The following is a 57,181-nucleotide window of genomic DNA, read 5'->3' on the forward strand; positions in this document are numbered from 1 at the left end:
AGCCAACCGGGCCTGGGCAACGTCGACTTCACGCCAATGTCCCCCGAGGACGTCGGCAAGGCGTACGACGACCTGATCGGGCAGACCAAGACCCTCGGCAATGCCGTGGACCTCGGGATCAGGTTCAACTTCAACCAGACCGGCAACCTGCGCTGCTCGGAGTCCTGCACGGTCAACGAGAACGTCGTCACCACCACGACCGCCGCTCCCGGTGCCAGGCTGACCGGCACGGTCAACGCCTCCATGACGGCACAGGTGACCGTCAACGGGCAGTCCGGCGGGGGCTGTACGCAGGCCGCGACCCTGCCCATCAACGGCGGCGGCACGATGAGTTGCGTCGCCGCCGGGACCGCCCCCATCGTCCAGCGGATCAAGGCGGAGAAGCAGCGGGAGGCAGACGCCCAGGCGCGGGCCACCCGCCGGCCGGTCCGCATCCCGTACACGCTCAACTTCCAGGCACGGGTCCAGATCACGGCCATGGCCTTCGCCAAGGCCGAGATCGACCAGAAGGTCAAGGCGCAACAGGCCGAGCGGGGCAAGGCGGTCGAGAACGCGAAGGAGGACGCCGGCCCCAACCCCGACTGCTCCAAGGACAGCTTCGTGGCGGGCACCCCCGTCCTGATGGCGGACGCGCGCACGGAGCCCATCCAGCGCCTCCGGGTGGGAGACCGGATCGCCAACGCCGCCCCGCGCAGCGGCGCGGTGCAGCAGCACACCGTCTCCGCGGTCGTGGTCACCGACGACGACCGCGACTTCGTCGAACTCACCATCGCCGGCCCCCGCGGCACCGGCACGGTCCGCTCGACCGCGCACCACCTGTTCTACGACGTCACCACCGCGCGCTGGACCGAGGCATCCGCCCTCCAGCGCGGCGACCGCGTCCAGACGACGGGCACGGCCGTGGCGACGGTCCGGGAGGTCCGTGCGTACCGCGCCGCCGTGCGCACCTACAACCTCAGCGTCGACGGCGTCCACACCTACTACGTGCTGGCCGGCGACACCCCGGTCCTGGTGCACAACTGCGCGATGAAGCGCGACGCCAAGAGCCTGAAGGGGGTGAAGGTCCCCCGGCAGTACGAGGGCATGGACACCGCCCACGTACGGAAGAACCACTTCCCCGGCGGGTCCGGCGTGACGCCCCGGAAGGACCTGTGGCCTGCGCAGATGACGGACGCGCGGTTGGCGCAGATCGCCCAACAGGCGATGCGGAACAATCCGAAGGTGATCGGGTACGACCCGCAGACCCGAATGATCCAGGCAGTGGCCGTGGTGGAGGGCAAGATGGTGCAGTTCCAGATCCCCCGGGGCGGGGGCGAGATGAGGTCCATCTACCCGCTGGAACCTTGGAGCAGCTGACGTGGACGGCCTGACGGTCCCGGTGGCGGCGTTGGCGGTCTCCGCCGGCAGGCCCCGGCTGGTCTCCGGGGAGATCTGGTTCACGCTCGGGGGCGTCGACTTCCCCGAGGCCCACTGGACCGACTCCCCGGTGTCGGTCCTCGGTTCGATGGGCGAGGCGCTGCGCAGTGCCGCTTCGGGCGAGGCCGGAGAGGTCTACTTCTTCGAAGGGCCCTACTACGTGCGGCTGACGCCCCGCGTCGCGGGCGCGCGGGGCGCCGTCGAAGTCGAGGTCACCGCCGTCTGCGACCGTGCGCACCAGCTTTCCGGCGCGGGCGGGGGCGACGTCGAAGCGCGCTGCGTCGTGCCGCTGCACGCACTGCAACGGCACTACGCGGACGTCGTCGGCGAGCTCGTCGGGTGGGCCCGGCAGCACGGGCACGCGGAAGTGGCGGCCGTGCTGGCGCGGATGGCCGCGCCCACTCCCCCGCCGTCGCGCGGCGGCTGACGCCCGGGGCGAGCGGCAGCCCCGCCCCGCCCGGCGCCCGGAGCCGACGCGTGGCTCCGGTGCGCGGGTGGCCGCCTTGCACGGCCGGTCCGGGGCGGTCAGGACGCCGCACGGGTCCGTGCCCGCAGCCCTTCGGCGAACGTGCGCGCCGCCGCCAGGTCAGTGGCGTCGGGCCGTCCCTTGTTGATGCCGCCCACGGGCTTGAACGGGAGCCAGGTGTCGAGTGCACGGCATGAGAAGGTGTCGCGCACCTCGAAGCCCTTCTGCCCGAGGAGCCGCACGAGGGGCCGGGTGAAGGGTCGGAACCGCAGTTCGGGCAGGCCGCTGGTGGCGAAGACGAACGCCGCGCGCCGTTCCGTGCGGGGAAGCGACGCGACGAATCGGCGCAGCCGCGGATGGAACCGCATCGAGAAGATTCCCGAGCCGAAGCCGACGAGGTCGTAGCCGGCGAGGTCGGCGGGCTCGATCTCCTCGGGATCGACGACGCGGGCCCGCAGTGCCTGGCCCATGACGTCCGCGACCTTCCTGGTGTTGCCGTGGGAAGCCGAGACGCAGACGATGACAGCCTTCATGGTGATGCTCCTTCTCCATTGGAACGGTGCCGGTCGGGTGCCGTTCGGATCGGGTGGCGGTGCGCCCGCCCGTCAACCCGCACGGCTCATCGGACGGTGGTCGGGGTCGGTGCGGGCAGCGTCGGCGTCGCGCCGGAACGCCAACGGTAGGCGCGCGGGAACCGCATCGAGCTGAGGGTGAAGCGGCACACGCGTTCCTTCACCAGGGCCGCCGCCCGTCCGGACAACGTGAACCGTCGGGGGGTGTCGTCCCGGTGCGTGGCCTGGGCGAAGCCGTCGCGGCGGCCGAGGCTGACGCCCTGTCCCACCATGCCGATCGACAGCGCCACCGGTCGCTCCCCGCGGATCAGGGCCAGCACCGTGTCGGCCGCGTGGGCGCCCAGGGGCATCGCCGCTTGGCAACTCATCCGCAGGTGCCCGGCGACGTGCCGGGGCGGTGCGACCGCGTCGCCCGCGCCGACGATCCATGGGTGGCCCAGGCAGACCAAGGTCTCGTCGGTGCGCAGGCGTCCGTCGGGCGCGACCGGCAGGCCGCTGCGCCGCGCCAGGTCCGGCACGGCGAGCGCGCCGGCCCACACCGTGCACGCGCTCGGCAGCCAACCGGCGTCGGTCGCCACGCCGTCGGGGTGGACCGCGGTGGCCCGACGACCGGTGCGCAGCACGATGCCGGCGTCCACGAGCTTGCGTGCGATGCGGGTTCGGCTGGCGTCGGGCAGCCAGGCGGCGACCTCCGGCGCGACCAACTCGACGTCCAGGAAGGGGTAGTGGTACGCGATTTCGGCGGACGTCTCGATCCCGGTCAGCCCACCGCCGATCACCACGACGCGCGCTCCCCCGGGCAGCTGCCGCAGGCGCGTGCGCAGCGCCTGGGCGCCGTCGAGGTCGGCGACGTGCCAGGCGTTCTCGGCCCCGGGCAGGCCGTGGGCGGCCGTGCTGCCCACGGCGTACAGCAGGTGGTCGAAGGCGAGCGCGCCGCCGTCGTCGAGGCGTACCGACCGCTCGGCGATCGTCTCCACGGTGGCCACCCTGAGCCGCACGTCGCGGTGGAGCAGACCGCTCAACGGCCGTACCGCGTGCGTCGCACCCGCCGCGTGCGTCGCACCCGCCGCGTGCTCGTGCAACCGGACGCGTTCCACGAAGTCCGGCCGGGGATTGACCACCGTCACTCCCACGTCCGAACGCCCCGCCGCCGCCAGCCGGTTCGCGGCCATCACGCCCGCGTAGCCCGCGCCGACCACCACCACCCGTGCCACCGCACCCACCTCCGGTTCCGCTCGTCGTCACACGAGGGGGACCCGGTGGCTCCGGCGATCGTGACGGCTTCGGAGTGTGACGCCGATCACGGCGGCGTGGGGGCGGGGTGGGCTCGGGTACGTCGCTGCTGCCCGGGGGCGAGGGACCGCCTGTCCGGCGCAGCCGACCGGACCCGCGCGGTGCTCGGGCCGGTCGGCTGCGCGTGCGGTCAGGTCCGCCGGACCGCCGCGATGGCCACCGCACCGATCGCGCAGGCGACGGCGGCCCCGAGGTAGGCCAGGTGGTAGCCCGACAGACGACTGGCGCTGGTCGCCGCGACCAGGACGAGGACCGCGACGCCGACACTGGATCCGATCTGCTGCGCGACGACGTTCACCGCGCCGGCGACCGCGTGCTGGTGGGTCGGCACGCCGTTGAGGCCGGCCGTCGTCATCGCGGGGAAGTTGAGGCCCTGGCCGAAGCCGCTGAGCACCAGCCCGGGCATCACGTGCAGCACGTAGTTGCCGTGCGCCGGGGTCGTCATCCACAGCGCCGTCCCCGCACCGATGAGGAGGAGCCCGGTGACCATCAGGGTGCGGGGGCTGTACTTGGTCAGCAGGCGCCCGGTGGCGAAGGTGGCCGTGAGGAAGACCGTCAGCGACATCGGCACCAGGGCGAGACCCGAGGCGACCGGGGAGTATCCCAACATGCCCTGGAGGTACAGCGGCGCGAAGAAGACGATGCCGACCGATGCCGTGTACTGGAGGACCGCCGCGGCGGTCGCGAGCCGCACGGCCGGGATCCGGAAGAGGGCGAGGGGCAACAGCGGGTCGGCCGTGCGGTGTTCGCGCACGACGAAGAGCACGAGGAAGACCACCGCGGCGGCCACCATGCCCCAGGCCGCGGTCCCGCCCCAGCTCACGCCGACGATGAGCAGCGTCAGACCGAGGGTGCCGGAGACGGCGCCGGCCAGGTCCAACGGGGCCCTGCGGCCCGTTCCGTCGGGCAGCCCGGCCCGGGTGACCGCCAGCACGATCACGCCGAGCGCCACCGAGAACCACAGGACCGAGCGCCAGCCGAGGAACTCGGTCAGCACGCCGCCCAGCAGCATGCCGCCGCTGAAGCTGGCCGCGCCGACCGCGGCGTACACGCCCAACGCCCGGCTGCGCTCCGGGCCGGCCGGAAACACCTCCGTCAGCAGGGCCAGGGCGGCCGGGCCCGACAGGGCCGCGCCGATGCCCTGGACCGCCCGCGCGCCGAGCAGCACCGCACCGTCCGGTGCCACGGCTCCGGCCAGCGCGGCCACGGTGAACAGGGCGACGCCGACCTCGAAGACCCGCCGTCGGCCCCAGACGTCGGCCAGGCGGCCACCGACCAGCAGGAAGCCGGCGAACGTGACGGAGTAGGCGGTCATGACCCACTGGAGGGTGGTGTCGCCCAGGCCGAAGCGTTCACCGACGGACGGCAGGGCCGCGTTCAGGACGGCCATGCCGCTCAGGTCCAGTGCGAGCGCTCCGGCCAGCGCGCCGAGCGCCAGGCCCGGTCGGCGCCGGGTCGTCGTGGCGAGGGCGGTCATGCGGACCTGCCCGGGGACGCTGCGCCGGCGACGTCGACCACGACGGTGGGGGCCGCCCCGCCGCCGGGGTGACCGGTGGCCGCCCGAAGGGGGTTGCGCCTGCCGGTGGCGGGCAGGTGACTGTCGGCATGCGCCGGGCCGACCAGGCTCACGGGCGCCAGCGGTGCCGCGCCCCTCGCGGCCGGCCGGGCCCGCCCCCGTAACGATCTGTTGCGCATAGCGGTGTTGCTCCCTCTCCCCAGGCGGGTTGGATACGAACCTCGTAAGCCGATCACTGCACCCGTCGCAGGTCAACCAATTGTTTCCCAACTGGCTGGAAACCACACGCAGTTCATGTGTGCCTGGCAGGTGCGGAGGCCGGACTTCACCTCGCCGGTGCCGGGACGACACCTCGGACGGCCCACTTCCGGCCGCGCCCGACGCCCCTGACCTCCTCGGATCACCGCACGGGCCGGAAGGGTGACGCCCAGTCACCCTCCCCCGGCACGGGGACGCGGAACGGTGCCAGTCACGACTGACACCGAGCCCGCCCCCGCGACGCACGAGCGCCTGCCTGTCGCACGCTCCGGACCACCGCCCGCCCCGGTCGCCTCCGACCGCCGGCCGCGCGAGCCGAAACCGCTGGTGGCGGCGGCAGCCGCACCGCCACCCCCGGGCGGCGGACAGGCCGGGCCGCCCCGTAAGCCCAGGACTGACCGCCTTGAGCAAGTGCGCACGCCTTTGCGTGCGATGCCGCACTTGCTCTTGTGCCATCGCACGAGGAAAGAGTGAACCAGCCACTTGAGGGTCAATTCTTGCCACTGCAGGTTCCGGCCAGCAGATCACTCTTGTCTCGCCAAAGTCAGAGTGGCAGTCTGATGTTCGCCGATCGGGCGAGCACCTCGTAATCCGGTCCACCTGGGTAAAACGGACCTCGGCGCCCGTCGGCGGTAGTCATGCAGAGAAAAGTTCCGCGTGCACGTTTCCACAGTCAATGCAGTCGCCCGTCGACATGACCAGAAGACGGACGACTTACCCGGCGGATGGAATGCCGGGCAGCTTCCGAATCGGATCGTGATCCGATTCGGTCAGGATGACTTTACGGGGGCAGCCACAGTGCAACCATGGGTTTTTCGGCAGCTGCGTCTTCAGATACGGGGCGGTACCGCCCGTCGCGCACCACTCTGCTCCCTTTACCCGGACGGGACTTCCGCACGCTTCCCCAACTCGCCGTATTCCGGCTCGGCCGACGAGGCCATTGCGGCACTGAGCGCAGCCGCCGCGGCCCGGTAGGTCCGGCCGCACCGAAGCAACGGCACGGATTCGTCAACAGTGAAGGCGGCGGTCACCGGACCCACCGGTCCAGGACCGACCAGGTGGGGTCGTGAGGGTGCGAGCCCATCGGTGACCGGCTGCGGAGCCGCAGATCCGGCATCACCGGGACGCTTCGGGGACTCCCGGTCACCAACCCGCGACGGCCGAACGCGCATGGCTTTCGCGCGTCGGGATCCACCCAGAGCCGCCCAGTGGAAAAACCTTTACCCACCGCATGCCCACTTTTTCCGCTGCGTGTGCGGAACGCGAAGCGGTGACGCAACTCCCCCTGCCGAAAAACATTCCATGACCAGCTCTCCGGGCACCGGCTGACCTTTCCGAGACCCACCGAACCGGACCGTGTGGACCAGCACGGCCGAAAGTGCAGCGCACCGACCCGGCTCCATCGCGCTGCCCTGCCGCGGTTGACGGAGTTTTCGAGCCTGCCGTCCACCACCGGAACTCCCTACCAGCCCCTGCCATCCGCCCTGCCGAGGAGGCGAAATGCCCCATGAGCGCGGAGCGCGCACCGTGCGCGCCGTAACAGATTTTCTGCTTTCTCGTGTCGTTGAACTGCTGGACGTGTCAAAGGACGCGGTGGATCGTTGGGCGCCGCTGCACAAGTACGGCCTGGAATCGGTGAAAGCGGCGACTCTCGCCGCCTCGTTGTCCGAATTCCTTGGCTGGAAAGTTCCGGTCACGTGGATGTGGCAGTACCCGACGATCGACGAACTGTCCCGTGCGCTCGTCGAGGGTCCGCGCGCCGCGGAGACCGCCGCTCCCACCACCGAGCGCCGTGGGCCGTCGCACGAACCCATCGCGATCGTCGGCATCGGCTGCCGGTTCCCGGGCGGGCCGGACCCGTCCGCGTTCTGGCAGTTGCTGGCCGAGGGGCGCGACGCCGTCGGCCCGGTGCCGGCCGCGCGGCGCGAGCTGCTGCGCGACACGGTGCGGTGGGGCGGGTTCATCGACGACGTCGACCGGTTCGACCCGCTGTTCTTCGGCATCTCGCCCCGGGAAGCCGTCCAGATGGACCCGCAGCAGCGCCTGGTGCTGGAGTTGGCCTGGGAGGCGCTGGAGGACGCGGGCGTCCCGCCCCTCAGCCTCGTCGGCAGCGACACCGGCGTGTTCATGGCCTCCTGTTGGGGCGACTACGCCGCGCTGGCGCACTACCGCGGTCCCGACAGCCAGATCACCCCGCACACCGCGACCGGCATGCACGACGGCATCATCGCCAACCGCGTCTCCTACATCCTCGGCCTGCAAGGCCCGAGCATGGCCATCGACGCCGCCTGCGCCGGATCGCTGGTCTCGGTGCACGTGGGGTGCCAGTCCATCTGGATGGGCGAGAGCGAACTGGTGCTGGCCGGTGGCGTGAACCTGAGCTTCGTCTCCGACTACTACACCGCCATGGACCAGATGGGCGCGCTCGCCCCGGACGGCCGCTGCAAGTCGTTCGACGCCCGGGCCAACGGCTACGTCCGCGGGGAGGGCGCCGGCGTCGTCGTGCTCGCCCCGCTGAGCGTGGCGCTCGAACGCGAACTGCCGGTGTACTGCGTGATCAAGGGCAGTTCGTCCAACAACGACGGTCTGAGCAACGGCATGACCGCGCCCAACCCCCAGGCACAGGAGCTGATGCTCCGCACCGCCTACCGACGGGCCGGCATCGCGCCGTCCCAGGTGGACTACATCGAGTGCCACGGCTCCGCGACGCCCCTCGGCGACCCGATCGAGGCCAATGCCATCGGCGCGGTCCTGGGCGGCGACCGCCAGGCAGCGCTGCGACTGGGGTCCGTCAAGTCCAACGTCGGGCACCTGGAAGCGGCGGCCGGCATCGTCGGCCTGGTCAAACTCGCCCTGTCGATCCGCAACGGCGTGCTGCCGCCGAGCCTGCACTACACCAACCCCAACCCGCAGATCCTGTTCGACGAGTACGGCCTCGCGGTGCAGGACCGGCTGACGGAGTGGCCGCGCCGGTCCGACGCGCGGCGCGGGGGCGTCAGCTCGTTCGGCTTCGGCGGCGCGATCTGTCACGTCGTCGTCGAGGAACTGCCGCGCCCCGAGGGCTCACTCCTGCTGCTGGCCGAGGACTCCCCACAAGCCCTGGCCGAGCGGGCCCGGAGCCTGCGCGACGAGAGCGACCTGCGGGCGGTCTGCCGGCGGCCGCCCGGCGACGGCAGGTTCCGGCTCGCTGCCGCCGCCCGCGACATGAGCGAGCTGCGCACGCAGTTGGACGCCTTCGCCACCGGCACGACGGCTGCCGGGCTGAGCGTCGGGGAGCGGACCGCACGCCCGCCGCGGGTGGCGTTCCTGTTCTCGGGCAACGGTTCGCAGTGGGTGGGGATGGGCAGGCAACTGCTCGCCGGGATGCCGGTGTTCCGGCGGTCCATGATGCGCTCCGACAAGCGGATGCGGGAGCTGCTGGGCTTCTCGCTCGTCGACCAGTTGCTGGCTCCGGACGGCCGCCTCGACGACATGGACGTCTTCCAGCCACTGCTGTTCTCGCTCCAGGTCGCGCTGGCCGATGCCTGGAAGTCGCTGGGGGTGGAGCCGGACGTCGTGGTGGGGCAGAGCGTCGGGGAGTTCGCCGCCGCCCACGTCGCCGGGGCACTCGACTTCGAGGACGCCTCCCGCCTGGCCGCCAGTCACGGTCGGCTCCTCCAGCAGTTGGCCGTCGGACGCGGCGAGGGCATCGTCGTCACGACCGGTGCGGACGTCGTCAAGCAGTACCTGACCGGCCAGCTCACCGTGTCCGGCCACAACGGTCCGAACTCCACGCTGGTCACCGGCACACCCCAGGAGATCGACGGACTGGTCGCGCGGCTGACCGAAGAGGGCGTCACGACCCACCGCGTGCGGATGGGCCACGCACCGCACTCGCCGCTGGTCGACCACGTCCTCGCCCCGCTGAAGACCGAACTCGCCGACCTCCGACCCCGGACCACACGCATCCCGATGATCTCGACGGTCACCGGCGAACTCGTCGACGGGACGGAACTCGGCCCGGACTACTGGGCGAACAACCTGCGCTGGGAGATCCAGGTCGTCGAGGCCCTGACGAAGCTGCGCGAGCACGACGTCGACGCGGTGGTCGAGATCAGTCCCCATCCCGTCCTGCTCAAGTCCGTGGCGGAGATGCTCCCGGCGACCACCCTGCCCTCGCTGCGGCGCGGCAACGACGAGGCCGCGACCCTGCTCGGCTCGCTCGGCGCCCTGTACGCCGCCGGCCACCCCGTCACGGCGAGCCCGTTCCTCGCCGGTGACCGGGGGCGCCACGTCACGCCGGGCCCGAGCGGCCCCGCCGCCGACGAGCAGGTGCACCTCGTGCCGGTCGCGGCGCACTCGGCCGGGGCGCTGGCGGACACCTGCCGCGAGCTGTCCAACCACGTGGAACGCGACGCGGGCCTGCGGGTCTCCGACCTCGCCTACACCCTGGCGACCCGGCGCAGCCACCAGAACCACCGGATCGCGCTGTTCGCCCGCAACCGCCAGGACGTCCTGGACGGACTCGCCCGGGTCGCCGCCGGCCAGCCCCACCCCGACGTCGTCACGGGCACGGTCGTCGGCAACGGCGACCGGCGCGTGGCGCTGGTGTTCTCCGGCGGCGGCACCCAATGGGTCGGCATGGGTCGGGAACTGCTGCGCACGCACGCCGGCTTCCGCCGGTGGATGCAGCGCTGCGACGCCGCCGTGCGCGCGGCCGGCGGCTGCTCGGTGCTCGACCAGCTCGACGCCCCGGCCGACCGGGCCAGGTTCGAGGAGATGGACTTCCAGCAGCCCGTCCTGTTCGCCCTCCAGGTCTCGTTGGCTCATGCCTGGCTCGATCTCGGCATCCAGCCGGCCGCCGTCGTCGGGCACAGTCTGGGCGAGGTCGCGGCCGCGTGCGTCGCCGGCCTGCTGTCGCTGGAGGACGCCGCCCGCGTCGTGGTGGCCCGCTCGCACCTGCTCGAACGGAAGGCGGCGCCCGGGGCCATGATCTCGGTCGACCTGCCGGAGCAGGAACTCCTGCCGCGGCTCGCCCCGTACGCCGAACACGCGGCCATCGCCGTGGTCAACAGCCCCACCAGTGCCGCGGTCTCCGGTTCGCCCGAGGCCGTCCGCGCGCTGGAGGCCGACCTCCGACGGGACGGCGTCTCGACCAGGAACATCCGGGTCGAACGGCCGGTGCACAGCCCCGGCATGGACCCGCTGATCCCGCCGCTGCGCGAACTCCTCGCCGGCATCAGCCCGTTGACCGGCGCCCTCGACTTCCACTCCACGGCGCTGGCGGACACCGTGAACCCGGTCGCCGACGTCGACTACTGGGTGCACAACCTGCGCAACCAGGTCCGGTTCGCCGAGACGATCGGCGCGCTGGTCGACGACGGCGTGGGCACCTTCATCGAGATCGGCCCGCACGAGACGTTGCGCGGCGCCGTCGAGGAGATCGCGGTGACCCGCGGTGCCCGGGTGCACGCGATCAACTCCCTGCGACGCGACGAGAGCGACGTCCGCTGCCTGCTGGGGGCCGCCGCCTCGCTGTACGTCAGGGGTGTCCCGTTGGCCTTCGACGCGTTGTTCGCCGACGACGTCGAGGTCGTCGGGACCCCGCTCGTGCAGTGGCAGAAGGACAGCTACTGGCTGGATGCCGCGCCCCGCGTCGACGGCGCGCCGGCACCGGTGGCCGCGGGCGTGGCCCAGCCCGTGCCGCAGCCCGTGGCCGCGGCCGAGCCCGTGGCCACCGCCGCGCCCGTGGTGCCGGCCGCGACGAACCGGCCGGTGGGCGAGGTGGTCCTCGGTGAGATCGCCGACGTGCTGGGCGTCCCGGCGGAGAAGTTCCACGAGGGCGCGAGCCTGCGGGACTTCGGCCTCGACTCGATGCTGGCGATCCGCCTGGTCAACCGGCTGCAGTCGCTGTTCGGGCAGCGGGTGTCGCCGGTGGTGTTCCTCGACGGTCGCAGCGTCCCCGAACTCCTCGACCACCTCGGGGAGGTCATCGGCCAGCCGTCCGCGGCCGCCGCACCCGCACCCTCGCCGGCGCCGCCCGCACAGGCCGCCCCGGCACGGACGCCGGACACCCCGTCGGCATCGGTGGCCGAGCGGGCCCCGGCGCCCGCGGCCGCGCCGGTCCGGCCCGTCCTCGACGACTTGTCCGAGGTGGACGCCGAGGAGCTGCTGGACGAACTGGCCGCCCGCGGGCTGCTGGACCCCACCGACGCACCCGCCCTCGACCAGCTGCGCGCCGACGGTCTCGGCCTCGAACTGGCGCCGGCGTCACACGGCCAGGGCTCGTTGTGGTTCATGCAGCAGATCGCGCCGGACGCCGTGCCCTACAACTTCATGGTGGCCGCCCGGATCCGCACCGCGGTCGACGAAGAACGGCTGGAACGCGCCCTGCGGGCCGTAATGGAGCGGCACCCCGCGCTGCGCACGATCTTCGTCGAGGCGGGCGGCAGCCCGTACCAGGTCATCCTCGACGAGCCGGTGTACGAGTTCCTCGTCGTGGACAGCACGCACCTCGACGACGAGGAGGCCCGCGAGGAACTCGCCGCCCAGGGGCACGTGCCGCTGGACGTGGACAACGGGCCGCTGGTGCGCGTGGTGCTGATGGCGCGCGGGCCGGCGGACCACTACCTGCTGGTGCTCGTGCACCACATCGCCTCGGACGCGGCGTCGGCCGACGTGATGATCCGCGAACTCCAGGAGTTCTACGAGGGGGCGGACCCCGCCGCCAGCGAGCCGGTCGCCCCCTACACGGAGTTCGTCGCCTGGGAGCGGCAGTGGCTGGCCGGTCCGGCCGCCGCCGCGGCACTGGACTGGTGGTCGGAGCGGCTGGCCGACCCGCCCGCCCACCTCGACCTGTCCACGAAGGAGCGCCCGCCCGGCGTCACCTACGAGGGCCGCGACCTCGCGTTCCGCTGGAGCACCGAGGAGAGCCACCGGCTCCGCGCGTTCGCGGTGCGCGAGGGCGTGTCGCTCAGCACCGTCGCGCTGGCCGGCTTCTTCGCCACGCTCAACCGCGCGGCCGGCGTCGAGGACTCCGTCCTGGCCACCGCCATCGCGCAACGCGCCGAGCCCGGCTGGGAGTCCGCCATCGGCTACTACCTCAACACGGTGCTGGTGCGGGCGAAGCCGTCCGGGAACCGCAGTTTCCGGGAGCTGCTCCAGGAGGTGCACGCGTTCTCGCTCGGGCTGCTGGAGCACATGAACTACCCCCTGGACCTGTTGGCGTCCGCCCTGAAGCCGCCGCGCGGCGAGGGCCGCTCCCCGTGGTTCGACGTGGTGCTGAACTGGCTGTCCTCGGACGCCTTCCCGCGCTCCGTCAGGCTCTTCCACGGCATCGGCGACACCCTCGCCCCCGACGGCGCGCTGCCACTCGAACCGCTGCCCGTCCGCCGGCACCTCGCCAAGTTCGACCTGGAGATCTCCATGGCCGAGGTCTCCGGCGAAGTGGTCGGCCACGTCCAGTACAAACCGAGCTACCTGGAGGAGCAGACCGTGACGGAGCTGCTCGCGCTCTACCGCACGGTGCTCTTCGACTCGATCGCCCACCCCGACCTGGCACTCGACGACATCGCGTCGGGCGGCCGTTCCGAGGAGACGGACCAGTGACCCAGACCCTGTACACCGAGTTCGTCGCGCAAGCCGACAAGAACCCCGACGCCACGGCGGTCTACTCCGACGCCGGCGTCCTGACCTACCAGGACCTCGCCGAACGGGCCCGCGCACTGGCCGAACGGCTCGTCGCCGAGGGCGCCGGCCCCGGCGTCCCGGTCGGCCTCTGCATCGAGCGCACGCCCGACCTGCTGGTCGGCATCCTGGCCGTCCTGCGCGCCGGTGCCTGCTACGTGCCGCTGGACCCGAGGTACCCGACCGAGCGGTTGACCTTCATGGTGCGGGACAGCGGCACCCGCCTGCTGCTGACCACTCCGGAGTCCCGCGCCAACTGCCCGACCGGCCCGACCGTGGTCGTGCTGGCCGGCACGGTGACGACCGAGCCCGGCGAGAAGCCGGTACCGGTCGTGCCCGCCGACACCGCGTACGTGATCTACACCTCGGGCTCCACCGGCCGGCCCAAGGGCGTGGCCGTCCCGCACGGCGGCTGCGTCGCCATGCTGTCCGAGATGGACCGGACGCTCGCCGAGTGCGACCTGAGCGGCGTCTCCGCGGCCAGTTCGATCTGCTTCGACATGTCCGTGATGGAGATCTTCCCCGCGCTGTGCCGGGGCGGCGCCGTGGTGCTGGTGGAGAGCGCCGTCCACCTGCCCGAGAGCCCGCACGTCGACAGGATCACCCACCTGCACGCCATCCCGTCGGTGATGAACTCCCTGCTCGACGCGGGCGGCCTGCCGCCGAACCTGCGCACCGTCGTGTTCGGCGGCGAGCCCCTGCGACGCAAGCTGGTGGACCGGGTGTACCAGGAGACCGGCGCCGACCGGGTCTTCAACGCCTACGGGCCCACCGAGGGGACCGTCTTCTGCACGTTCGGTCCGGTGCCGAGGGACGGGACCGGCGAGCCCACGATCGGCTCGCCGTCGGCCAGTGCCCGCGTCTACGTGCTCGACGAGGCGCTCGCGCCGCTGCCGGCCGGCGTGCCCGGCGAGCTGTACCTCGGCGGCGCGGGCCTCGCGCACGGCTACGTGAACCGGCCGCGGACCACCGCCGAACGGTTCGTGCCGGACCCGTTCCTGGACGGCGAGCGCATGTACCGCACCGGCGACGTCGTGAAGTTCACCGACGACGGCGAGCTGGAGTTCGTCGGCCGGACCGACAACCAGGTCAAGGTGCGCGGCCACCGCATCGAGCTGGAGGAGGTCGAGGCCCGGCTGACCGCCCGCCCCGAGGTCCGGGAAGCCGCCGCCGTCGTACGGGGCCGCAGGCTCGTCGGCTACGTCGTGCCGGAGAGCGACCCCCGCGAGGGCGTCTGGCTGGACGCCGCGCTCCAGAGCACCGTCACCGGCAAGCTCGCCGTCGAACTGCCCGAGTACATGGTGCCCGACACGCTGGTGTTCCTGACCGCCCTGCCGCTGACGCCGGGCGGGAAGCTGGACCGCGCCGCGCTGCCGGAGCCGCCGGCCGTCGACACCGGGGCGCCCGTGACGGCCGCCGGCACGCCGACCGAGGTGGCGCTGTCGGAGATCTGGGGCCAGTTGCTCGACCTCGAACCGGCGGGCATCGACGTCCGGGCCGCCTTCTACGACCTCGGCGGCGACTCGCTGCTGCTGGTCCGGTTGGCCCGGCTGATGACCCGGCGCTTCGACCGCCGGGTGCGCGTGCCCGACCTCTTCCGCTTCCGTGACATCCACTCCCTCGGCCGCTGGCTCGACGACGAGAGCGGCGCCACCCCCGAGGCGGTCCAGTCGGCCCGCCGCCGGGCCTCCGTCCGCCGCGCCGCGCTGCGCGGCCGCGCCGCCTCCACCGGCAACTGAGCCCCACATCAACCGACTTGATCAGGAGCCTTTCATGTCCGACAGTCCAGAGCAGGACTACGACCCGGGCGACGTGGCCGTCATCGGCATCTCGGCCAAGGCGCCCGGCGCCCGCACCAAGGAGCAGTTCTGGGACAACCTCGTGCACGGCAGGGAGTCCGTGACGTTCCTGTCCAAGGACGAGATCAGGGTCGACGAAACCTTGATCAACAACCCGTCCTACGTGCGGGCCTGCGGCGTCCTCGAAGGGTACGACGCGTTCGACCCGTCGGTGTTCGGGATCAGCGACCGGATGGCGGCCGCGATGACCCCGGAGAACCGGCTGTTCGTGGAGAGCGCCTGGGAGGCGCTGGAGGACGGCGGCTACGACCCGGACCGGGTCACCGGCGAGGTGGGCATCTACGGGGCCAACAACCCGCAGACCGCCGCGCTCTACAGCTCCCCGCCGGACCGGGTGTCGGTCGGCCCCGAGGCGATCGAGCACGGCCTGGCCTGGTCGCCCGACACCATGACGTCCAACGCGCTGTACTACATGGGACTGACCGGTGAGGCCGTCACCGTCACCACCGCCTGCGCCGGATTCCACTACGCGGTGCACCTGGCCTGCCAGTCACTGCTGCTCGGCCAGACCGACATGGCGATCGCCGGCGGCGCGATGGTCCGCCTGCCGCACCCGCGCGGTCACCTGTGGGAGGAGGGCCGCATCCTGTCGAAGGACGGCCACTGCCGCCCGTTCGACGCGGCCGGCACCGGCTCCGCACTGTCCAGCGGTGTCGTCACGCTGCTGCTCAAGCCACTGGCCGAGGCCGTCGCCGCCCGCGACCACATCTACGCCGTGGTCAAGGGTTCGGCCATCAACAACAACGGCGTCAGCGCGGTGGCCTACGGACTGGCGCAGCCCGAGCGGCTGAGCGCCTGCATCGCCAACGCCATGCAGGTCGGTGGCGTCAGCCCGGACACCGTCTCCCTGTACGAGGCGAACGGTCTCGGACTGCCGATGACCGACGAGCTCGAAGTGCACGCGGCGAACATGGCGTTCGGCAAGCAGACCGGCACCTGCTCGATCGGCGGGGTCAAGGGCAACGTCGGCCACGGCGGTGTGGTGGCGGGCGGCTTCGGTGCCCTGAAGGCCGCGATGGGCCTGTACCACCGGAAGTTGGTGCCGACGATCAACCTGACGGAGGTCAACGAGGACATCGACTTCCCCAGCACCCCGTTCGTACCGCAGCGGGAACTGGCCGACTGGGAGCCGGCGGCCGGCATCCGCCGCGCGGGCATCACCGCGATCGGCGGCGGTGGCTACAACGCGCACCTGGTGCTGGAGGAGCCGCCGACGCGCGCCGAGCGGGCCCCCGAGGTCGCCGACCGGCCGCGCCTGGCCACCCTGTCCGCCCTGGACGACGAGGCACTGGCGCAGCAGCGGGAGCGACTGCGGGACTGGCTGGAGGCCCGTCCCGAACTCCGCCTGGACGACGTCTGCTTCAGCCTCAACGTGGGCCGCAAGGTACTGGCCCGCCGCTGGGCGGCCGTGGTCCGCAACCGTGCGGAACTGATCGAGGCGCTGTCCGCCGACTCCCCCCGCGGCCGGACCGTCGCGACCAGCGCCGCGCCGCAGGTGGACGTGGCGTCCCTGCCCCGCAACGACGACGGGATCGTGCCGTCCGGGCAGGACGGACAGGCACTGTTCGACCTCGGCGCCGCCTGGGTGAGCGGTCAGCGGGTCGACTTCGACTCCCTGCACCAGGGGGAGGCCAGTCACCGGGTCTCGCTGCCCACCTACCCGTTCCGGCCGCGTCGGCTCTGGCGTACGGACTGGTGACCGTGACCACACCAGCACTGGACGTCGTGGACCTGGGCGACCCCGCCACGTTCGCGGACCACGACCTCGACGCGTTCTGGCGCACCCTGCGCGACACCTACCCGGTCTACTGGAACCCGCCGGTCGACGGCCGCCGCGGCTTCTGGGTGCTCTCCCGCTATGACGACATCATGGCCGCCTACCGCGACGACGTGCACTTCACGTCGGAGCGCGGCAACGTGCTCGTCACGCTGCTGGGCGGCGGGGACGCCGGTGCCGGTCGGATGCTGGCCGTCACCGACGGGCACCGGCACCACGAGTTGCGCAAGATCCTCCAACGGGTGCTCTCGCCGAGGGTGCTCAGCGAGGTCGCCGCCGCGGTGCGGGTCAACACCCGGCAGCTGATCCGCGAGGCGGTGGAGGCCGGCGGCTGCGACTTCGCCGAGCAGATCGCCAGCCGGATCCCGATGACCACCATCTCGAACCTGCTCGGCGTGCCCGAGCAGGACCGGGACCACCTGCTCGCCCAGACCAAGGCCGCGCTGTCGACCGACGCCGAGGACGTCGACGAGGTCGACTCCGAGATGGCCCGCAACGAGATCCTGATGTACTTCATGGACATGGTCGAGGAGCGGCGGGAGTCGCCCGGCGACGACGTGATCAGCATGCTGGTCGCCAGCTCCATCGACGGCGTGCCGCTGTCCGACGAGGACATCGTGCTCAACTGCTACAGCCTGATCATCGGCGGCGACGAGACCAGCCGGCTGACGATGATCGACGGCGTCCACACCCTGGCGGCCCAGCCCGAGCAGTGGCGGCGGCTCAAACACGGTGAGGTCGCGATCGACACCGCGGTCGACGAGGTGCTGCGCTGGGCGTCGCCCACCATGCACTTCGGGCGCAGCGTGGTCGGCGAGACCGAACTGCACGGCGTGCAGCTGCGCCCGGGCGAGATCGTCACGCTCTGGCACGCCTCCGGCAACCGGGACGAGCGGATCTTCGACCGGCCCGGGGCGTTCGACCTCGGCCGCACCCCCAACAAGCACCTGGCCTTCGGCTACGGTCCCCACTTCTGCATCGGGTCGTACCTGGCCAAGGTGGAGATCGCCGAACTGCTCATGGCGTTGCGGGACTTCACGACCGGGTTCGAGACGACCGGTGAGGCGCTGCGGATCCGGTCCAACTTCCTGACCGGGTTCTCGTCGCTGCCGGTGCGGTGGCGACCCGACCACTCCGGAATGAAAGAGGTCGACTGATGAGCGGCAACCCCTTCGACGACGGCGAGGGTGACTGGCTGGTCGTCTCGGACGCCGACGGACGGCACGCCCTGTGGCGCCCGCAGCTACCGGTGCCGAAGGGCTGGCGGATCGTCTACTCCGGCCCGCGCCGCGACGGCGCCCTCGACTTCGTCGAGCAGAACGCCGGGGCGACGGCGGGCACGCCGACGGCCTGACCACCGTGGAACGGGGCGCAGGCACCGCGCTCGCCCTCACGGTGCGGGCGCGGTGCTGCTCCGCAGCAACGACAGCGGTGCACGCGCACTGAACAGACACCCGAACGGCGACCGCCTGGAGCGCGAGTGAACATCTACATGTCAGGGCAAGGAGCATTCGCGGTGCAGGTCGCGGATGCCCTGTGGGACGAAGGGCACAAGATCGCGGGCGTGGCCGCCCCCCGGCTGCGCAAGGGGCACTCCGACGAGGGCAACGCCCTGTCCTGGGACCGGCTGCGCTCCTGGGCGTACCCCCGGAGCATCCCGTGGACCGATTCGGCCGAGCTGCGGGCGATGCACATCCCGGACGGGGTGGACGTCATCATCGCCGCGCACTCGCACGCCTTCATCGGCCGCCAGACACGGGCCCGTGCCACCATCGCGACCATCGGCTACCACCCCAGCCTGCTGCCGCTGCACCGCGGCCGGGACGCGATCCGCTGGACGATCCGCGACGGCGACAAGGTCACCGGCGGGAGCGTCTACCACCTCACCGAACGCACCGACGGCGGCCCGATCGCCGCGCAGGAGCACCTGTTCGTGCCCCCGGGCTCGACCCCCCAGAGCCTGTGGCGCGAGCACCTGGCCCCGCTCGGCGTGCGGTTGCTGATGCAGGTGGTCGCCGACCTCGCCGAAGGCCGGCACGTCGAGGTCCCGCAGGACGAGAAGCTGGCGACCTGGGAACCCGCGATGGACACCCAACCACTGTTCAAGCCCGAACTCATCGCACTGCCCGGCACGGCACAGGTCGACGGCAGCAAGTGGGCGCTGCACGCGCGGTGACGAGGGGGTGGACCGGGCCGGGGCCGGGCGGACCGTAGCCGGCCCGGGCGCCGACTGCCTTGCTACATAAGCGTGTTGACGCCGGAACGCGGGTTTCAAGAAGGTGCGCGGATGGAGACCGGCGAGCTGACGGCCGCCGAACAGCGGGTGTGGCGGGCCTTCGCCCACGGCACCGCGGTCGACTTCCGCGCGCACGAGGACGAGGTGGCGTCGTTCGGGAGCGCCTGGGGTGCGGACCGCACGGTGCGCGGTGAGGTGCTGCGCGCGCTCCTGCTGAGCGGGGCCTCCGCCGACGGGGCGATCGCCGGCCTCTGGGTGATGGGGGCACACGTCGCAGGACGGTTGGACCTGGCGCACGGGACCGTTGACGTCCCGATACGGCTGCTCGGTTGTCATTTCGCCCGCGCGCCGGACCTGTTCGGCGCCGGTCTGCGCCATGTGGATCTGAGCCGGTCCCACCTGCCCGGCCTGGAGGCCGCGGACGTCCGGGTGGAGGGGGCGCTGCGGTTGACTGCCTGCCACCTCACCGGCGCCACCCGGCTCGGCGGCGCCGAGGTCACCAGCAGCCTCCACCTCGATCGGGCGACGGCGACGGGACCCGTGTGCCTGGACGGCGCCCGCATCGGCGACGCCCTGGTGGTCAAGGGCGCCCGGCTGTCCGGCGGTGACGGGGTGGCGCTGAGCGCCGCCAACACGTCCGTGGGCGGCGGGGTCGTCGGCGCGGACCTCGACGCGCACGGCACGCTGCTGCTGACCGGCCTGCGGGTGGGCGGCACCCTCAACCTGGAGGGGGCCCACCTGGCCCGTCCGGGCGGTGCGGCCCTGGCGGCGGCCGTGCTGGCCGTCGGCCTCGACGTGCTCTGCAACGGCCTACGCGCCGAGGGCGAGGTGCGTTTCACCCGGTCCCGGATCGGCGGGCGGCTCAGCCTGGAGGGCGCCCGGGTCACCAACCGGGGGCAGGCGGCCGTGCGACTCGGCGGGGCCGTCGTCGGCGCGGAGGTGGCCGCGGCCGACCTGCGCACCGAGGGGCAGGTCAACCTCAGGGGCGCGACCATCACGGGCGCGCTGGCGCTCACCGACGCCCGCCTGTCGCACGCCGGCGGCGCGGCCCTCCTGGCCAGCGGGTGTTCGGCCGCACAACTCTGGCTGGACGGGACCGAGTTGGCCGAGGGCCATCTCTCCTTGCGGGGCGCGGTGTTCACCACGGTCCACGCCGCCCCCGAGACCTGGCCGGCCCAGGTGTGGCTGGACGGGCTCACCTACCAGGCACTCTTCCCCCGCCTCGCCCCCGCCCACCGCTTGGCTCCGCTCCGGCGCGACGGCGACGGATACGTGCCGCACTCCTACGAACAGCTCGCCGCCGCCTACCTGCGCCTCGGTGACGAGGCGGCCGCCCGCACCGTCCGCCTGGCCAAACAGCGCCACCACCGGTCCACCCGGCCCCGGTACGCCCGGATCTGGGGGTACGTGCAGGACGCCACCGTCGGCTACGGCTTCCGGCCCCTGCGCGCCACGGGGTGGTTGTGCGCCCTGCTGCTCACCGGTGTCACCGTGTTCGGCCTGCACCCGCCGAGGCCGTCGAAGCTCGGGGAGGGGCCCGACTTCAATCCGTTCGTCTACGTGCTCGACCTGCTGCTGCCGGTGGTCGACTTCGGCCAGGCGAAGGCGTTCCAACCGCAGGGCTGGTACCAGTGGCTGTCGTACCTGTTGACCGCGCTGGGGTGGGTGTTGGCCACCACCGTCGTCACCGGCATCACCCGCAGCGTGAGCCGCCCGTGAGCGTGGCCACCGACCGGCCCCCGTTCGGGCGCGTGTCCGGGCCGCCGTCCGTGGGCAGCCCTTGGGCATGGTCGAGCTCCCGCACGTCATCCGCCGGCGCATCGAAGCGCCGCACATCTGGTACGTCGCCACGGTCAACCGGGACGGGTCGCCGCACGTGAGCCCCATGTGGGTCGGCCTCGACGGGGACCTGGTGCTGTTCAACACCTCCGTCGGCCGGGTCAAGGAGCGCAACCTGCGCCGTGACCCGCGCGTGTGCCTGTCCCACGCGGACCCGGACGACCCCTACGACCGGGTGCAGATCCGCGGGCGCGCCGTCCGTTTCGTCGAGGGCCCGGAGGCGGACCGCACCATGGACGCGCTGGCCCGGGTCTACCGCGGCACCGACCGCTACGAGTGGGGAATCCCCGGTGAGGAGCGCGTCGTCGTCCTGATCGAGCCACTGCGGGTGAGCCGGGTGGTGGGGGTGGAGCCGCTGCCCAACGGGGCGCCCGGGGCCTGAGTCCGCTCCGAAGTACCGGGGAGCCGACGGACGTTGCGCCGCCCGTTCGGTCCGGAACCGGCTCCCCTACCCCCGTTCTGCCTGGTCACACGTGTCGCCCGCGGTGACCTCGCTCATGGGCAACTCCCGTGCGGAACCGTACGATTGCCCGCCGCTCCGGTCGGGGCGGTGGGCAGTCCTCGGAGGAACAAAAACCATGGCAGTACGAGCAAGGGGCAAGCTGGCGGTCTTCGGCACCGCGGGGGTGCTGGCCGCCGCGGTCTTCGCGGGCGGCGCCCTGTGGCCGGGCGGCAACGAGGCCGAGGCCGTCGGATCGTCGTCGCGGGTGGCGTCGGCGGAACTGAGACACTGGCCCGCGCCGGTGGCCGAGAAGCTCGGCGAGGTCATCACAGCGAACGAGCACAAGGGCGCCTACGCGGTCTTCGACGCGGACAACACCACGTACCGCAACGACTTGGAAGAGGCGCTGCTCCCCTTCTTGGAGAGGAAGGGCGTCCTGACCCGCACCTCCATGGCGCCGTCCCTGAAGGTCATCCCCTTCAAGGACACCGCGACGCACAAGGAGAGCCTGTACAGCTACTACAACCGCCTGTGCGAGGTCGACGACCAGGTCTGCTACCCCTGGGCGGCCCAGGTCTTCTCGGGCTTCACCCTCAAGCAGCTCAAGGGGTACGTGGACGAGCTGCTGGCCTACCGCAAGCCGATCCCCGCCGAGTACTACGCGGACGGCAAGCTCACCAGGACCCAGGTGCAGGCCCCCCGCTTCTCCCGCGGCATGCAGGAGCTCTACCACACACTGCGCAGGCACGGCGTGGAGGTGTACGTGGTGAGCGCGGCGTCCGAGGACTTGGTGCGGATGGTGCTGAGCGACCCCCGGTACGGGTACGACGTGAAGCCGGAGAACGTCATCGGCGTCTCCATGCTCCTCAAGGACCGCACCACGGGCGACGTCACCAGTGCCCGCAAGGAGATCGCGGCCGGTCGCTTCGACCCGAAGAAGCTCGCCGACCGGGAGTTGACGCCGACCCTGTGGGCCCCGTTGACCTGGTACGAGGGCAAGCCGGCGGCGATCAACACCTACATCGACGAGTGGCGCAAACCGATCCTCGCGGCGGGTGACACCCCCAAGAGCGACGGGCCGATGCTCTTCCATTCCACGGACGTGGAGCACGGTGGCGTCCGGGTGTGGGTGAACCGCAAGGAGAGCTCGATGAAGGAACTCGACGCGATGAAGCGCGCCAACGCCCAACGCCAGAAGGAATTGGGCCAACAGGTCACCGCCGACAAGCACTGGCTGACGGTGACGCCCGAGCAGATCGACTGAGGTAGCCCCGGCCACGTCGCGCGCCGGAGGGGCTGCGGCTTCCTCCGGCGCCCCCGGGGTAGGCATGTCTTGCTCCGGTTCGTCCCGGAGTCGACCGCCGGTCAGGCATCGACGGCCCGGAGGGCGCGCCGACCGGCGCACGACGGCCCCCTATGCTGGAGGCCGCCCGGCCGAAAATGACCGGGTCGACGACGCGGGAGGGGTTTGTGGCAGCGCTGGATCCGGACGACCCGCGTTCCATCGGCGGATACCAGTTGTTGGGGCGGCTGGGCGCCGGCGGCATGGGGCGGGTCTTCCTCGGGCGTTCGCCCGGTGGCCGCCAGGTCGCGGTCAAGGTGGTGCACGCGGCGCTGGTCGACCAGCCGGACTTCCGGTCCCGTTTCCGGCGCGAGGTGCACGCCGCGCGCGCGGTCAGCGGGGCGTTCACCGCGCCGGTGATCGACGCCGATCCGGACGCGCCCGAACCCTGGCTGGTGACCAGTTACATCTCCGGTCCGTCGCTGGAGCGCGCGGTCACCGACTGGGGGCCGATGCCCACGGCCCGGGTGTTCGCCCTGGCCGCCGGGCTCGCCGAGGCGCTGGTGTCGATCCACGGCGCGCAGCTCGTCCACCGCGACCTCAAACCCTCCAACGTGCTGCTCGCCACGGACGGGCCGCGGGTCATCGACTTCGGGATCGCCCGGGTCGTCGAGGGCAGTTCCCTCACCATGACCGGGTTCGCGCTCGGCTCTCCGGGCTTCATGTCGCCGGAGCAGGTGAACGGCGAGGAGATCGGTCCGGCCAGCGACGTCTTCTCGCTCGGCTCGGTGCTGACCTACGCGGCCACCGGCGGCAATCCGTTCGGCAACGGCCATCTGGCGTCCCTGCTCTTCCGGGTCGTCCACGACAGCCCCGACATCAGTCCGGTCGCCGACCCCGCCCTGCGCGCACTGATCAGCGACTGCCTGTCCAAGGACCCCGCCCAGCGCCCCACGCCGCGGGAGATCCTCGCCCGGTGCGGCGAGGCGGCCGGGGAGGCCGCCTCCGACGGCGGCGCCGCCGCTCCCTCGGGCGAGAGCCACCACACCATCGGCGGCACCCTGGACTCCGGTGCGCCGGGCGCGGCGACCCATCCGGGCCGCCGACCGGGCGACGAGGCGCCGACGGTGCCCGCCGCTGCCGCGTCCCGGACGCCGACCGCCCCGCCGACTCCGGTGCACAGCGCGCCCGCGCCCCCGGCACAGCCCGCACCGGGCAACGCCCCGGCTCCCGTGCCGAGCGTGCCGCCGACCCCGGTGCCGAGCGTCGCGGAGACGCCGGTGCCGAACGTCCAGGACACGCCGGTGGCGGGTTCCCTGCCGATTCCCTCGCAGGCACAGCCGCTTCCGGACGGGACGGCGGCCCGGCGCGGCCCCAGCCGCCGCACGTTGCTGATCTCGGCGGCCGCCGCGGCGGCCGTGGTGGCGGTGGGCGTGCCCGTGGCCCTCTCGCTCGACGAGCACGCCACTCCGTCACCCCAATCGCCCCAGTCGCCCCAGCCGACCCGGCCCGGCGGCCCGGGGCCGGTCGCGGTCTGGCGACTCGACGAGCAGGCCGGCACGTTGGCGGCGGACGCGGTCGGTGCCCACGACGGCACGGCGGCCGATGTCCGCTGGGGCATCGGCAACAGCGGCGCCGCGCTCTTCAACGGCGTCAGCAGCCAGATCATCACCCGCGGCCAGGTGCTGGACACCGGCCCGGGGCAGAGCTTCACGATCTCCGCCTGGGTCTACCTCACCAGCTCGAACGGCTTCGCCACCGTCATCAGTCAAGGCACCGACAGCAGTTCGTTCTTCCTCCAGTACTCCGGCGACGACCGCCGGTGGGCGTTCTCCCGGCCGGGCGTCCGGGCACTCGCGGCCCAGCCGCCCGCGCTGAACACCTGGACCCACCTGGTCGGGGTCTGCGACGCCGCCGCCCACCGGCTGCACCTCTACGTCAACGGTGCGCAGCAGGGCACCGCCACCGACACCCGGCCCGTCACCCGGCCCGGCCCGCTCATGATCGGCCGCGCCGCCCTGGGCGGCCGGCCCGTCGACTTCTTCTCCGGCGGCATCAAGAACGTCCAGGTCTTCGACCGGGCGCTGGGCCCGAAGCGGGTCGCGGCGCTGGCGCAGGGCGACGCGCAGTGAGCCGTGGCGGTCGGCCGGCCGCGCGGGTGCCCTCCCCCGGCCGGCCGGCGCCACGGGCGGGCGCCGGGGCCTGAGGTGCGGGGCGTCGGCGACCGGCGGTCGAGCGGCGACGCTCTCCGGTCGGTGCACCGCACCCCGAGTCAGCCCACCCGTTGGGCCAGCACCTGCCCGGGCCACGTACCGGACCGGAAGGGTTCGGTCGAGGTGAAGCCGTTGCGCTCGTAGAACGCGACCAGTTCGCCGCCGCCGCCCGCCCAGCAGTCGACGCGCAGCAGTTCCACGCCGGCCCGCCGGGTCTCCTCGACGGCGTGGGCCAACAGTGCCGCCCCGACGCCCAGGCCGGCGTGCCGGCGGTCGGAGACCAACAGCCTTACGTACCGCTCGGGTTCCCCGGCCGGCGCGATCGGCATCTGGGGGCTGGGGCCGGAGTCCAGCACCAGGGCGCCGACCGCGGTGCCGGCCAACTCCGCGATGTACGGGGCGTTCTCGGTCGTGTACCGCTCGACCCGCGCCACCCCGCCGGGCTTCTGCGAGTAGGGGGTGGTGCCCCACTGCTCGGTGTTGCCGCGGGCGTTCATCCAGGCCACCGCGGCATCGAGCATGCCGAGGATGGCCGGTGCGTCGGCCGGGCCGCCAGGTCTGATCCGTAGGTCACGCGTGGTGTCGTTCACAGCGGCACCCTATTGCCACGGGGATCGGCCGGCGACGCCGCTGGCCCGGACGGCTTGATTGGGGCTGCTGGGGCTGCTGGGGCTGCTGGGGCCTAACGTCCGGGCCCGTCTCCGTTGGCGTCGGGAGGTTCCGTCATTAGCGAGGCGTTATCGGTGCGCTAGTGATCCACGGCAGAGTCGGGGACGTACAAGGGCGTTGGTCGAGGGCCGCCGGAGCCTCCGGGCACCGGCGGCCCGTCGGACGGGGGAGCACGCATGCACGAGGTGGGACACTCCACGGAACGGGCGGGGCCCGCCCGTAGCGTTCCTCCGCCGTGCCGCGCGCACGCCGGGCGTCCCTGACGGGCCGTGCCGCAAGGGCACGCGGCGATGGGCCGTCGGGACGTGCGGCGCCCTTGACTGGGGGGGCCGGCTGCGCCGCGCTGGGGAGGCGTGGCGCAGCCGGCGACGCCGAACACCTCCCGGGTCACGGCCCGGGACCGCGGGGCGCCGGCCCTCCGTCGCCCTTCCCTTGGCCTTCCGTCGCTCCGCTCTTGCCGCTCCGTTGGCCTTCCGCCGAGAAGTTGCCCTTCTCGGGGGCGGGACGCGGCGAGCGCGGCACCAGCCTCCCCGCCTCCTTCTGGGCGTCCCAGTCACTCCGTTCTGGGTGCCCCACAGACCAGAACTCCGAACGAATGCGATGGGGATTGTCATGCGTGCATTGAGCCGCCGGGGCGTGTTGGGACTCGGGGTGGGAGCGGCGGCCGCACTCACCGTGGCCGGCTGTTCGCCCTTCGGGCCTTCGGGTTCCGACACCGTCGCGGCCAACCCCGGCGGGACGCCGGCCAAGCCGATCGGGGACGGCTCGACCGCGTTCACCGGGAAGCAGCCCCACCAGCCGCCGACGCCGCAGAAGTTGGAGCCGGGCCAGAAGCCGCCGCAGTTCGTCGTCTTCTCGTGGGACGGGGCGGGCGAGGTCGGCAACGGGCTCTTCCCGCGGTTCCGCAAGCTGGCCGCGGACCACAACGCCTCGATGACGTTCTTCCTGTCCGGGCTGTACCTGTTGCCCGAGCAGAAGAAGCGCATGTACCGCCCGCCGAACAACCGCGTCGGCGCCTCCGACATCGGCTACCTCACCGACGACCACATCAGGGCGACGTTGCAGAACGTGCGGGCGGCGTGGTTGGAGGGCCACGAGATCGGCACGCACTTCAACGGCCACTTCTGCGGAACCGCTTCGGGCTCCGTGGCGCACTGGACCCCCGCGCAGTGGAACGACGAGATCGAGCAGGCGGTGTCCTTCGTCAAGAACTGGCGGACCAACACCGGCTTCACCGACCTCGAGGCGCTGCCCTTCGACTACGACAAGGAACTGGTCGGCGGCCGCACGCCCTGCCTGCTCGGCCAGGACAACCTGCTGCCCACCGCCCGCAAGCGCGGCTGGCGCTACGACGCCAGCTCCCCGGGCGGCCTGCAGATGTGGCCCCGCAAGAAGCAGGGGATATGGGACTTCCCGCTGCAACAGATACCGTTCCCGGGTCACTCCTTCGAGGTCCTCTCGATGGACTACAACATCCTCGCCAACCAGTCGAAGAACTCCACCAAGGCGCCGCCGGCCAACTACCCGGGCTGGCGCAAGCAGGCCAGCGAGGCGTACATCGCCGGATTCCAGCGGGCCTACGAGACCAACCGCGCGCCGTTCTTCATCGGCAACCACTTCGAGCAGTGGAACGGCGGCATCTACATGGACGCCGTCGAAGAGGCGCTCAAGCACATCGCCGACGAGCGGAACAAGGACGTCCACCTGGTCTCCTTCCGCCAGCTCTGCGACTGGCTGGACGCCCAGGACCCGCAGGTCCTCGCCGACCTGCGCCGGCTCGGGGTGGGACAGCAGTTCACGGGACGCCGGTGACGGCCCCGGGGCACGGGCAACCGCGCCGTGCGGACGTCCCGGTTGCCGGGCCGGCGGCCGGGGCCGTGGCAAGGTGTGGGCATGTGCGGTCGATTCGTTGCCACCCGCAGCCCCCAGGACCTCAGCGGCCTCTTCCACGTCACGCAGTGGGATCCGGCGGACCTCGTCGCGCCCAGTTGGAACGTGGCGCCGACCGATGACGTGTGGACCGTGTGGGAACGCCTGGACCGCGGCACCGGGGCCGTGGAGCGGCAGTTGCGCGCGGTGCGGTGGGGGCTGGTGCCGTCGTGGGCGAAGAGCCCGGGCGTCGGCGCGAAGATGATCAATGCGCGGGTGGAGACGGTGCACGAGAAGCCGGCCTACCGGCGCGCGTTCGCCAAGCGGCGCTGCCTGCTCCCGGCGGACGGCTTCTACGAGTGGCAGACCCTCCCGGCCGCCGCGGGCTCGACGGGGAAGCCCCGCAAGCAGCCGTACTTCATCAGCCCGGAGGACGGGCAGGTGATGGCGCTGGCCGGCCTGTACGAGTTCTGGCGCGACCCGGGCGTGGCGTCGGACGACGATCCCGCGGCGTGGTGGACGACCTGCACCCTCGTCACCACCGAGGCCACCGACGCCGCCGGCCGCATCCACCCCCGCATGCCGCTGGCCATCGCCCCGGACCACTACGACCAGTGGCTGGACCCGGCGCACCACGACACCGACGAGCTCCGGGCCCTGCTGACCACACCGGCCGGCGGCCGGCTCGACGCCCGGGCGGTCGGCACCGCGGTCAACAACGTCCGCAACAACGGTCCCCACCTCCTCGACCCGCCCGGGTGACGTGCGCGGCCGACGTGCTCACCCGGCCGTTTCCGTCCAGGTGACCGGCAGCTCGTGGACGCCGTAGATGTTCATGTCGGTCCGGAGCTTCACCTCGTTGGCGGGGATGGCGAGTTCCAGGGTCGGGAAGCGGCGCAGCAGTCCGGCGAAGCCGGCGCGCATCTCGACGCGGGCCAACTGCTGGCCCAGGCACTGGTGGACGCCGTGGCCGAAGGACAGGTGGCCGCGGGCCTTGCGGTGGACGTCCAGGGTGTCGGGGTGCTCGAAGCGCCGGGGGTCGTGGTTGGCGGCCAGCAGCGAGACGACGACGGTCGATCCCTTGCCGATGGTTTCCCCGCCGAGTTCGATGTCCTCCGTCGCGTAGCGGTAGAAGACGTCGCCGACGGCCAGGTAGCGCAGGAGTTCCTCGACGGCGTCGGGCAGCAGGTCCGGGTCGGCGCGGAGTTCCGCCAGCTGGTCGGGGTGCTCCAGGAGCGCGAAGGTGCCCAGTGCCAGCATGTTGGCGGTGGTTTCGTGGCCCGCGAGCAGCAGCAGGAAGGCGATGCCGGTCAGCTCCTCGACGGTCAGGTCGTCGTGGCGGGCCAGGTCGGACAGGATGTCCTCGCCGGGGGTGGCGCGCTTGCTCGTGACCAGGTCGGCCAGGTACGTGGTCAGCGCCCCGTACGCGGCCATCTTCTCCTCCAGCGTCTGTTCCTTGACGAGGAACTTCGCGGAGTTGCTCTGGAAGGTGTCCCGGTCCTCGTAGGGGACACCGAGCAGCTCGCAGATGACCAGCGACGGCACCGGCAGGGCGAACTCCCGGACCAGGTCGACCGGCGGGGCCAGACGGGCCATCGCGTCCAGTTGCCGCTCGGTGACCTCGACGATGTGCTCTTCGAGCTGCTTCATGCGCTTGACGGTGAAGGCGCCGGTGAGCCTGCGCCGCAGCCGGGTGTGGTCCGGCGGGTCCATGGCGATGAACACGCCGGGGATCTGCGGGGACGGTTCGGTGGGGACGGGCATGCCGGGGGTCTCGTACGGCACGTGGACCACCCCGAGGTCCAGACGGGAGCTGAACCGGGTGTCGGCCATGAGCTGGCGGACCGCGTCGTAGCCGGTGACGAGCCAGCCCTCGTGGCCGTCGGGGAAGACCAGCGGGCTGACCGGGCGGGCCGCGCGCAGCCGGGTGATCGCGCGGGGCGGGTCGAAGGGGTTGGCATCGCGGTCCATGGGCAGGCCGTGCGGAACGGGCACCGACTGACGCATCACAGGTCCTTTCGTGGCGGGCTTACGGCCCTCACTCTGGCCGGCGGGCCTGACACGCCGCTGACACGGTTCTGTCACGGAGCGGGCGGGTGCCGCCGGCCCGGGTGCGCGGCGTCGCGCGGGCCGGTGCGGGCCGGTGTGGGCCGTTGCGGGGCGGCCGGCACGGCGACGCGGTTCACTCCCCGGGCCGCGGCCACCGCGGCAGGGCGACCCGCACCAGCAGCCCGCCGGTCGGCAGGGCCCGGGCCGTGACGGTGCCGTGGTGGCCGCGCACGAGGGAGCGGACGATCGCCAGGCCCAGGCCGTGGCCGCTGCGGTCGCTGGCCACCCGGGGACTCGCCCGGTAGAACGGCTCGAAGAGGCGGTCCACGAGGTCGGGGGCCACCACCGGGCCGGTGTTGGCGACCTCCAGGACGACCTCGCCGTCGTGCGCCTCGACGCGCACCCGCACGGTGCCGCCGGGCACGTTGTGGGTGCGGGCGTTGTCGACGAGGTTCACCACGAGTCGGTGCAGCAGCGTCGCGCTTCCGCTGACGCGGTGAGCCGCCCCAGTGTCGGGGGTGTCGGGAGTGTCGGGGGTGTCGCTGGTGAACGAGAGCGCGACGTCGGTCGGCTGCGCCGTGCGGTCGGTGCGCGCCGCGTGGACGGCCCGTGCGGCGACCTCGGCCAGGTCCACCGGTTCGGCGTCCGGGACCGCCTGGTCGGCCGCCGCGAGGTGGAGCAGCTCCTGCACCACGCGGATGTTGCGTTCGTTGGTCTCCCGCAGCATGGGGACCAGTTCCGCGAGCTCCGCCGCCGACGGGTCGACGGCGGCCACCTGGAGGATGGCCCGCGTCGTGGCGAGCGGGGTGAGCAGTTCGTGCGAGGCGTTCGCGGCGAACCGTTGGTGGGCGGCGAAGGACTCCTCCAGGCGGCCCAGTGTGGTGTCGAAGGTGTCGGCCAGTTCCCTCAACTCGTCCGCCGGGCCCTGGGCGTTGATCCGGTACGACAGGTCGCCCTCGCCCGCCTTGGCCGCGGCCCGATTGATGGTGTGCAAGGGGGCGAGCAGGCGCCGCGACAGGATCCAGCCCGCGCCGAGGCCGACGGCCAGGACGAGCAGCACGCCGCTGACGGAGACCACCAGGACCGTCGACCACACGTCCTCCTTGCTGCGGATCAGGCCGGACGTGTCGATCCGCCGCCCCTCCCGGAGCGTCGTGGACGGTGGGGAGTCGGGTGGCGGTCCGATCGCGTGCGGTGGGGTCGAGGCCGGGGACGGCACGTCGACGGGCGTCGTGAGGTCGTAGGTGGGCAGGTAGCGGATGCCGACGTAGATGATGGCGACCATCAGCGCCGAGCAGACCGCCAGTGCCCCGCCGAAGCCGAGGAAGAGCCGGGCGTGGATGCTCAGCGTGCGGGGCCGGCCGCGGACCCGGCGGAACCTCATGCGACGCCCAGGTAGTAGCCCGCGCTGATCGCGGTGTGCACGATGCGGGGCTCACCGAGCTTCTTGCGCAGGGTGTGCACCACGAGGCGCACGGCGTTGGTGAGCGGGTCGGTGTGGGCGTCCCATGCCTTGTCGAGCAGGTACTCCGGACTGAGCACGCCGCCGTCGGCACGCATCAGCAGCTCCAGGACGGCCAGTTCCTTGGGCGTGAGGCGGACCTCGGCGCCGGCGCGGGTCACCCGGCGGCGATGGGTGTCGAAGCTGAGGTCGGCGAAGGTCAGGACGGGCGGGTGGGCCATGGGGCTGCGCCGGTACAACGCCCGTAGCCGGGCGACGAGTTCGGGGAAGTCGAAGGGCTTGGCCAGGTAGTCGTCCGCGCCCAGGCCGAGGCCCGCCACCTTGTCGCCGAGCCGGCCCGCGGCGGTGAGCATCAGGATGCGGCAGTCCAGGCCCATGGCGACGATGCGGCGGCAGACCTCGTCGCCATGGACCCCCGGCAGGTCGCGGTCGAGCACCACGGCGTCGTAGTCGTAGACCGCGACCCGTTCCAGGGCCGTGGCGCCGTCGTGCGCGACGTCGACGGCGATGGACTCGCGGCGCAGTCCGAGCTGAAGGACGCGCGCCATGTACTGCTCGTCCTCGACCACCAGAACCCGCATGTGCGCCGGCCCTTTCCGTAGTTTCTGAGAATTCCGTGAAAACGACGGGCCGGACCGTGACGGATTCCGATCCTTTCCCGGTGTTCCCGTCACGTCTATCAGCTGCCGCATGTGAACCGTATATGAGGGATCGGGGAATGCGGTTTTTCGCAAACAGGGCTCACATCGGGCGCTCCCTAGCGTTCCGGTCATGAATCTCTGCAAACGGGCCTGGTGGCGGCTCACCGGCCATCCGGGCAAGACGTTGATGTTGATCGGTTTGTTCTTCGTGATCTGCACCCTGGTGCTGTCCGGATTCCTGATCCAGTCGGCGGCGGCCCGTGCGGCCGAGCACGCCAAGAAGAGCGTGGGGGCCGTCGCCACCATGCAACTCGACGTGAACGCCCTGCTCAATTCGGGAAAGAACAACGGCACCGATCCCGCCGGCGCCCGGGGCGGGACGATCGGTTCCCGCGGTGATCTGCACCGTTCGCTGGTCGACCGGATCTGCGCGTCGTCGGTGGTCAGCCAGTGCAACTACACGACGGACAGCGGGGCCTTCCCCACCAAATCCACCAAGCTCTACCAGCCGGTTCCGCCGCCCCGCGGTCAGGATTCGCTCGGCACCGACCTGTTCAAGGTGGACGGCATTCGCGACCTGAACGCGGTCGGCGCCTTCCGCAACGGCGACTCCACGTTGGTGTCCGGACGCGGAATCGGACCGGACAGCAAGAGCGACGAGATCGTCGTCGAGGAACGCCTGGCCAAGGAGAACGGCCTCAAGGTGGGCGACACCGCGAAACTCAGGGTGGGTGAGTTGCCGCCACCCGGCCAGAAGGCCGACGAGCGGGAACACGAGTTCAAGGTCATCGGCATCTACCGCAGCGACGTCGCGGACACCGGTTCGTACGTCCCCGCGATGGCGGACCCGGCCAATCAGCTCTACGCCACGCCGGACGGCGCCAGCGTCCTCCTCGGCAAGGGCACGGGCCAGGACGGCGTCCTCAAGCAGGCCACCTTCACCCTCGACGCCCCCGAGGACCTGGACCGGCTCAAGAAGGACGCCGCGGCCGCGGGCGCCGACCTGGACCTCTTCCCGCTGTCGATCAACGACAAGCAGTACCGGACCCTGGTCGGCCCGATCACCAGGACCGCCGACTTCGCCGGCGTCACGGTGTGGCTGGTCGCGATCGGCGGCACCGTCATCCTCGCCCTCGTCGTCGCCTCCGCCCTGCGCGAGCGCCGCGGCGAACTGGGCATCCTGCTCTCGCTCGGGGAGAAGAAGCCCAGGCTGCTCGGCCAACACCTGGTGGAGGTGGTCGCCTGCGCGGTGCTGGCGATCGGCCTCGCCGGCGCGTGCAGCCAGTTCCTCTCCCGCGCCCTCGGCGACCGGCTCCTGGCCAGCGAGGTCTCCGCCGCCAACGAGGCGGCCGCGAACGAGGCGAACCAACCCGACCCCAGCGACCCCACCGGCCTGGCGAAGAAGGACCGACCCGAGGTCGAGCCCCTCTCGTCGATGGAGATCCGGCTCGGGCCCGCCGACATCGCCAAGGTCGGCGCCACCGGCCTCGGCATCGCGGCCCTGGCGACCTGCATTCCGGGCGCCCGCGTGCTGCGCCTGAACCCGCGCGACATCCTCACGAAGGGCGACTGACGTGACCACCCCCGTCCTGGAACTCACCGACCTGAGCCGCACCCACCAAGCCGGCAACCGGCGGCGCACCGTCCTGGCCGGCGTCTCGTACGCCTTCGAGGCCGGCCGCATGTACGCGATCGTCGGGCCCTCGGGATCCGGCAAGACGACGCTGCTGTCCCTGGCCAGTGGCCTGGACTCGCCCACCTCGGGCAGCGTCCGCTTCCGGGGCCGCGACATCGCGGAGCTGGGCCTGGGCGCCTACCGCAACCGGCACGCGGCCACCGTGTTCCAGTCCCTGAACCTGCTCACCTACATGACCGCCGTGCAGAACGTCACCTCCGCCATGGAGATCACCGGCGTCAAGGGGGTGCCGAGGAAGCGACGCGCCCACGAACTGCTCGATCTGCTCGGCATCGAGCCGGCCGACCGCACCCGACGCACCCTGCAGCTCTCCGGCGGCCAACAGCAGCGCGTCGCCATCGCCCGGGCGCTGGCGTGCGAGGTGGACGTCCTCTTCGCGGACGAACCCACCGGCAGCCTGGATCACGAGACGGCCGACGACATCGTCCGGATCTTCCGGAGACTGGCCCACGACGACGGCAAGTGCGTGATCGTGGTGACCCACTCGAAGGAGGTCGCGCACGCCTGCGACGAGGTGCTGCACCTCAAGCGGGGCACGTTGGTGCCGCACGGGTGACCGTTCCCGTGCGGCACGGTGCGCGGTGCGGCACGCCGTGGGGGCGCGCCGCACCTCCCGGCGTCAGAACACGAACGGCCCCGGGGACTGGGGCGAGGTGGCCTTGCAGGTCGCGGTGATGCCGAACACCACCACCTGGAGGGAGGAGCCTTCCAGTTGGTCGCCCGTGGCGACGGTGCCGGTGAGCGGGCCGGTGGAGACCGCACCGCCGGCCGGGATCGCCGGGTTGGAACTGCCGCTGAACACCACGGTGTCCGAACCGTTCTTGGTCAGCGTGAGCTCCGAGGAGACCGAGTTCGCGCCGATGTCGAGGGGCGAGGTGATCGCCGACGTGGACACGCTGATGGTGGCGTCGGTGCCGCTCTGGGTGGCGGTGAGCGTGGCCGAACCGGAGCCGTAACTACCGCAGTCGAAGGAGAGGGTCGCGGTGTCCGGCGTCACCGCGGCGGAGGCCGGCGCCATCGCGAGGGTGCCCGCGAGGGCGATGCCGACGCCGAGTAAGGAGGCGATGCCGAGCTTGCCGTGTCTCATGGGAGACCGCCTTTGTGAGGGGGAGCCAATTGAGGCACGCACCCCCGAAGACGACAAGACAACCCCCCATGATTTTTGGCGTGCCTATGCCCATACGCGCCGCGCTCGGACACCGGTCCGCAGCCACCGTGACCTGAGGGGGCGCGCCCCTGCCGCCCGGCAATTAGGCTGGCGTTCACCGGGCGATCCCCCACCGGCAGGCGGGAGTTCGGGCCCGGTCGGAACTCTTCTGTCACCCTGTCACCACGCCCTTGAGGACGGACATCGTGCTCGGAGTACGCGCTTCCCGATGGCGGCGACGCCTCGCCTTCCGCTGCGCCGCCCTCACCGGCCCCGCACTGGTCGCCGCCACCCTGCTGGCACCGCCCTCGGCCCATGCGGCCACCGCGGACGACATCCGCATCAACGAGGTGGTGACCACCGGCGACGTCGACGACTCGATCGAGCTGTACAACAAGGGCTCCGCCGCCGTCGACCTCTCGGGCTGGATCCTCAAGGACGACAACGACGGCTCCGCGTACCCGATCGCGTCCGGCACGACCCTGGCCCCCGGCGCGTTCCGGGCCTTCGACGTGCACGCGGCGTTCGGCCTGGGCTCCAACGACCAGGCGCGCCTCTACCTCCCCGACGGCACCACCCTGGTCGACGGCTTCGGCTGGCGCAGTCACTCCGCCCCCTCCTGGTCCCGCTGCCCCGACGGCACCGGCGCGTTCGGCGCGGCCAAGCTGACCCTGGGCGCGGCGAACGACTGCGGCGGCAACGGCGGCCCCGCACCGACGGCATGGCCCGGCGGCGGCTCCGTCACCACCGCCGACGCCGCCAACGTCTTCGGCGAGGACCTCAGCGGCCTGTACCAGGAGGGCGGCGTCATGTGGGGCGCACAGAACTCCGGCACGCTCTGGCGCCTGGTCCCGGACGGCTCCGGTGGCTGGCAGCCGGACACCGCGAACGGGTGGAGGTCCGGCAAGACGCTCCGCTTCCCCGGCGGTTCCGGCAGTCCGGACAGCGAGGGCGTCACGCTCACCGGCGCCGGGTCCGCGGGCGGCGTCTTCGTCGCGAGCGAGCGCAACGGCGACGCGTCCGGGACCAGCCGCCTGTCCGTGCTCAAGTACGACGCCGGCGGTTCCGGTGCGACGCTGACGGCCGCCAAGGAGTGGAACCTCACTGCCGACCTGCCGCCGGTCGGCGCCAACCTCGGCTTCGAGGGCATCACCTGGGTCCCCGACGCCTACCTGACCTCGTCCGGCTTCAAGGACGGCTCGACCGGATCGGCCTACGACCCCAAGCGGTACGGCAGCCACACCGGCGGCGTCTTCTTCGTCGGCGTCGAAGGCACCGGCACGGTCCACGGGTACGTGCTCCAGGACTCCGGCGCGTACACCCGCGTCGCCACTCTCGACAGCGGCATGACCGGCGTGATGGAACTCCAGTGGGAGCCGCAGGCCGCACGCCTGTGGGTGGTCTGCGACGACACCTGCAACGGTCAGCACCGGACCATGAAGGTCGACGCGTCCGGCGCGTTCGCCACCACGGCCGTCTACGACCGCCCGAGCGGCATGCCCGACTACAACAACGAGGGCTTCTCCGTGGCCGGCGCCGACGCGTGCGTGAACGGCACCAAGCCGGTGTACTGGGCCGACGACAGCAACGACGACGGCCACGCGCTGCGCAGGGGCACCGTCACCTGCTGAACCGCACGTCGGCGGAGTGCGGCCCGGGGCGCGCCCGCCGGATCCCACTCCGCCGACGAGTGCCGGGCACCGGTCCGGCCGGCCACATCCCTCGCGGGCGCCGCACCATTTGCACCCGTTCGCGGTGGACAGCGCAGGATCTCCCCACCCGCTTGTTAGCGTGGCGCTCCATCCCGCCCTTCGAACCCTGTGGGCACAGGGCGGCGGCGCCTGGCGCCACGGCGATCCTGGGGGAACAGTGCGACACGGCAAGTTGTCCGGGTTCGGCGTGCCGAGCCTCCTCGCGCTCGGACTCGGGCTGTGGGGCATCACGCGCGAGCACAGCATGTGGCGCGACGAGGCCGCGACCTGGCAGGCCGCACACCGTTCCCTGGGCGAGTTGGCGCACATGGTCGGCCAGGCGGACGTCGTCCACGGCCTCTACTACGCCCTGATGCACGGCGTGTTCGCCCTGTTCGGCGACAGTCTCCTCACCCTGCGGCTGCCTTCGGTACTGGCCGCCGCCACCGCGTGCGGGCTGACGGGACTGCTCGGCACCCGGCTCGCCGGACACCGGGCCGGCATGGGGGCGGGGCTCGCCCTGGCCGTCGTGCCGGCCGTTCAGGAACAGGCACAGGAGGGCCGTTCGTACGCCCTGGTCCTCGCCCTCGTGGTCCTGGAGACCTGGCTCTTCGTGGAGATCCTGGCGCGGAAGGGCAGTTGGCGTTGGACGTGGTACGCCGGGACGGCGCTGTTCGCCGGCTGGCTCCATTGGTTCTCGCTGCTCGCCGTGGTCGCGCACGGCGTCACCCTGGTGTGCGTCCGCCCGGGCCGGGCCCAGTGGGCGCGCTGGGGACTGGCCGCCGCCGGAGCCGTGGTCGGCACCCTGCCGGTCATCCTCACCAGTCGCACTCAGGTCGCCCTGGTCTCCTGGATCGCGCCGCTCGGTTGGTCGACCGTCCTCGGCATGTCGGGCATCATCGCGTTCGCGGCCCTCTGCGCCCGTCTGTCGCGCGGCGGTCCGGCGGGCGGCGCACATCACGACGGGCCGGGCCCGGGAGTGTCGCTGGCGGCCGTCGCCCTCCCGCTCTGCGCGGTGCCGCAATTGTCGCTGGCCCTGGTCTCCCTGGTCCAACCCCTCTACCTGACCCGCTACGTGCTCTTCACCTACGTGGGGCTCGCCCTGCTCATCGGCGCGCTGCTCGGCACGCTCGGCACGCGCCTGCGCATACCCGCCCGCGTGCTGCTGCCGGCCACCGTCGCACTGGCGCTCCTGGTCCTCCTCCCCCTCGAACTCCGCCTCCGCACGGTGGGCAGCCGGGTGGACGATGTGCTCACCGCGGCCACCACGGTCGGCCGCGTCCGCGGCAGCGCCGACGGGGTGCTCTACGTCCCCGCCGCACACCGCGACACCGCCCTCGTCTCGCCCGGCGAGTTCGCCGGCCTGCGGGACCTCGCACTGGCGCAGAGCCCGGTGGAATCCGGCACGTTGAAGGGCGTGGAGGCCGCGCCGCAGGCCATAGAGCGGGCCATGCTGGGCGCGCGGCGCATAGTGCTGGTCACCGACCCCGGTCCCCAGCGGTCCCCCTCGGTCCGCGACCTCACCAAGCAGCGCGTCCTGGCCGAACGCTTCACGCTCCGTTCGGACGTCGTCGAGCGGGGCCGGCGGATAAGCGTCTACGAACGACGCCCGCCCGACCACCCCGCCCGGCATCCGGACACCGGCCCGGCACCGGCCCGGTGAGGCCGGGTCAGGGGCCGGCGGACCGCACCCGGTGCCGCAACTCGGCACCGGGTGGGTCGGCCGCTCAGTGGGCGAAGCCCCAGTCGAGCATCTTGGTGGCGTCGCCGAAGCGGCCCTTGTCGTCCTTGAGGATCACGCCGATCAGTGTCCGGTTGTCCCGCTTGGCGGCGAAGACCAGGCAGTACCCGTCCTCCGGGCCGCTGCCGGTCTTGACGCCCAGGGCGCCGTCGTAGGTGGTCAGCAGCTCGTTGGTGTTGACCCAGGTGTAGTACCGGGTGTGGCCGTTGGCCGCCGGGGCCTCGGTCTTGAACTGCTTGTTCTTCACGACGTCGGCGAACACCGGCTGCAGCATCGCGCGCTGGCCGAGCTTGGCCAGGTCGCGGGCGGTGCTGTGGTTGTTGCCGTTCGAGAAGCCGTCGACGCCGTCGAAGTGCGTCGAGGTCATGCCCAGTTGTTGCGCCTCGGCGTTCATCTGGTTCACGAAGTCGGCGATCCGCGCCTCTTCGGTGTCCCCGGAGCCGAAGTTGTCGGCCAGGGCCCGCGCGGCGTCCGCGCCGGACGGGATCAGCATGGCGTGCAGCAGTTGCCTGGCGGTCAGCGTGTCACCGGTCTGGAGGTCGGCGGTGCTGGCGCCGACCTTCTGGACGTAGTCGCGGTACTCCTGCTTCACCGTGATCTGCCGGTCCAGCCACTCGGGGTGCTTGAGCACCACCATGGCCGTCATGATCTTGGTGGTGCTGGCCATCGGGACGCTCTCGTCCGCCTTGGCCCCGGCCCACAGCTCCCGCTCCTGGCTGCCGTCGCGGGCGTCCAGCAGGAAGGCGTGGTCGGCGTTGATCTGGGGAGCGGCCTGGTCCTTCGGGTCCTGTGCGACGGCGCCCGTGCCACCCGCGGCGTGCTGGCCGCCCTGGGACGGCTGGAGCTGCTGCGCAGCGCCCTGGTTCCGGTCGGCCGTCGTGGTGGCCGTGCCGCCCTGCTGACCGTTCTCGTCTGCGGAGTGCGTGGCACCTGGGGTGGCCGCCTGGGCCAGGCCACCGGCGGTGATCGGGAGGGCGGCACCGACGAGTGCGACCATCGCGATCCGGACTCCGGTGCGGTGTATGCGGTTGGGGCGTGCGTGGGAACCCATGGGGCGTTCCTCCAGCCGGCGAGGGGACGCCGGCACGTAGTGGGAATTCAGTTCACAATGAACCTACTTGGGCGATGACAGTCACTGTCAAGCCGGCTTTGTCATAGTCAGGCAACAGCTCCCGCCTGTGTGTATGCGGTGTGCAGGTGACTGGCGTTTTCCGTGAGGCAGCTCGCACGCAGCGCCCGGCCGGCTCCCCTGCGTCACGAGGGGGCGACCACCCCACCCACCCCTCGGCGGACGCCAAGCGCGTTGCGCGGAAGAGTTTTTGACGACGCCCGTCGCGTGCACCGCGGCCACGATCCGCTCCAGAAACGCCGCCCGCCGCGACAACGCCGCGTGGCCGGCACTCCCCCCGCTCACCGATCCTCAATTAACTAGACCAGTCGTCATAGTTGGGCTAGCGTGACGACCATGGCTCGACGAACTGACAGTCGGCGACGGATCCTTGAGTCCGCCGCCGAGCTCTTCCACACGCAGGGCTACCACGCCACCGGGCTCAACCAGGTCGTCACCGCGAGCGGTGCGCCGAAGGGCTCCCTGTACTTCCACTTCCCCGGCGGCAAGGAGCAACTGGCCGCCGAGGCACTCCGGATGTCGGGCGGCGACCTGCGCGACGTCCTCGGCGAGACCGTCGCCGGGGCCCCGGACCCGGCGAGCGCGGTGGACGCCGTCATGGACCTCCTGATCGGTCTGCTGACCGCCTCCGCCTTCCAACGCGGCTGCCCGCTCGCAGCCGTCACGCTGGACGCCGCGGCGGACAGCGAACCCATCCGCCTGGCCTGCGCCGAGGGCTACGACTCCTGGCGCACGCTGCTCGCCGACTTCTTCACCGAGCAGGGACTGGCCGCCGACCGGGCGGACGCCCTGGCAACCGTCGTGCTCGCCTCCATCGAGGGCGCCTTGCTGCTGGCGAAGGCCCGTCACGACACCGCCCCGCTGCGCGCGGTCGCCGACCACCTGCGCACCACCCTCGCCAAGGAGTTCCCCCGATGCGCGTCCACCACCTGAACGCCGGCACCCTCCGCCCGATCGGCGGGCGGCTCGTCGACGGCGAGCCGGGGCTGTTCCGCAGGGCCGAGATGGTCTGCCACTGCCTGCTGCTGGAGACCGACGCGGGCCTGGTCCTCGTCGAGACCGGCATCGGCGCCCAGGCCAACCGCCGCCCCGAGGAGTGGCTCGGCCGACGGTTCGTGCACCTGACCAACCCGCTCCTCGACGCCGAGGAGCCCGTCGTCCGGCAGATAGCGCGGCTGGGTTACGACCCGGCCGACGTGCGGCACGTCGTCCTCACCCACCTCGACCTCGACCACGCCGGCGGCCTGGTGGACTTCCCCCAGGCCACCGTGCACCTCTACGCCGAGGAGCTGCGCGCGGCCGAAAGCCCCCGCTCCGTGCGCGAGCGCAACCGCTACCGCACGGCCCAGTTCGCCCACCGCCCGACGTGGGCACCGTACGAGGGGTTGGGCGAGCCGTGGTGGGGGTTCGACGCGGTCCGTGAACTCGACGGTCTGCCGCCGGAGATCCTGCTCGTCCCACTCGCCGGACACACCCGGGGCCACGCCGGGGTCGCCGTCGACACCGGGGACGGCTGGCTCCTGCACGCCGGCGACGCCTACTTCCACCCCGGCCAGCTCGACCCCGCCCGACCGCACTGCCCGCCCGGCCTCGCGGTGTTCGAGTCGATGATGCAGACCGAGAAGCGGGCGCGGCTGCACAACCAACAGCGGCTGCGCGAACTGGCCCGCGACCACGGCGACCGGGTCCGGATCTTCTCGGCCCACAACGCCGCCGAATTCCGGCGGCACGCCGCCCTGCCGACGCAGGCCGCCGCCTGACCCGGAGGTCCCGGCAGCCCGCTCAGCGGCCGGGCCGGCCGTCCGCGCCGGGCGGGGCGAGGAGGCGCCGGAGCCAGCGGGTGCGGGCTTCCAGGGCGTGCCGGCTCAGGGCCGCGCCGGGGGCGAAGGTGTCGAAGCCGTGGCAGGCGCCGGGCCAGACGTGCAGTTCGGCCTGACCGCCGGCCCGCCAGAGCGCGTCGGCGTAGGCGACGCCCTCGTCCCGGAAGGTCTCGGCCGATCCGACCTCCAGGTAGGCCGGGGGCAGTCCGGACAGGTCCGTGGCGCGGGCGGGAGCCGCGTAGGGCGGCACGTCGTCGGCCCCGTGGCGGTCCCCCAGCAGTGCCTGCCAGGCGGTGGCGTTGGAGGTGCGGTCCCAGGTGTCGTGGCCGGCCATCTGGTGACTGGAGAAGGTGTCGTTGCGGTCGTCGAGCATCGGGGACAGCAGCAGTTGCCCGATCGGGGTGGGGCCGCCGCGGTCCCGGGTGAGGAGGGCGAGCGCCGCGGCGAGTCCGCCGCCGGCGCTCTTCCCCCCGAGGACGATGCGGTCCGGATCGACGCCCCATTCGGCCGCGTGGGCGGCGATCCAGACGAGTCCGGCGTAGCCGTCCTCCACCGCTCCCGGGTATCGCGTGCCCGGCGCCAGCCGGTACTCGACGGAGATGACGGCCATCTCCAGGGGGTGACCCCAGTCGCGCAACAGCCGGGGCAGCACGGACCACGCGCTGCCCATGAGCAGGCCGCCGCCGTGCAGGTAGTACAGGAGCGGCAGGGGCCCGGTGCTGTCGGCGGGTCGTGCGCTCACCAGCGTGACGTCCGGCGCGCCCGCGACTCCCGGAACGCGCAGTTCCGCCACCTCGAAGCGGCCGTCGGCCTGGAGGTCCCGGACCGTCGGCCGGGGGCGGGCCGCCGCGTCCCGTGCCTGTCGCGACGCGAGGTTCGCCGGCGTGAACGGCTGCCGCGCCGCCTCACCCAACGCCGCGAGTGCCACGGCCAGTTCGGGGTCGAGAGGGGGTGCGCCGGCCGGTGTCGCCGGGGCCCGGCCGGACTGCGCCGACGTGCCACCGGCGGCTGCGCCGGCGCCCGGGGCGAACGCTCGCTGGAGGTCCATGCGGCGTAGTCAACCACGTGCGCCGTTGGGGGCGTTCGACGGGAGCGACCGCGCCGGGCGGCCTCACATCAGGAGGGCCGGCTCCCCGAGACCGGCGTAGTAGGCGCCGACGTCGGCGAGGTAGCGCGCGTCGGTGGTCTGGCTGTCCACGGTGAAGCGGGGCGCGGCCTTGACCTCGTCCTTGGTGCGGGTGACCGTGACCGTCTTGGTGGCCGGGTCGATGGCCCGCACGATGCCCGCGGGGATCAGCACGCTCTTGCCGAAGACCCAGACCGCGGTGTCGACCACGAGGTGCTGCCGTCCTGGCGTGTCCATCTGGCGTTGCACCTGCCCGAGCTTCCCGTCCGGCGTCTCCACGCCGTACCCCGTCAGCACCGGGTGGCCCTCGTGGCCGATGTCCGTCGGGTAGGCCCAGATGCTGATGTCGTTCATGGTGGAGGGGTCCTTTCTCGCGTGGTTCCGTCAGGCCGGGGCGGGTCCGGGAGGTTGACCGCCGCCGTGGACCCGCCCCGTCCTGCTGAGCCCGTACCCGGCTAACGGAGCGTCACGCCACCGAATGTTCCCAACGGCTCGGCGGGACGTCGCGGAGCCGCCCGTGGAGGTGCCCCGCCGCCCGCTCCGGACGGGCGTCGTCGCCGGTCGTCCGCTTCCCGGACCCGGCCGCCCCATCCGCTCGGACCTGGCTGACGTGCGGGGACGACCACCCGACCGCCTCATCCGGGACGCCGGAACGGGTGGTGCCTGGTTCACGGTCCGTGGCGGGGCACGCTCACCGGCCACAGGCCACGCTCACGGCCGGACGGGCACGTCCGACGCCGCTCGTAGCTGAGGAGAACCCGTGAACGCTGAAACTTCCGCCCCGGAGTCCGCACTGCCCGCGCCCGAGGCCGAACTGCCCGGGCCCCGAGGCGCCGTCGCTGAAGGTCCGCGGCGAAGCGCTCACCTTCCTGGGGTACGCCCGGACCGGGCCCGGTCCGCACTACTGGGAGTGGGCCGAGTGCCAGGACGGCGATCACGATCCGGTGCGTCTGACGGCCCACACCGAAGTCCGGCCCGCCGGCATCCAGGACCCGCCGGCGGGCGGGCCGGGGAGCTGACGTGGTGGCCGGGGTTCAGCCGAGGACGAGGGGGAGCCGCACGGCCGGGCCGCCGGCTGCGGCCAGTGCGGCCCGTTGGGCGTCGGTCGGGGCGCGCCGGCCGGTGCCGACCAGGAGGGCGTCCGCGTCGGAGAAGGAGGCCGGGAAGGCCGTACCGGCGATCGCCTCCAGCAGTTCGCGGGCCCGGGCGAGGCTCTCGGCCGGCGGCGGCGCCGCGGCCGGGAGGTGGGCGATCAGGTCGAGGTGGTGCAGGGTCCATTCCAGGACGTACGTGGCGAGGTAGTCGGCGGCGGTGAGTACCTCGCCGCGGGTGCCGACCCGGAGGTCCGGGTCGGCGAGCGCGGCGGCGCGGCCGGCGGCGGAGCCCACGTCGTCGAGGTGGAACCTCAGCAGCCGCGGCTCCTCGTAGGCGGCGGCCAGACGGACCGTCAGGGCGTCGAGGGGGTCGTCGCCGGTCGGCGGTGTGTCGGTGACGTCCCAGTAGGTGACCGCGGTGCGGGTGGGTGCGGTGTCGGCGGGGGTCACGAGGGTGATCAGGACGTCCTGGGCGTCGGTGATCAGGTGGCTCACGAGGTCCCGGACGAGCCAGCCGGTACAGCCGGAGGGCCGGGCGAAGTCCTCGTCGGGGAGTTCGGCGACCGCCGTGCGCAACGCCGTCCAGGCGCGGGAGAAGAGGTCCACGGAGGCAAGCTAACAACCGGTCGCGCCGCCCTGCGACCGGTTTCCCTCCCCCCGCGCGGTGGGCCCGGGCGGCGCGGGTGGGGAGGGGCGCGCCGGTGGGTCAGCGGCCCGGGCCCGGGGCGGGGCCCGTCGACGCCCGTCGCCTCACAGGGCGCCGCGGCGCCACTCCCGCAGGAGCAGGTACCCGAGATAGGCGCCGCCCAGGGCCATCGTCCAGATGCCGACGGGGAGTTTGTCGAAGAGCGGGGCGTTCTGCGCCGCCAGGTCGGCGAGGACGAGCAGCAGGGCGCCCGACAGTGCGGACAGGGCCAGGTGCGGGCCGCTGCCGCGGGTCAGTCGCTTGACGATCTGCGGTGCGGTGAGCGCGATGAAGGAGATCGGGCCGGCGGCCGAGACCGCACCGGCGGACAGCACGATGGTCAGCAGCACGGCGCCGGTGAAGGCGCGTTCCGGCCGTGCGCCGAGCGCGGCCGCCGTGGTCTGTCCCATCTCGCTCAGGCCCAGGGGCCGGGACAGCAGTGCGGCGCACGGGGCGCAGACCAGGAGCACCGCGCCGATGGTGGCCGCGTCGCCCCAGGACCGGGCGGTCAGGCTGCCGTTGAGGTAGGAGCTGAGCACGGTGGCCTGGTCGCGGGCGATGGCGTAGACGATGTACTGGATGAAGGCGGTCGCCATGGCGGAGACGCCGATGCCGGCGATGACCAGGCGGCTGGGGTTGCGGAAGCCGGTGCCGGTCGACACGTAGACCAGCGCCATGGCCGCCACCGCCCCGCCGAGCGCCCCCAGGGCGACCGGTGCGCCCGGGAAGAGCAGGGCGACCAGCGCCGCGCCCGCGCCGGCGCCCGGGCCGAGGCCGATGACGTCCGGGCTGCCCAGCGGATTGCGGGTCACCGACTGGAACAGTGCCCCGGACAGCCCGAAGGCGGCACCGGCGGCGACCGCCACCGTCAGCCGCGGTCCGCGCAACCGGTCCAGGACGAAGCCGTCGACGCCGACCGCGTGGCCGGTCAGCGCCGCGGGCAGGTCCGGCAGGGCGATGCCCAGGCGGCCCACGGTGAGGGTGGCGGTGCAGGCCACGAGCACCCCCACGAGCAGGACCGCGCCGACCCAGACCATCCGGACCGGGACCCGCAGGGCGATCGCGGGTCCGGCCTTGAGGAGGATCTTCCGGTTGCCCGGCCGGCGGACCGCCGAGGGGGAGGTGGTGGAGGAAGGCGTCATGAGGTGGCTCGCATCCTGCGAACGGCGATCAGAAGGGCGGGGGCACCTGCGAAGGCCGTGACGACGCCGACCATCAACTCCTGCGGGCGGACCACGAGTCGCCCGATGACGTCGGCCGTGAGCAGCAGGGTGGGGCCGAGCAGGGCGCTCAGCACGACCTGTCGCCGCAGGTCGGCTCCGAGCAGGGTGCGGGCCAGGTGCGGGACGGCGAGTCCGACGAAGGCGATCGGCCCGGCCGCCGCGGTGGCGGCGGCGCTCAGCACCGTGGCCGTCAGCAGCGCGATCGCCTTCACCCGTTCCGGGCGGGCGCCGAGGGCCGTCGCGGAGTCCTCGCCCAGCGCGACCGCGTTCAGGCTGCGGCCCAGGAGCAGGGCGAGCGCGAATCCGGCGGCGGCCAGCGGCAGTACGGCCCGTACGGCGTCCCAGTCGTGTCCGCCGAGGGCGCCGACGACCCAGTAGCGGTAGCTGTCGAACACCTGCGGACGGCTGAGGGTGACGGCCTGGATGAAGGCGCTCAGCACGGCGGTGAGCACCGCGCCGCCCAGCACCAGGCGGACCGGGCTGAGTCCGCTGCCGAGGGCGCCGATGACGTAGACGAACAGGCCGGCCAGCAGGGCGCCCGGCAGGGCCCACAGCAGGGTCTGGGTCTGCCCGGAGGCGCCGGCGAAGGCGGTGGCGGCCACCACGCTCGCCGCGGCTCCGGTGTTGACGCCCAACAGGCCGGGTTCGGCGAGCGGGTTGCGGGTCACCGCCTGCATCAGGACGCCGGCCACGGCGAGGCCGAGGCCGACCACGAGGCCCAGGGCGGTCCGCGGGTAGCGGCTCTGGACGACGGTGGTGGTGTAGGCGTCGGCGTGGCCGGTGACGGCGGCCCAGACCTGGTCCGGGGCCAGGGTCTTGCTGCCGAACATGATGCTGGCGACGCAGGCGAGGACGAGGGCGGCCAGGGCCGGCAGCAGGACGACGGCGGTGCGCCGGACGGGCCGGCGCACGCGCGTCCGCGGCTCCTCGGTGTCGATGGTCGAGGTCATGGGTCCAGACGTCCCGTGGGGTTACTTACCGGCCTTCTTGACCGCGTCGTCGATGAGCGGCAGGTAGCGCTTGATGCTGTACGGGACGGTGAGCGGGTTGATCATGGAGGAGGCGGTGACGAAGGAGTTGTCCGAACTCGCCACGACGGCGCCCTTCTTGATGGCGGGCATGGCACCGTACAGCGGCTGCTTCTCGATCTCGCTGCGGGTCTTGGCGTCGGAGTAGAAGGTGAAGAGCACGTCGCTCTTGTTGAGCTTGTCGGCGTTCTCCAGGCCGATCAGCGACGAGTCGGTGCCCTCGGTCTCCTTGAAGGTGTTGACCACCGGGTCGACCTTGAGCCCCAGGGACTTCACCATCTCCACCCGCTGCTCGGTGGGCTTGAACACGCCCAACGTGCCGGGGCCGGAGGTGTAGACGTAGGAGAACGAGACGTTCTTGTAGTTCGGCCGGGTGGCCGCGGCGTCGGCGAGCTCCTTCTTGATGTCCTTGATGAGCCCGGTGCCCTTCGCCGGCTGGCCGAGGGACTTGGCGATGATGTTGATCTGCTGGTCCCAGTCGGTGCTCCACGCCTTGTCAGGGTAGGCGACCGTCGGCGCGATGTCCTTCAGCAGGTCGTACTGCTTGGCCGTGATGCCCGACCAGGGCGCCAGGATCAGGTCCGGGGCGAGTTCGGTGATCGCCTCGATGTCGAGCTGGTCACCGCCCTTGAACTGCTTGGGCAGCGGGTCGCCGGCCTTCTTCACCGCGTCCTTGATCCAGGGCAGGTAGCCGGACTTGTCGCTGCCCCAGGGGTACTCCTCCACGCCGACCGGCGTGTGGCCGAGGGCGATGGCGGTCTCGGCCGACCCCTGGCCGAGGGTGACGATCCGCTTGGGCTCCTTGTCGATCTTGGCGGTGCCCAGCGCGCTCTTGATGGACACCGGGAAGGCGCCGTGCGAGCCGTCGGAAGCGGCGGCGTCGCTCTTGTCCCCGCCACCGCAGGCGCTGACGAGCAACAGCAACGAGGCCGCTGCCGAGGCGGCGAAGAGGCGGCGCGGTGCGCGGCGCGTAGCGATGGCCATGCCAAGTCCTTTGCTTCGAGGCAGCACGAAGCGGAGCCCGCGTGCCTGTGGTGACGATCGGTCCGGACGGAGAGAGAAGGAACCCCACCCCCAAGACGGCTTAGGTAAGCCTAACCTCTCATCCGTTCGGCCTCGACCATCGCCCCCCACTTCTCCCGACCGCCGCCGGCCGAAGGAGCGTCAGCGGCACCGCCCTGCCTCACTTCTCGGCCATGGAGTGGAGGGTGGGGTGGGGTGGTGCGGCCGGCGCGCAGCACCCGGGCCGGTACGGGGCTCGGCAACAGGCGCCCGAACGACACGGCGGTCAGGCACGCCTCGGCGACGCCGGCGGCCCTGCTGCACGCGTGCGCCGCGGTGCCGTCGCCGAACGCGGCGTACAGCACCGGGCCCGGTCGATCCGCCGTCAGTCGTCCGCGGGTCCGGCGCCGGGGGGTTCCCGGTGGGCGGCGGCCGCGCTGCGACCGCTCTCCAAGTGCTTCGTGACCAGCTCTTCGACGCGTGCGACGTCCCGGTCGGCGAGCGCCGCGTAGAGCGCCTCGTGCTCCTTCGCCATGGCCATCAGGTCGTCGTGCTGCGCCAGGAGCCAGCGCATCCGGCTCCGCAGGGTGCGTTCGAGTTCGTTCAGCAGCTCGTTGTCGGCCAGCGAGATCACCGTCTCGTGGAAGTCGGCCGCCGCGCGCCGGGCCGTCACGGCGTCCCCGCGGCGCGCGGCGGTCAGCTCCGCGTCGAGGTCCACGCGCAGTCGCGCCAGGCCGGCACGGGTGCGGCGTTGGGCGGCGAGCCGGAAGGCCAGCGTCTCCAGGGCGGAGCGCACCTCGTCGAGGTCGGCGAGGTCGGTGGGCGTGAACTCCCGCACCACGGCCCAGGTCCGCGGGCGCGGCGTCACCAGCCCCTCGGTGACCAGCGCCTTCAGGGCGTCCCGGATCGGCAGGCGGCTCACTCCCAGCTCCGCGGCGAGTTCGCGTTCGACCAGCCTGCTGCCCGGTGTGCGGGCACCGTCGATGATCTCGTCGCGCAGCTGTCGGGTGACCCGCTCCGACTCGGGCGCGAACCCTCCAGACCCTGTCATGACCCCATTCTCGCATCGGTCGGTGTGGCGTCGGGCGCCCCGTCACCGCTCCCGGGAAGGCCAGTGCGCGCCTGGTCAGGAAGGCCGTGGCCGCGCCGGCGGGCGAGCGAGGGCGGCCGTGACGACGGCCGCGAGCAGGAGGGTGCCGAGGGGATAGCGGACGGCGATGGTGAAGCCGTGCAGCGTGGCCGCCCGCGCACCGCCGTGGAAGGCCGCGGCCGTGCTCGCGGCGACCGTGTTGAACACGGCCGATCCGATGGAACCCCCCACCTGCTGGGCGGAGTTGACGACGGCGGAGGCGATCCCGGAGTGCTGTGCGGGCACCCCGGAGGTGGCGGCGTTCATGATGGCCAGGAAGCTGCCGCCCAGGCCCACGGCGAAGGTGGCGAGCGCGGGCAGGACGCGGGTCGCGTACCCGGAGTCCGGCCCCAGGAGGGTGAGCTGGAAGAGTCCCCCGGCGGCGATGCACAGCCCGGCCGTCATCATCACGCGCGGCCCGAAGCGGGGCAGCAGCCGGGTGCCGAGCTGGGTGGCGGTCGCCGTCGTCACGATGCTGATCGGCAGGAACCCGAGGCCGGCGGCGACGGCCGACCAACCCAGCACGGTCTGCAGGTAGTACGTGAGGAACAGCGAGACCGACAGTTGGGCCATCATCAGCGCGCCCCCGGCCAGCAGCGCCGCGACCCGGCCACGGTCGCGGACCAGTCGCGGCGGCAGCAGCGGCACCGCGGCACGGGTCTGCCGCACCGCGAACGCCGCGAGCAGTGCGGCGCCGCCGAGCAACGCGCCCAGCACCAGCGGGGCCGTCCAGCCGTCCGCCTCGGCCCGGCTGCAGCCGTAGACCACGACCGTCACCCCGCCGCAGCCCAGAACGGCCCCGCTGACGTCGATGCGGCCGTGGACCCGCGGCGAGCGGTCGCGCGGCATCCACGCCGCACCGAGCAGCGCCAGGAGCGCGATCGGCACGTTGACCCACAGGCACCAGCGCCATCCGAACCCCTGGGTGAGCAGCCCGCCCAGGACCACGCCCAGCGACGCCCCGGCGCCGCCCAGCGCACCGAAGACGGCGATCGCCCGGCGGCGCTCCGCGGGATCGGGGAAGCCCGTGGCGACCAGGGCCAGGGCCGACGCGGCGAGCAGCGCGGCGAACGCGCCCTGCACGGCACGCGCGGCGAACAGCGCCTGGGCCGTGGGCGCCACGCCCGCGCCGGCGGAGGCGGCCGCGAAACCGACCAGTCCGGCGACGAACACCCGGGTACGGCCGGCGTGGTCGGCGATGCGCCCGGCGAGCAGCAGCAGTCCGCCGAAGGCGACGGTGTAGGAGGTCACCACCCACGGGCGGTCGCCGTCGGCCATCCGCAGCTCCGTCTGGAGCGACGGCATCGCCACGCTGACGATGGTGCTGTCCAGCAGGATCATCAACTGCGCCAGCCCGAGCACGCCCAGCGCCCACCACCGCCGTGGATGCGCGGGCGGCGGCTGCACGGGGGCGGTGGTCGGTATCGGGTGGGCGTTCATGGCCTTACCTGGTGCGGAGTCGACGGGTCCGGGCACCCGCGCCGGGCACCGGCCGGTGCCGGGCGGGTGACCACGGGGCGGGGCTGACGGTGCCGGGAGCGGATCACCGCGCGAGCGGCAGGCCGGCGCGCACCACGCGCACCGGCTGGGCGAGCACGGAAACGTCGGCGAGCGGGTCCCCGGAGACCACCAGCACGTCGCCCGCGAAGCCCGGTGCCAGGCGGCCCGCCGTCCGCTCCAGGCCGAGCAGTCGGGCCGCCTGGGTGGTCGCCGTGCGGAGCGCGTCCAGCGCCGTCAGCCCGGCCGCGTGCATCAACTCCACTTCCCGGCCGATGGGTTCGACCGAGCCGCCGGACGAGTCCGTGCCTGCCGCCAGCGGAACGCCGAGTTCGTGCGCGGCCCGCACGGCCTCCTTGAGCACCGGCAGGTACGCCCGGCCGCGCTCGGCGAGCACCGGGTCGGACTCCTCGGCGAGGCCGGCGATCGCGGTCAGGGTCGGGGTGAAGTACGTGCCCCGGCGCCGCATGGCGTGCAGGGTCCGCTCGGCGACGAACACCCCGTGCTCCAGGGACCGGATCCCGGCCCGCACCGCGTCGTCACAACCGCGCTCGCTGTAGCTGTGGCACAGCACTCCCCGCCCGCCGCGCCGGGCCGCCGCCACCACCTCGGAGAGCTGCTCGTACGAGTAGACCTGCGCCAACGGGTCCTGCTCCGGCAGGCCGGCCCGCTCGTTCACCCGGGTCTTGATGACGTCGGCGCCGCGGGCGAGGTTCACCTGGACGACCCGGCGCAGCGCCTCGGCCGAGCGGACGCCCTCCTTCAGCCGGGCGAGTGGGGTGAGGTCCGGGTCGGCGAGCACCGTGTCCCCGAGATCGGGGGTGACGAAGACGCCCGCGGCGCGCAGCCGGGGGGCTCGTTCCGGTGCCTGGCGGGCCAACTCCCGTACGGCGATGTCCTGGTAGAAGTTGGTGGAGCCGCTGCGGGCGCTGGTGGCGCCCTTGCGGACCGCGTCCAGGGCCTCGGTGGCGGTGTTGAGGTGGATGTGCGCGTCGATCAGGCCGGGCAGCACCCACCGGCCGTGGGCGTCGAGGCGGGGGGCGCCGGCCGGGACGGCGGTCCGGGCCCGGGCACCGGCGGCGCGTACCACGCCGTCGCGGATCACGACGACGGCGTCCTCCGTGACCTCGCCGGTGGCCGGGTCCAGCAGGGTGCCGCCCTCGACGACCAGGTCGCCGGTGCGGGGCGCGCCCGGCGCCGGCGCGTCGGTGGCTCCCCGTGCCGGCGCCGCGGCGGCCCCCGGAGCCGCCGTCAGGGCGGCGGTGCCGGCCAGGGCGGCGGCTCCGGCGAGGACACCGCGACGCGTGACCCGGCTGGGCGGGGGCGGGACGGACTCGACGCACATGGCGGTCTCCTCAAGGCTCTGCGTTCATCGATCGGCCAATTGGTATACCAAATTGAAGACGACGGACAAGAGCTATGAGCGGTTCTGGAAGGATGGATGAGACGATCGGGGCCGCTTCGACCTCCGCATTTCGGATTTTGGTATCCCAATCGGGAGGTCCGTCCGGGGACGCCCGCCCGAGCTCCCCCACGCCCGGCACCCGGCACCCTGCACCCGCAGGGCCCCGCGGGCGGGAGTCAGGCCGGGCGCGGTACGTACGCCAGGCCGTGGGCACCGGGCGCGGCGCGCTTGGCGAGGTCCAAGCGCGCCAGCCGCTCCAACGTCTCCAGGTCGATGACGTCGACCGTGGACGAGACGACGCAGGACACGTAGGCCAGCCGACCGTCGGGCGAGGAGGTGAGGGTCAGCGGGCAGAGCCCGACTTCGACCTCGCCCAGCGGCTTCCGGGTGCCGGCGGAGAACACCGTCAGGCGCCCCGGCGCCTGCCGGCCGAGCTGCGACCCGGGGTCGGGCGTCATCCGCACCTCGCCGGCGAGCAGCTTGCCCGTCGAGGTCAGGTGCACCGGCAGGACGACGTCCTCGGTGGGCAGGGCGTCGACGACGGACGCCGTCCGGGCCTCGACGACCCGGATGCCGGTGGCCGGTCGCTCCTCGGCATCGGTGAAGAAGGAGCCGGCGTAGGGGGAGGCGACGAAGACGTGCGCGCCGTCGCCGGAGACGGCCAGTCCCTCACTGCCCGGCACCTCGACCTTCGCGGTGAGGACTCCCCGTTCGAGGTCGACGACCGAGACGAACGGCGCCTCCTTGTTGGTGGCGTAGCCCGTCCGGCCGGCGGGGTCGATGGCGAACCAGTGCGGGCCGGGCGCGTCCGTGTCGATCCGGCCCAGCGGCCGGCGGGTACCGGTGTCGACGACCACGACGCCGCCGGGCCGGTCCGCCGAGCCTTCCACGCTGACGTAGAGGCGGCCGCGTGCGGCGTCCAACGCCAGTCCGTGCGGGCCGTGTTCCGGCGCAAGGTCGACGACCTCGACGATGCGGCGGGTGTCGGGGTCGAGGACGGTCAGCTCGGTGCGGCGGCCGCCGTTCGCGTGGTAGTAGCCCGACTGGTACGTCGTGGTGCACCACAGCAGGCGCTGGGTGGGGTCGAAGCACACCTCGTGCGGTTCGGCGGGGACCTCCGTCGTTCCGAGGTGCCGGTCCGAGGCGGCGTCGAAGAACGAGACCGTCGGCCCGCTCTGGCTGACCACCGCCAGCACATCGCCTTCTCGACCGGAACGGGGTGACTGCGGCACGGCGAACTCCTTCAACGAGTGCAGCGCGAAGCTGAAAGGCAGGGAGACGACGAAGAGGCATCCGATGGGGCCTCCGCGCGTCTTCGTGGACAGTTCCACTCTCCGTCCGCGACGCTCGCCGGAGCAATGCAAAGATAGGCAGCTAGTCCTTTCCTCAGCCGTAAAAACGCAGGTCAGGATGTTGCCGAAGGAGGGAACGGCGATGGATCTCAATCTGCTGCGGGCGCTGGACGTGCTGCTCCAGGAGAACAGCGTGACCCGGGCCGCGGAACGGCTCGGCACCTCGCCCGCGGCCACCAGCCGGACCTTGGCCAGGCTGCGCCGCACCGTCGGCGACCCGTTGCTGGTCCGTGCGGGCCAACGGCTGGTCCCGACCCCGCGGGCCCTGGAACTGCGGGAGGAGGTCGGCGCGTTGCTGCGCCGCTGCGACGACGTGCTGCGCCCCGGCGCCGGATTCGATGCCGTGCACCTCCGGCGCAGCTTCACCGTGCAGGCGGCCGACCTGCTGCTGGTGGGACTGGCCGGCGCCCTGACCGAACGCATCCACGCGGAGGCCCCGCACGTGGACGTGGTGTTCGTGCCGGAGGCGGTGGAGGGCGGCCCCGCCCTGCGGCAGGGCTGGGTGGACGTCGAACTGGGCGTCCTGGGGCACCTGGACCCGGAGATCCGGACCCGGCAGCTCACCCGCACCACCATGGTCGGCGTCGCGCGCCGCGACCATCCGCTCTTCGACGGCCGGATCGATGCCCGACGGTTCGCCGCGACCGACCACATCGGCATCTCCCGGCTCGGCAAACGCCTCGGCCCCATCGACAGTGCCCTGGCGGAGCTCGGACTGCGCCGCCGGACCGCGGTCGTCGTCCCCAGTCACACCAGTGCGATGCTGCTCGCCCGGGACACCGACCTCATCGCGCTCTGCCTGGCCGACTGGCTCCCCGAGACCGTCTCCGCACTGGGCCTGCGCACCTTCCCCCTGCCCCTCGACCTACCGCCCCTCGACCTCGGAATGGCCTGGCACCCGCGCAACGCGAACGACCCGGGGCACCGCTGGTTCCGCGACCGCCTGACGGCCGCGGTCCTGGACCCATCCGACGCTCCCCCAGGGGGCACGACGCGGCACTGAGGTCGCCAGTCCTCAGCGGCACGTCGACGAAGGGCGCGCGGATCGCGGGGGAACCGCGGGGCGGCGAGCGGTGCGTGGAACTCTGGCGGTGGTGGCCGCGTCGCCCACGAAGGCGCCCCCGGGGAACGTTCCGTCCCGCCCCGGCGTTGGTCCCCCGTCCGCCGCCCCGCGCTCCCGACGTCCCGAACCGCCGACCCCGAGGGATTGCCGTGCCCCGAACCGCACCGACCGCCACCGGCGACCGCGCCCCCGCCACCGTCCCGCCCCTGCCCTGCCTGGCCGATCAAGCCGAGCGCCTGATCGCGCTCGGCGTCCACGAGCGCGCCGGTCTGTCCCCCGCCGCGCTCCGCGCGTTCGCCGCCGACTCTGCCGCTGCCTCCGCCGGAGCAGCGGGCGGCCTCCTCGCCGTCCACCCGGACCGCGCCCCCGCCTCCGCCCTCGCACCGCTGCTCCGCCGTGCGGGCACGCCCGGCTTCGTGGTCACCGACATGGGCGACGTCGACCGGTTCGCCCCCCTCGACGCCGCCACACCGCCGGACTCCCCGCTCTACCTCCTCACCGGACTCGACCGCGGCGACCACCTCGCCAACTGGAGTCCGAACGAGGCACTGCCCGCCCTCACCGCGGCGCACCGCACCCCGCTGCTGCTCACCGAGGGCATCCACTGGCTGCTCCAGCAGCCCACCGCCCTGGAGCCCAACCACTGCTTCATGACCATCGGCTCCCGCCTGCGCAAGGCGAACGGCAGCCTGGACGCCCGCACCCCGGCGATCTGGATCAGCGGCGGAACCGGCCGGGACGGCCGTGAGCGCCGCAACGCCCCCAAGGTCGGCTGGTGTTGGGCGGGCAACCGGCACACCTGGCTGGGCTTCGCCTCGGCGACGACGCGCACCACGAGGTGATGGATCGGCGCTCCGCGCGCTCACGTGGGAGTCGGCAGCCGTCCGCCGCGTCGGCTCACGGCGCCCCCAGGTACGCGTCGAGTGCCGCCGCGCCCGCCAGCATCGCCAGGCCCCGGGCCGTCAGTCGGTCGCGCCACTCCCGCAGCGCGGCCTGCAACGGCTCGGGTCCGCCCGCCGTCCTGACCTGTTCCAGCACCCGGGCGATCTGCGCCAACCCGTAGCCTCCGCGGCGCAGTTGGTGGGCGAGCAGCACGTCGCGCACGTCGGCGGGGGCGTAGACGCGGTAGCCGGTGCGGGGGTCGCGCCGGGGTACGACGAGCCCGGCGCGCTCCCACTTGCGCAACGTCGCGGCCCGCAGGCCCAGCCGGTCCGCCAGCGGCCCGATGAACGTCGTGCCGGACGCCGGCTCGTGCGTCGGGGCCAGGTCGCGCAGCGCGTCCGCCACCTCCTCCAGCGTGCTTCGGTCGCCGGCCAGTTGCGCATGGCTCCGGTCGATCAGCCGCAGCGCGTCCTCGATCGCGCCGTCGTTCACGGCCCGCATGATCGTCCCGGCGGTCGCGTGGCCGTGTGCCGGGATCAGCGCCAGGAACGTCCGCAGGGCCGCCGCGTGGCGCGGGGCGTAGACGCGGTAGCCGCTCGGCGCGCGTTCGGCCGGCGGCAGGATGCCCGCCTCCTCGTAGTTGCGGACCGCCTGGGTGGACAGGCCGTGCTCGCGTGCGAGATCGATGGGACGCAAACGCATGGTGAAGGTTCGTCCTCGGGAAGGTCGGGAAATTGCCCTGATCGGCGGCAGGTTGCTGACGAAAATGCAGGCAAGTTTACACCGAAGGTTCAACGATACGGTTGAAGGCATGACGGCCACGATCCGGGACGCCGCCCTTCCCTTCACCGGCGGCGCCCTCACCGCGCTCCTGTCCCCCGACACCCGCCTGCTCGGCCTCGGCGAGCCCACCCACGGCGTCGAAGCCTTCCCCGAACTCCGCAACGAGCTCTTCCGTCACCTCGTCGAACACGAGGGGTACCGCTCGATCGCCGTCGAGAGCGACTGCCTGGCGGCACTGATCGTCGACGCGTACGTCGGCGACGGCACCGGGACCCTGGACGAGGCGTTGGCGCGCGGCTTCAGCCACGACTTCGGCGCCCACCGCGCCAACCGCGAGCTGCTGCGCTGGATGCGTGCCTGGAACGCCAGGCATCCCGCGTCCGATCGGCTCCGCTTCTACGGCTGCGACGGCCCGTTGGAGACCGCCGGTGCCGCCAGCCCCCGTGCGGCCCTGACCTCGTTGCACGACTACCTCGCCGCCCACCTCGCCCCGGAGTGCGACCGGGCCCGCCTCGACCGGCTCCTCGGCCTCGACGAGCGGTGGACCCGTCCGGGCGCCATGATGGACCCGGGCGAGTCCGTCGGCCGCAGCCCCGAGGCCAGTGAACTGCGCCTGGTCGCGGACGACTTGTGCGCGCTGCTGGCCTGGCACGCCCCGCGCCTGACGGCCGCCACCTCCCCCGACGCCTTCTGGCACGCCGAACTGCACGCCCGCACCGCCACCGGACTGCTGCGCTACCACGCGGGGATGGCGAACACCGCGCCCACCCGTATCGACACGCTGCTGTCGGTGCGCGACGCGATGATGGCCGACAACCTCGACGCCGTCGTCCGCCGCGAGGCCCGCCGCGGTCCCACGCTCGCCTTCGCCCACAACCGCCATCTGCAACGGGACGAGAGTCGGATGCAGTTCGCCGGCAGGTCGGTGCGGTGGTGGAGCGCGGGCGCCCTCGTCGGCACCCGCCTCGGCGAGCGCTACGCCTTCGTCGCGAGCACGTTCGGCAGCCGCGGCACCGACGTCCCGCACCCCGACACCTTGGAAGGAGTGCTGTCGTCGCTCCCCGAGGCGCGCACCGTCATCGATCCCGGCCGCCTCGCCGCCTGCCTGGACCGGGAACTGACGCCCCGCGTCCCCGCCGACCACACCTACTTCGCCCTCGATCCGACCACCACCGACCAGACCGAGGCCATCGTGTTCGTGAGGGACGTCCCGGCCCATACCTGACGGGGCGTCTGGAGGGCGTTGGAGAAGCGCTGTTGGAAGGCGGACCGGGCCGGACGGTGCGCGGGGCGACCGTCGACTGTGGGATGGATCACAGGAGACGATGCGGGGGCGGGCAATGGGGGCGGAGTCGGACAGATGGGCTCGACGGTCCCCGTCCCGGGGCGGCCGAACCCGCACTCCGACGCACCGTTCGCCGCTTTCGCTCCCCGGATTCCCAATTCTCCCCCGGAGAAAGGTTGTACGGGCAAGGAGGGAACTCCCCGCGCCAACACAAAGGTGATTGACGGGTGAAGGAATCGTGAAAACATCCTGAGATCCGGAGACCGCGGCGCGCCCCGAGGCGCGCCGTCGGGCTACCGGTTCCCGTCTCGATTCCCACCACGGAGACCCACGTGGCAATACTTTCCGGCCGCAAGCGCGGACGCGTCCTGTCCCGTCTCGCCACCGCGGCCCTCGCCGTCGCACTGGCCGGCACCGCTGCCGGCGCCTCCTTCGCGTCGGACAACCCCGGCTCGGCCGCCCGGAACGCCCGCAAGGCCGCGCCCCAGTCGCCGGCCAAGGCACCGAAGGCGATCACCGGAGTCGCCGGCTACGACGGCCCCACCGCGGCCAGCCCGATCTTCCCGCTCTTCGGCGTGGAGTCCTCCGGCGCCACCTACTCCTACTACCTCGACGGCGCGGGCGCGTTCATGCCCCGGGAGAAGCTCGACGACTACGGTGCGGTCCGCGCCAACCAGCAGCTGCTCGACAACGACCAGGACGGCTACGCGGACGCCGACTGGCTCTGGACCCCCCAGGGCGAGCTGTACTTCAGTGGTGGCGACGTTCCCGACGGCGGCCTCATCGGCGGCGGTTGGAACATCTACGACAAGGTGCTCTCCCCCGGCAACCTCGGCGGCGCCAAGGAGTACGACATCCTCGCCCGCGACCGCAACGGCG

44 protein-coding genes and 1 pseudogene (1 of these 45 running past the window's edge) are annotated in these 57,181 nt (G+C 72.6%); 25 read left to right on the forward strand and 20 right to left on the reverse strand.

Annotation, left to right across the window (positions count from 1 at the left end):
• Both ACJ6WD_RS29240 and ACJ6WD_RS29245 read left to right on the forward strand, forming a co-directional pair.
• On the forward strand, positions 1-1,356 hold the 3' portion of the coding sequence (locus ACJ6WD_RS29240) for a polymorphic toxin-type HINT domain-containing protein (protein ID WP_407616851.1). 852 nt of this gene lie to the left of the window's left edge; only the last 1,356 of its 2,208 coding nucleotides appear in the window; its start codon lies beyond the left edge, outside the window; the stop codon is at positions 1,354-1,356.
• Between the two features lies 1 nt (position 1,357).
• Positions 1,358-1,843 (forward strand): hypothetical protein, encoded by a 486-nt coding sequence (locus ACJ6WD_RS29245; RefSeq protein WP_376439946.1) that lies wholly within the window; start codon positions 1,358-1,360, stop codon positions 1,841-1,843.
• Between the two features lie 98 nt (positions 1,844-1,941).
• On the opposite strand, the gene ACJ6WD_RS29250 is transcribed toward ACJ6WD_RS29245, so the two are convergent.
• From ACJ6WD_RS29250 to ACJ6WD_RS29260, 3 genes are all read right to left on the reverse strand, one after another.
• Positions 1,942-2,415 (reverse strand): flavodoxin family protein, encoded by a 474-nt coding sequence (locus tag ACJ6WD_RS29250; protein WP_233657420.1) that lies wholly within the window; start codon positions 2,413-2,415, stop codon positions 1,942-1,944.
• A gap of 86 nt (positions 2,416-2,501) precedes the next feature.
• The gene (locus ACJ6WD_RS29255) at positions 2,502-3,668 is read right to left on the reverse strand and encodes an NAD(P)/FAD-dependent oxidoreductase (protein WP_407616852.1); all 1,167 of its coding nucleotides are present in this window, start codon (positions 3,666-3,668) and stop codon (positions 2,502-2,504) included.
• A gap of 209 nt (positions 3,669-3,877) precedes the next feature.
• Positions 3,878-5,224, reverse strand: a complete 1,347-nt coding sequence (locus tag ACJ6WD_RS29260; RefSeq protein ID WP_331247296.1) for an MFS transporter — start codon at positions 5,222-5,224, stop codon at positions 3,878-3,880.
• 1,797 nt (positions 5,225-7,021) lie between these two features.
• On the opposite strand from ACJ6WD_RS29260, the gene ACJ6WD_RS29265 reads away from it, so the two are divergent.
• The 10 genes from ACJ6WD_RS29265 (at position 7,022) to ACJ6WD_RS29310 (ending at position 24,753) form a co-directional block, all read left to right on the forward strand.
• A complete protein-coding gene (locus ACJ6WD_RS29265; RefSeq protein WP_407616853.1) occupies positions 7,022-13,108 on the forward strand; it encodes an acyltransferase domain-containing protein in 6,087 nt (2,028 codons plus the stop codon).
• Entirely contained in the window at positions 13,105-14,925 is a 1,821-nt protein-coding gene (locus ACJ6WD_RS29270; protein WP_233657423.1) for an amino acid adenylation domain-containing protein, read from the forward strand. The genes ACJ6WD_RS29265 and ACJ6WD_RS29270 overlap by 4 nt, the downstream gene beginning before the upstream one ends.
• Before the next feature lie 34 nt (positions 14,926-14,959).
• Entirely contained in the window at positions 14,960-16,744 is a 1,785-nt protein-coding gene (locus ACJ6WD_RS29275; RefSeq protein ID WP_233657424.1) for a type I polyketide synthase, read from the forward strand.
• Positions 16,741-17,979: a cytochrome P450 gene (locus ACJ6WD_RS29280; protein WP_233657425.1), complete on the forward strand. Its 1,239-nt coding sequence runs from the start codon at positions 16,741-16,743 to the stop codon at positions 17,977-17,979. Before ACJ6WD_RS29275 ends, ACJ6WD_RS29280 begins: the two co-directional genes overlap by 4 nt.
• The gene (locus ACJ6WD_RS29285) at positions 17,979-18,176 is read left to right on the forward strand and encodes an MbtH family NRPS accessory protein (RefSeq protein WP_233657426.1); all 198 of its coding nucleotides are present in this window, start codon (positions 17,979-17,981) and stop codon (positions 18,174-18,176) included. Before ACJ6WD_RS29280 ends, ACJ6WD_RS29285 begins: the two co-directional genes overlap by 1 nt.
• A gap of 162 nt (positions 18,177-18,338) precedes the next feature.
• Positions 18,339-18,998 (forward strand): formyltransferase family protein, encoded by a 660-nt coding sequence (locus ACJ6WD_RS29290; protein ID WP_233657427.1) that lies wholly within the window; start codon positions 18,339-18,341, stop codon positions 18,996-18,998.
• 111 nt (positions 18,999-19,109) lie between these two features.
• Positions 19,110-20,777, forward strand: coding sequence for a membrane-associated oxidoreductase (locus ACJ6WD_RS29295; RefSeq protein ID WP_407616854.1), 1,668 nt, complete (start codon positions 19,110-19,112; stop codon positions 20,775-20,777).
• 67 nt (positions 20,778-20,844) lie between these two features.
• The gene (locus tag ACJ6WD_RS29300) at positions 20,845-21,279 is read left to right on the forward strand and encodes a PPOX class F420-dependent oxidoreductase (protein WP_407616855.1); all 435 of its coding nucleotides are present in this window, start codon (positions 20,845-20,847) and stop codon (positions 21,277-21,279) included.
• Between the two features lie 196 nt (positions 21,280-21,475).
• On the forward strand, positions 21,476-22,603 hold the full coding sequence (locus tag ACJ6WD_RS29305; protein ID WP_407616856.1) for a haloacid dehalogenase-like hydrolase: 1,128 nt from the start codon (positions 21,476-21,478) through the stop codon (positions 22,601-22,603).
• Between the two features lie 206 nt (positions 22,604-22,809).
• Positions 22,810-24,753 carry a protein kinase domain-containing protein gene (locus tag ACJ6WD_RS29310; protein ID WP_407616857.1) on the forward strand — a complete coding sequence of 648 codons (1,944 nt, stop codon included), beginning with the start codon at positions 22,810-22,812 and terminating at the stop codon, positions 24,751-24,753.
• Between the two features lie 140 nt (positions 24,754-24,893).
• Here the strand turns inward: ACJ6WD_RS29310 and ACJ6WD_RS29315 are convergent, their stop codons facing one another.
• Positions 24,894-25,424: a GNAT family N-acetyltransferase gene (locus tag ACJ6WD_RS29315; protein ID WP_407616858.1), complete on the reverse strand. Its 531-nt coding sequence runs from the start codon at positions 25,422-25,424 to the stop codon at positions 24,894-24,896.
• A 691-nt stretch (positions 25,425-26,115) separates the two neighbouring features.
• On the opposite strand from ACJ6WD_RS29315, the gene ACJ6WD_RS29320 reads away from it, so the two are divergent.
• Positions 26,116-27,315 carry a hypothetical protein gene (locus ACJ6WD_RS29320; protein ID WP_331247288.1) on the forward strand — a complete coding sequence of 400 codons (1,200 nt, stop codon included), beginning with the start codon at positions 26,116-26,118 and terminating at the stop codon, positions 27,313-27,315.
• A gap of 81 nt (positions 27,316-27,396) precedes the next feature.
• A complete protein-coding gene (locus ACJ6WD_RS29325; RefSeq protein ID WP_407616859.1) occupies positions 27,397-28,134 on the forward strand; it encodes an SOS response-associated peptidase in 738 nt (245 codons plus the stop codon).
• A gap of 18 nt (positions 28,135-28,152) precedes the next feature.
• Here ACJ6WD_RS29325 and ACJ6WD_RS29330 read toward each other — a convergent pair whose 3' ends face one another.
• The 3 genes from ACJ6WD_RS29330 to ACJ6WD_RS29340 all read right to left on the reverse strand — a co-directional run bounded on the left by ACJ6WD_RS29330 (position 28,153) and on the right by ACJ6WD_RS29340 (position 31,464).
• Positions 28,153-29,379, reverse strand: coding sequence for a cytochrome P450 (locus tag ACJ6WD_RS29330; RefSeq protein WP_407616860.1), 1,227 nt, complete (start codon positions 29,377-29,379; stop codon positions 28,153-28,155).
• Between the two features lie 175 nt (positions 29,380-29,554).
• Positions 29,555-30,805 (reverse strand): sensor histidine kinase, encoded by a 1,251-nt coding sequence (locus ACJ6WD_RS29335; protein WP_407616861.1) that lies wholly within the window; start codon positions 30,803-30,805, stop codon positions 29,555-29,557.
• Entirely contained in the window at positions 30,802-31,464 is a 663-nt protein-coding gene (locus ACJ6WD_RS29340; protein WP_233657436.1) for a response regulator transcription factor, read from the reverse strand. The genes ACJ6WD_RS29335 and ACJ6WD_RS29340 overlap by 4 nt, the downstream gene beginning before the upstream one ends.
• Before the next feature lie 190 nt (positions 31,465-31,654).
• Between ACJ6WD_RS29340 and ACJ6WD_RS29345 the strand changes: the two genes are divergently transcribed.
• Both ACJ6WD_RS29345 and ACJ6WD_RS29350 read left to right on the forward strand, forming a co-directional pair.
• Positions 31,655-33,097 (forward strand): ABC transporter permease, encoded by a 1,443-nt coding sequence (locus ACJ6WD_RS29345; protein ID WP_407616862.1) that lies wholly within the window; start codon positions 31,655-31,657, stop codon positions 33,095-33,097.
• A gap of 1 nt (position 33,098) precedes the next feature.
• Positions 33,099-33,776 carry an ABC transporter ATP-binding protein gene (locus ACJ6WD_RS29350; RefSeq protein WP_233657438.1) on the forward strand — a complete coding sequence of 226 codons (678 nt, stop codon included), beginning with the start codon at positions 33,099-33,101 and terminating at the stop codon, positions 33,774-33,776.
• 63 nt (positions 33,777-33,839) lie between these two features.
• On the opposite strand, the gene ACJ6WD_RS29355 is transcribed toward ACJ6WD_RS29350, so the two are convergent.
• Entirely contained in the window at positions 33,840-34,307 is a 468-nt protein-coding gene (locus ACJ6WD_RS29355) for a hypothetical protein (protein WP_044372873.1), read from the reverse strand.
• A 266-nt stretch (positions 34,308-34,573) separates the two neighbouring features.
• On the opposite strand from ACJ6WD_RS29355, the gene ACJ6WD_RS29360 reads away from it, so the two are divergent.
• Positions 34,574-35,998, forward strand: coding sequence for a lamin tail domain-containing protein (locus ACJ6WD_RS29360; RefSeq protein WP_233657440.1), 1,425 nt, complete (start codon positions 34,574-34,576; stop codon positions 35,996-35,998).
• A 268-nt stretch (positions 35,999-36,266) separates the two neighbouring features.
• Positions 36,267-37,721: a hypothetical protein gene (locus tag ACJ6WD_RS29365; protein ID WP_407616863.1), complete on the forward strand. Its 1,455-nt coding sequence runs from the start codon at positions 36,267-36,269 to the stop codon at positions 37,719-37,721.
• A gap of 64 nt (positions 37,722-37,785) precedes the next feature.
• Here ACJ6WD_RS29365 and ACJ6WD_RS29370 read toward each other — a convergent pair whose 3' ends face one another.
• Positions 37,786-38,850 carry a D-alanyl-D-alanine carboxypeptidase family protein gene (locus tag ACJ6WD_RS29370; RefSeq protein WP_233657442.1) on the reverse strand — a complete coding sequence of 355 codons (1,065 nt, stop codon included), beginning with the start codon at positions 38,848-38,850 and terminating at the stop codon, positions 37,786-37,788.
• Positions 38,851-39,264: 414 nt separating this feature from the next.
• On the opposite strand from ACJ6WD_RS29370, the gene ACJ6WD_RS29375 reads away from it, so the two are divergent.
• Both ACJ6WD_RS29375 and ACJ6WD_RS29380 read left to right on the forward strand, forming a co-directional pair.
• A complete protein-coding gene (locus ACJ6WD_RS29375) occupies positions 39,265-39,861 on the forward strand; it encodes a TetR/AcrR family transcriptional regulator (protein ID WP_016574183.1) in 597 nt (198 codons plus the stop codon).
• Positions 39,843-40,688, forward strand: a complete 846-nt coding sequence (locus ACJ6WD_RS29380; RefSeq protein WP_233657443.1) for an MBL fold metallo-hydrolase — start codon at positions 39,843-39,845, stop codon at positions 40,686-40,688. Before ACJ6WD_RS29375 ends, ACJ6WD_RS29380 begins: the two co-directional genes overlap by 19 nt.
• A gap of 22 nt (positions 40,689-40,710) precedes the next feature.
• Here ACJ6WD_RS29380 and ACJ6WD_RS29385 read toward each other — a convergent pair whose 3' ends face one another.
• A complete protein-coding gene (locus ACJ6WD_RS29385) occupies positions 40,711-41,796 on the reverse strand; it encodes an alpha/beta hydrolase (protein ID WP_407616864.1) in 1,086 nt (361 codons plus the stop codon).
• A gap of 63 nt (positions 41,797-41,859) precedes the next feature.
• Positions 41,860-42,228 (reverse strand): PRC-barrel domain containing protein, encoded by a 369-nt coding sequence (locus ACJ6WD_RS29390; RefSeq protein WP_233657445.1) that lies wholly within the window; start codon positions 42,226-42,228, stop codon positions 41,860-41,862.
• Positions 42,229-42,713: 485 nt separating this feature from the next.
• Here ACJ6WD_RS29390 and ACJ6WD_RS29395 point away from each other — a divergent pair, with 485 nt between their 5' ends.
• Positions 42,714-42,893 carry a DUF6303 family protein gene (locus tag ACJ6WD_RS29395; protein WP_374206788.1) on the forward strand — a complete coding sequence of 60 codons (180 nt, stop codon included), beginning with the start codon at positions 42,714-42,716 and terminating at the stop codon, positions 42,891-42,893.
• A gap of 15 nt (positions 42,894-42,908) precedes the next feature.
• Here ACJ6WD_RS29395 and ACJ6WD_RS29400 read toward each other — a convergent pair whose 3' ends face one another.
• The 8 genes from ACJ6WD_RS29400 to ACJ6WD_RS29435 form a co-directional block, all read right to left on the reverse strand.
• The gene (locus ACJ6WD_RS29400; protein ID WP_331247279.1) at positions 42,909-43,574 is read right to left on the reverse strand and encodes a maleylpyruvate isomerase N-terminal domain-containing protein; all 666 of its coding nucleotides are present in this window, start codon (positions 43,572-43,574) and stop codon (positions 42,909-42,911) included.
• 144 nt (positions 43,575-43,718) lie between these two features.
• Complete coding sequence (locus tag ACJ6WD_RS29405) at positions 43,719-44,795, reverse strand: FecCD family ABC transporter permease (RefSeq protein WP_376445524.1); 1,077 nt, start codon at positions 44,793-44,795, stop codon at positions 43,719-43,721.
• Complete coding sequence (locus ACJ6WD_RS29410; protein ID WP_331247278.1) at positions 44,792-45,826, reverse strand: iron chelate uptake ABC transporter family permease subunit; 1,035 nt, start codon at positions 45,824-45,826, stop codon at positions 44,792-44,794. Before ACJ6WD_RS29410 ends, ACJ6WD_RS29405 begins: the two co-directional genes overlap by 4 nt.
• A gap of 21 nt (positions 45,827-45,847) precedes the next feature.
• A complete protein-coding gene (locus ACJ6WD_RS29415) occupies positions 45,848-46,888 on the reverse strand; it encodes an iron-siderophore ABC transporter substrate-binding protein (RefSeq protein ID WP_233657449.1) in 1,041 nt (346 codons plus the stop codon).
• Positions 46,889-47,291: 403 nt separating this feature from the next.
• Entirely contained in the window at positions 47,292-47,957 is a 666-nt protein-coding gene (locus ACJ6WD_RS29420) for a GntR family transcriptional regulator (protein WP_233657450.1), read from the reverse strand.
• Positions 47,958-48,032: 75 nt separating this feature from the next.
• Positions 48,033-49,475 (reverse strand): MFS transporter, encoded by a 1,443-nt coding sequence (locus ACJ6WD_RS29425; RefSeq protein ID WP_407616865.1) that lies wholly within the window; start codon positions 49,473-49,475, stop codon positions 48,033-48,035.
• A gap of 103 nt (positions 49,476-49,578) precedes the next feature.
• On the reverse strand, positions 49,579-50,877 hold the full coding sequence (locus ACJ6WD_RS29430) for an amidohydrolase family protein (RefSeq protein ID WP_331247276.1): 1,299 nt from the start codon (positions 50,875-50,877) through the stop codon (positions 49,579-49,581).
• A 236-nt stretch (positions 50,878-51,113) separates the two neighbouring features.
• Positions 51,114-52,169, reverse strand: a complete 1,056-nt coding sequence (locus tag ACJ6WD_RS29435; RefSeq protein ID WP_407616866.1) for a YncE family protein — start codon at positions 52,167-52,169, stop codon at positions 51,114-51,116.
• Between the two features lie 202 nt (positions 52,170-52,371).
• Here ACJ6WD_RS29435 and ACJ6WD_RS29440 point away from each other — a divergent pair, with 202 nt between their 5' ends.
• Together ACJ6WD_RS29440 and ACJ6WD_RS29445 are read left to right on the forward strand one after the other, a co-directional pair.
• Entirely contained in the window at positions 52,372-53,292 is a 921-nt protein-coding gene (locus tag ACJ6WD_RS29440) for a LysR family transcriptional regulator (RefSeq protein ID WP_407616867.1), read from the forward strand.
• Between the two features lie 209 nt (positions 53,293-53,501).
• Positions 53,502-54,194: a DUF5701 family protein gene (locus tag ACJ6WD_RS29445; protein WP_407616868.1), complete on the forward strand. Its 693-nt coding sequence runs from the start codon at positions 53,502-53,504 to the stop codon at positions 54,192-54,194.
• 55 nt (positions 54,195-54,249) lie between these two features.
• On the opposite strand, the gene ACJ6WD_RS29450 is transcribed toward ACJ6WD_RS29445, so the two are convergent.
• On the reverse strand, positions 54,250-54,936 hold the full coding sequence (locus tag ACJ6WD_RS29450; protein WP_233657456.1) for a MerR family transcriptional regulator: 687 nt from the start codon (positions 54,934-54,936) through the stop codon (positions 54,250-54,252).
• 109 nt (positions 54,937-55,045) lie between these two features.
• Between ACJ6WD_RS29450 and ACJ6WD_RS29455 the strand changes: the two genes are divergently transcribed.
• The gene (locus ACJ6WD_RS29455) at positions 55,046-56,242 is read left to right on the forward strand and encodes an erythromycin esterase family protein (RefSeq protein WP_407616869.1); all 1,197 of its coding nucleotides are present in this window, start codon (positions 55,046-55,048) and stop codon (positions 56,240-56,242) included.
• Between the two features lie 392 nt (positions 56,243-56,634).
• Positions 56,635-57,181: pseudogene (locus tag ACJ6WD_RS29460) on the forward strand (hypothetical protein); the annotation flags it as partial.

This window comes from Streptomyces sp. VTCC 41912, from assembly GCF_045799175.1.
In the GTDB taxonomy this organism is placed as follows: Bacteria; Actinomycetota; Actinomycetes; order Streptomycetales; family Streptomycetaceae; genus Streptomyces; species Streptomyces albulus_C.

Coding starts and splice junctions, on each gene's coding strand:
- ACJ6WD_RS29450 (WP_233657456.1), bottom strand. CDS start 54,936: ATGCGTTTGCGTCCCATCGATCTCGCACGCGAGCACGGCCTGTCCACC.
- ACJ6WD_RS29300 (WP_407616855.1), top strand. CDS start 20,845: ATGGTCGAGCTCCCGCACGTCATCCGCCGGCGCATCGAAGCGCCGCAC.
- ACJ6WD_RS29330 (WP_407616860.1), bottom strand. CDS start 29,379: ATGCGTCAGTCGGTGCCCGTTCCGCACGGCCTGCCCATGGACCGCGAT.
- ACJ6WD_RS29370 (WP_233657442.1), bottom strand. CDS start 38,850: ATGGGTTCCCACGCACGCCCCAACCGCATACACCGCACCGGAGTCCGG.
- ACJ6WD_RS29345 (WP_407616862.1), top strand. CDS start 31,655: ATGAATCTCTGCAAACGGGCCTGGTGGCGGCTCACCGGCCATCCGGGC.
- ACJ6WD_RS29410 (WP_331247278.1), bottom strand. CDS start 45,826: ATGACCTCGACCATCGACACCGAGGAGCCGCGGACGCGCGTGCGCCGG.
- ACJ6WD_RS29355 (WP_044372873.1), bottom strand. CDS start 34,307: ATGAGACACGGCAAGCTCGGCATCGCCTCCTTACTCGGCGTCGGCATC.
- ACJ6WD_RS29380 (WP_233657443.1), top strand. CDS start 39,843: ATGCGCGTCCACCACCTGAACGCCGGCACCCTCCGCCCGATCGGCGGG.
- ACJ6WD_RS29385 (WP_407616864.1), bottom strand. CDS start 41,796: ATGGACCTCCAGCGAGCGTTCGCCCCGGGCGCCGGCGCAGCCGCCGGT.
- ACJ6WD_RS29295 (WP_407616854.1), top strand. CDS start 19,110: ATGGAGACCGGCGAGCTGACGGCCGCCGAACAGCGGGTGTGGCGGGCC.
- ACJ6WD_RS29320 (WP_331247288.1), top strand. CDS start 26,116: ATGCGTGCATTGAGCCGCCGGGGCGTGTTGGGACTCGGGGTGGGAGCG.
- ACJ6WD_RS29340 (WP_233657436.1), bottom strand. CDS start 31,464: ATGCGGGTTCTGGTGGTCGAGGACGAGCAGTACATGGCGCGCGTCCTT.
- ACJ6WD_RS29265 (WP_407616853.1), top strand. CDS start 7,022: ATGCCCCATGAGCGCGGAGCGCGCACCGTGCGCGCCGTAACAGATTTT.
- ACJ6WD_RS29375 (WP_016574183.1), top strand. CDS start 39,265: ATGGCTCGACGAACTGACAGTCGGCGACGGATCCTTGAGTCCGCCGCC.
- ACJ6WD_RS29260 (WP_331247296.1), bottom strand. CDS start 5,224: ATGACCGCCCTCGCCACGACGACCCGGCGCCGACCGGGCCTGGCGCTC.
- ACJ6WD_RS29335 (WP_407616861.1), bottom strand. CDS start 30,805: ATGAGGTTCCGCCGGGTCCGCGGCCGGCCCCGCACGCTGAGCATCCAC.
- ACJ6WD_RS29305 (WP_407616856.1), top strand. CDS start 21,476: ATGGCAGTACGAGCAAGGGGCAAGCTGGCGGTCTTCGGCACCGCGGGG.
- ACJ6WD_RS29440 (WP_407616867.1), top strand. CDS start 52,372: ATGGATCTCAATCTGCTGCGGGCGCTGGACGTGCTGCTCCAGGAGAAC.
- ACJ6WD_RS29250 (WP_233657420.1), bottom strand. CDS start 2,415: ATGAAGGCTGTCATCGTCTGCGTCTCGGCTTCCCACGGCAACACCAGG.
- ACJ6WD_RS29415 (WP_233657449.1), bottom strand. CDS start 46,888: ATGGCCATCGCTACGCGCCGCGCACCGCGCCGCCTCTTCGCCGCCTCG.
- ACJ6WD_RS29455 (WP_407616869.1), top strand. CDS start 55,046: ATGACGGCCACGATCCGGGACGCCGCCCTTCCCTTCACCGGCGGCGCC.
- ACJ6WD_RS29420 (WP_233657450.1), bottom strand. CDS start 47,957: ATGACAGGGTCTGGAGGGTTCGCGCCCGAGTCGGAGCGGGTCACCCGA.
- ACJ6WD_RS29285 (WP_233657426.1), top strand. CDS start 17,979: ATGAGCGGCAACCCCTTCGACGACGGCGAGGGTGACTGGCTGGTCGTC.
- ACJ6WD_RS29275 (WP_233657424.1), top strand. CDS start 14,960: ATGTCCGACAGTCCAGAGCAGGACTACGACCCGGGCGACGTGGCCGTC.
- ACJ6WD_RS29430 (WP_331247276.1), bottom strand. CDS start 50,877: ATGTGCGTCGAGTCCGTCCCGCCCCCGCCCAGCCGGGTCACGCGTCGC.
- ACJ6WD_RS29425 (WP_407616865.1), bottom strand. CDS start 49,475: ATGAACGCCCACCCGATACCGACCACCGCCCCCGTGCAGCCGCCGCCC.
- ACJ6WD_RS29325 (WP_407616859.1), top strand. CDS start 27,397: ATGTGCGGTCGATTCGTTGCCACCCGCAGCCCCCAGGACCTCAGCGGC.
- ACJ6WD_RS29390 (WP_233657445.1), bottom strand. CDS start 42,228: ATGAACGACATCAGCATCTGGGCCTACCCGACGGACATCGGCCACGAG.
- ACJ6WD_RS29405 (WP_376445524.1), bottom strand. CDS start 44,795: ATGACGCCTTCCTCCACCACCTCCCCCTCGGCGGTCCGCCGGCCGGGC.